Annotated in this window: 55 protein-coding genes (1 of these 55 cut by a window edge); 25 read left to right on the forward strand and 30 right to left on the reverse strand. The window is 67.3% G+C overall.

The window, feature by feature from the left end:
* Positions 1–87: 87 nt before the first annotated feature.
* From FHP25_RS00005 to FHP25_RS00020, 4 genes are all read right to left on the reverse strand, one after another.
* The gene (locus FHP25_RS00005; RefSeq protein WP_147844825.1) at positions 88–705 is read right to left on the reverse strand and encodes a glutathione S-transferase N-terminal domain-containing protein; all 618 of its coding nucleotides are present in this window, start codon (positions 703–705) and stop codon (positions 88–90) included.
* Between the two features lie 238 nt (positions 706–943).
* Positions 944–2,125 carry a cytochrome-c peroxidase gene (locus FHP25_RS00010; RefSeq protein ID WP_147844826.1) on the reverse strand — a complete coding sequence of 394 codons (1,182 nt, stop codon included), beginning with the start codon at positions 2,123–2,125 and terminating at the stop codon, positions 944–946.
* Positions 2,125–2,565, reverse strand: coding sequence for a FixH family protein (locus FHP25_RS00015; RefSeq protein ID WP_147844827.1), 441 nt, complete (start codon positions 2,563–2,565; stop codon positions 2,125–2,127). The genes FHP25_RS00010 and FHP25_RS00015 overlap by 1 nt, the downstream gene beginning before the upstream one ends.
* Positions 2,562–3,389, reverse strand: coding sequence for an amidohydrolase family protein (locus tag FHP25_RS00020; protein WP_147844828.1), 828 nt, complete (start codon positions 3,387–3,389; stop codon positions 2,562–2,564). The genes FHP25_RS00015 and FHP25_RS00020 overlap by 4 nt, the downstream gene beginning before the upstream one ends.
* Positions 3,390–3,491: 102 nt before the next feature.
* Between FHP25_RS00020 and FHP25_RS00025 the strand changes: the two genes are divergently transcribed.
* Entirely contained in the window at positions 3,492–3,878 is a 387-nt protein-coding gene (locus tag FHP25_RS00025; RefSeq protein ID WP_231712158.1) for a PRC-barrel domain-containing protein, read from the forward strand.
* Between the two features lie 201 nt (positions 3,879–4,079).
* Here the strand turns inward: FHP25_RS00025 and FHP25_RS00030 are convergent, their stop codons facing one another.
* The gene (locus tag FHP25_RS00030) at positions 4,080–4,451 is read right to left on the reverse strand and encodes a response regulator (protein ID WP_147844829.1); all 372 of its coding nucleotides are present in this window, start codon (positions 4,449–4,451) and stop codon (positions 4,080–4,082) included.
* 286 nt (positions 4,452–4,737) lie between these two features.
* On the opposite strand from FHP25_RS00030, the gene FHP25_RS00035 reads away from it, so the two are divergent.
* The gene (locus tag FHP25_RS00035; protein WP_147844830.1) at positions 4,738–5,154 is read left to right on the forward strand and encodes a hypothetical protein; all 417 of its coding nucleotides are present in this window, start codon (positions 4,738–4,740) and stop codon (positions 5,152–5,154) included.
* A 364-nt stretch (positions 5,155–5,518) separates the two neighbouring features.
* On the opposite strand, the gene FHP25_RS00040 is transcribed toward FHP25_RS00035, so the two are convergent.
* Both FHP25_RS00040 and FHP25_RS00045 read right to left on the reverse strand, forming a co-directional pair.
* The gene (locus tag FHP25_RS00040) at positions 5,519–5,962 is read right to left on the reverse strand and encodes a hypothetical protein (protein WP_147844831.1); all 444 of its coding nucleotides are present in this window, start codon (positions 5,960–5,962) and stop codon (positions 5,519–5,521) included.
* A gap of 170 nt (positions 5,963–6,132) precedes the next feature.
* On the reverse strand, positions 6,133–7,473 hold the full coding sequence (locus tag FHP25_RS00045) for a PQQ-dependent sugar dehydrogenase (protein WP_147844832.1): 1,341 nt from the start codon (positions 7,471–7,473) through the stop codon (positions 6,133–6,135).
* Positions 7,474–7,547: 74 nt separating this feature from the next.
* Here FHP25_RS00045 and FHP25_RS00050 point away from each other — a divergent pair, with 74 nt between their 5' ends.
* The 3 genes from FHP25_RS00050 (at position 7,548) to ku (ending at position 9,833) form a co-directional block, all read left to right on the forward strand.
* Positions 7,548–8,198 (forward strand): chromate transporter, encoded by a 651-nt coding sequence (locus tag FHP25_RS00050; RefSeq protein ID WP_218578103.1) that lies wholly within the window; start codon positions 7,548–7,550, stop codon positions 8,196–8,198.
* Positions 8,195–8,737, forward strand: a complete 543-nt coding sequence (locus tag FHP25_RS00055; RefSeq protein ID WP_218578104.1) for a chromate transporter — start codon at positions 8,195–8,197, stop codon at positions 8,735–8,737. Before FHP25_RS00050 ends, FHP25_RS00055 begins: the two co-directional genes overlap by 4 nt.
* Positions 8,738–8,936: 199 nt before the next feature.
* Positions 8,937–9,833, forward strand: coding sequence for a non-homologous end joining protein Ku (gene ku / locus FHP25_RS00060; protein ID WP_147844833.1), 897 nt, complete (start codon positions 8,937–8,939; stop codon positions 9,831–9,833).
* A 27-nt stretch (positions 9,834–9,860) separates the two neighbouring features.
* Here ku and FHP25_RS00065 read toward each other — a convergent pair whose 3' ends face one another.
* A complete protein-coding gene (locus FHP25_RS00065) occupies positions 9,861–10,145 on the reverse strand; it encodes a hypothetical protein (protein WP_147844834.1) in 285 nt (94 codons plus the stop codon).
* Between the two features lie 106 nt (positions 10,146–10,251).
* Between FHP25_RS00065 and FHP25_RS00070 the strand changes: the two genes are divergently transcribed.
* The 3 genes from FHP25_RS00070 (at position 10,252) to FHP25_RS00080 (ending at position 13,186) form a co-directional block, all read left to right on the forward strand.
* Complete coding sequence (locus FHP25_RS00070; RefSeq protein ID WP_147844835.1) at positions 10,252–11,061, forward strand: SDR family oxidoreductase; 810 nt, start codon at positions 10,252–10,254, stop codon at positions 11,059–11,061.
* 122 nt (positions 11,062–11,183) lie between these two features.
* Positions 11,184–11,597, forward strand: a complete 414-nt coding sequence (locus FHP25_RS00075) for a response regulator (protein ID WP_178133172.1) — start codon at positions 11,184–11,186, stop codon at positions 11,595–11,597.
* 77 nt (positions 11,598–11,674) lie between these two features.
* Positions 11,675–13,186, forward strand: coding sequence for a PAS domain S-box protein (locus FHP25_RS00080; protein ID WP_218578105.1), 1,512 nt, complete (start codon positions 11,675–11,677; stop codon positions 13,184–13,186).
* A gap of 4 nt (positions 13,187–13,190) precedes the next feature.
* Here FHP25_RS00080 and FHP25_RS00085 read toward each other — a convergent pair whose 3' ends face one another.
* The 11 genes from FHP25_RS00085 to FHP25_RS00135 all read right to left on the reverse strand — a co-directional run bounded on the left by FHP25_RS00085 (position 13,191) and on the right by FHP25_RS00135 (position 23,819).
* Entirely contained in the window at positions 13,191–13,907 is a 717-nt protein-coding gene (locus FHP25_RS00085; RefSeq protein ID WP_147844838.1) for a glutathione S-transferase N-terminal domain-containing protein, read from the reverse strand.
* A 302-nt stretch (positions 13,908–14,209) separates the two neighbouring features.
* A complete protein-coding gene (locus FHP25_RS00090; RefSeq protein ID WP_147844839.1) occupies positions 14,210–14,581 on the reverse strand; it encodes a YciI family protein in 372 nt (123 codons plus the stop codon).
* A 343-nt stretch (positions 14,582–14,924) separates the two neighbouring features.
* Complete coding sequence (locus FHP25_RS00095) at positions 14,925–16,136, reverse strand: porin (protein ID WP_178133173.1); 1,212 nt, start codon at positions 16,134–16,136, stop codon at positions 14,925–14,927.
* 166 nt (positions 16,137–16,302) lie between these two features.
* Complete coding sequence (locus tag FHP25_RS00100) at positions 16,303–16,596, reverse strand: hypothetical protein (protein ID WP_147844841.1); 294 nt, start codon at positions 16,594–16,596, stop codon at positions 16,303–16,305.
* Positions 16,597–16,817: 221 nt separating this feature from the next.
* Positions 16,818–18,110, reverse strand: coding sequence for a serine hydrolase domain-containing protein (locus FHP25_RS00105; protein ID WP_218578106.1), 1,293 nt, complete (start codon positions 18,108–18,110; stop codon positions 16,818–16,820).
* A 90-nt stretch (positions 18,111–18,200) separates the two neighbouring features.
* Entirely contained in the window at positions 18,201–19,214 is a 1,014-nt protein-coding gene (locus tag FHP25_RS00110) for a HupE/UreJ family protein (protein ID WP_147844842.1), read from the reverse strand.
* Between the two features lie 182 nt (positions 19,215–19,396).
* Complete coding sequence (locus FHP25_RS00115) at positions 19,397–19,948, reverse strand: DUF4340 domain-containing protein (RefSeq protein ID WP_147844843.1); 552 nt, start codon at positions 19,946–19,948, stop codon at positions 19,397–19,399.
* The gene (locus FHP25_RS00120) at positions 19,930–21,429 is read right to left on the reverse strand and encodes a Gldg family protein (protein ID WP_147844844.1); all 1,500 of its coding nucleotides are present in this window, start codon (positions 21,427–21,429) and stop codon (positions 19,930–19,932) included. The genes FHP25_RS00115 and FHP25_RS00120 overlap by 19 nt, the downstream gene beginning before the upstream one ends.
* The gene (locus tag FHP25_RS00125; protein WP_147844845.1) at positions 21,426–22,127 is read right to left on the reverse strand and encodes an ABC transporter permease; all 702 of its coding nucleotides are present in this window, start codon (positions 22,125–22,127) and stop codon (positions 21,426–21,428) included. Before FHP25_RS00125 ends, FHP25_RS00120 begins: the two co-directional genes overlap by 4 nt.
* Positions 22,124–22,855, reverse strand: a complete 732-nt coding sequence (locus FHP25_RS00130) for an ABC transporter ATP-binding protein (RefSeq protein ID WP_178133174.1) — start codon at positions 22,853–22,855, stop codon at positions 22,124–22,126. Before FHP25_RS00130 ends, FHP25_RS00125 begins: the two co-directional genes overlap by 4 nt.
* An 85-nt stretch (positions 22,856–22,940) precedes the next feature.
* Positions 22,941–23,819: an N-acyl homoserine lactonase family protein gene (locus tag FHP25_RS00135; protein ID WP_147844847.1), complete on the reverse strand. Its 879-nt coding sequence runs from the start codon at positions 23,817–23,819 to the stop codon at positions 22,941–22,943.
* A gap of 234 nt (positions 23,820–24,053) precedes the next feature.
* Between FHP25_RS00135 and FHP25_RS00140 the strand changes: the two genes are divergently transcribed.
* From FHP25_RS00140 to FHP25_RS00155, 4 genes are read left to right on the forward strand one after another with little or no spacing between them, the layout of a single operon-like run.
* Positions 24,054–24,950: a metal ABC transporter ATP-binding protein gene (locus FHP25_RS00140; RefSeq protein ID WP_147844848.1), complete on the forward strand. Its 897-nt coding sequence runs from the start codon at positions 24,054–24,056 to the stop codon at positions 24,948–24,950.
* Positions 24,950–25,813 carry a metal ABC transporter permease gene (locus tag FHP25_RS00145; protein WP_147844849.1) on the forward strand — a complete coding sequence of 288 codons (864 nt, stop codon included), beginning with the start codon at positions 24,950–24,952 and terminating at the stop codon, positions 25,811–25,813. The genes FHP25_RS00140 and FHP25_RS00145 overlap by 1 nt, the downstream gene beginning before the upstream one ends.
* Positions 25,810–26,724: a metal ABC transporter solute-binding protein, Zn/Mn family gene (locus tag FHP25_RS00150; RefSeq protein WP_147844850.1), complete on the forward strand. Its 915-nt coding sequence runs from the start codon at positions 25,810–25,812 to the stop codon at positions 26,722–26,724. The genes FHP25_RS00145 and FHP25_RS00150 overlap by 4 nt, the downstream gene beginning before the upstream one ends.
* A 14-nt stretch (positions 26,725–26,738) precedes the next feature.
* Positions 26,739–28,070, forward strand: coding sequence for a DUF7453 family protein (locus FHP25_RS00155; protein ID WP_147844851.1), 1,332 nt, complete (start codon positions 26,739–26,741; stop codon positions 28,068–28,070).
* A 10-nt stretch (positions 28,071–28,080) separates the two neighbouring features.
* On the opposite strand, the gene FHP25_RS00160 is transcribed toward FHP25_RS00155, so the two are convergent.
* The 4 genes from FHP25_RS00160 to FHP25_RS00175 form a co-directional block, all read right to left on the reverse strand.
* Positions 28,081–29,073, reverse strand: a complete 993-nt coding sequence (locus tag FHP25_RS00160) for a sugar ABC transporter substrate-binding protein (protein ID WP_178133175.1) — start codon at positions 29,071–29,073, stop codon at positions 28,081–28,083.
* A gap of 54 nt (positions 29,074–29,127) precedes the next feature.
* The gene (locus FHP25_RS00165; RefSeq protein ID WP_147844853.1) at positions 29,128–30,144 is read right to left on the reverse strand and encodes a cyclase family protein; all 1,017 of its coding nucleotides are present in this window, start codon (positions 30,142–30,144) and stop codon (positions 29,128–29,130) included.
* Positions 30,145–30,329: 185 nt separating this feature from the next.
* Positions 30,330–31,544: a hypothetical protein gene (locus FHP25_RS00170; protein ID WP_147844854.1), complete on the reverse strand. Its 1,215-nt coding sequence runs from the start codon at positions 31,542–31,544 to the stop codon at positions 30,330–30,332.
* Positions 31,545–31,759: 215 nt separating this feature from the next.
* Positions 31,760–32,839: a cyclase family protein gene (locus FHP25_RS00175; protein ID WP_147844855.1), complete on the reverse strand. Its 1,080-nt coding sequence runs from the start codon at positions 32,837–32,839 to the stop codon at positions 31,760–31,762.
* 135 nt (positions 32,840–32,974) lie between these two features.
* Here FHP25_RS00175 and FHP25_RS00180 point away from each other — a divergent pair, with 135 nt between their 5' ends.
* Positions 32,975–34,045: a CobW family GTP-binding protein gene (locus FHP25_RS00180; protein ID WP_147844856.1), complete on the forward strand. Its 1,071-nt coding sequence runs from the start codon at positions 32,975–32,977 to the stop codon at positions 34,043–34,045.
* 133 nt (positions 34,046–34,178) lie between these two features.
* Here the strand turns inward: FHP25_RS00180 and FHP25_RS00185 are convergent, their stop codons facing one another.
* Positions 34,179–35,768: an amidase gene (locus FHP25_RS00185; RefSeq protein WP_147844857.1), complete on the reverse strand. Its 1,590-nt coding sequence runs from the start codon at positions 35,766–35,768 to the stop codon at positions 34,179–34,181.
* 326 nt (positions 35,769–36,094) lie between these two features.
* Complete coding sequence (locus FHP25_RS00190) at positions 36,095–37,165, reverse strand: AraC family transcriptional regulator (RefSeq protein WP_147844858.1); 1,071 nt, start codon at positions 37,163–37,165, stop codon at positions 36,095–36,097.
* A 71-nt stretch (positions 37,166–37,236) separates the two neighbouring features.
* Here FHP25_RS00190 and FHP25_RS00195 point away from each other — a divergent pair, with 71 nt between their 5' ends.
* On the forward strand, positions 37,237–38,034 hold the full coding sequence (locus tag FHP25_RS00195; protein WP_147844859.1) for a methyltransferase domain-containing protein: 798 nt from the start codon (positions 37,237–37,239) through the stop codon (positions 38,032–38,034).
* 58 nt (positions 38,035–38,092) lie between these two features.
* On the opposite strand, the gene FHP25_RS00200 is transcribed toward FHP25_RS00195, so the two are convergent.
* Positions 38,093–39,427 (reverse strand): ABC transporter substrate-binding protein, encoded by a 1,335-nt coding sequence (locus FHP25_RS00200; protein ID WP_147844860.1) that lies wholly within the window; start codon positions 39,425–39,427, stop codon positions 38,093–38,095.
* An 812-nt stretch (positions 39,428–40,239) separates the two neighbouring features.
* Here FHP25_RS00200 and FHP25_RS00205 point away from each other — a divergent pair.
* The 3 genes from FHP25_RS00205 (at position 40,240) to FHP25_RS40580 (ending at position 44,648) form a co-directional block, all read left to right on the forward strand.
* Entirely contained in the window at positions 40,240–41,652 is a 1,413-nt protein-coding gene (locus FHP25_RS00205; RefSeq protein ID WP_147844861.1) for a hypothetical protein, read from the forward strand.
* Positions 41,653–41,923: 271 nt separating this feature from the next.
* Entirely contained in the window at positions 41,924–43,207 is a 1,284-nt protein-coding gene (locus FHP25_RS00210; RefSeq protein WP_178133176.1) for a dipeptidase, read from the forward strand.
* Between the two features lie 1,264 nt (positions 43,208–44,471).
* A complete protein-coding gene (locus tag FHP25_RS40580) occupies positions 44,472–44,648 on the forward strand; it encodes a hypothetical protein (RefSeq protein WP_178133177.1) in 177 nt (58 codons plus the stop codon).
* 874 nt (positions 44,649–45,522) lie between these two features.
* On the opposite strand, the gene FHP25_RS00225 is transcribed toward FHP25_RS40580, so the two are convergent.
* Positions 45,523–45,801, reverse strand: coding sequence for a hypothetical protein (locus FHP25_RS00225; protein WP_147844865.1), 279 nt, complete (start codon positions 45,799–45,801; stop codon positions 45,523–45,525).
* 318 nt (positions 45,802–46,119) lie between these two features.
* Positions 46,120–46,620, reverse strand: a complete 501-nt coding sequence (locus FHP25_RS00230) for a hypothetical protein (protein ID WP_178133178.1) — start codon at positions 46,618–46,620, stop codon at positions 46,120–46,122.
* A gap of 179 nt (positions 46,621–46,799) precedes the next feature.
* Between FHP25_RS00230 and FHP25_RS00235 the strand changes: the two genes are divergently transcribed.
* Positions 46,800–46,994 carry a CapA family protein gene (locus tag FHP25_RS00235; protein WP_147844867.1) on the forward strand — a complete coding sequence of 65 codons (195 nt, stop codon included), beginning with the start codon at positions 46,800–46,802 and terminating at the stop codon, positions 46,992–46,994.
* A gap of 92 nt (positions 46,995–47,086) precedes the next feature.
* On the opposite strand, the gene FHP25_RS00240 is transcribed toward FHP25_RS00235, so the two are convergent.
* Positions 47,087–47,530 carry a hypothetical protein gene (locus FHP25_RS00240; protein ID WP_147844868.1) on the reverse strand — a complete coding sequence of 148 codons (444 nt, stop codon included), beginning with the start codon at positions 47,528–47,530 and terminating at the stop codon, positions 47,087–47,089.
* Positions 47,531–48,275: 745 nt separating this feature from the next.
* Here FHP25_RS00240 and FHP25_RS00245 point away from each other — a divergent pair.
* The 5 genes from FHP25_RS00245 to FHP25_RS00270 all read left to right on the forward strand — a co-directional run bounded on the left by FHP25_RS00245 (position 48,276) and on the right by FHP25_RS00270 (position 52,152).
* Positions 48,276–48,593, forward strand: coding sequence for a hypothetical protein (locus tag FHP25_RS00245; protein ID WP_147844869.1), 318 nt, complete (start codon positions 48,276–48,278; stop codon positions 48,591–48,593).
* Positions 48,594–49,236: 643 nt separating this feature from the next.
* Entirely contained in the window at positions 49,237–50,337 is a 1,101-nt protein-coding gene (locus FHP25_RS00255) for a fatty acid desaturase family protein (protein WP_231712159.1), read from the forward strand.
* Positions 50,338–50,978: 641 nt separating this feature from the next.
* Positions 50,979–51,332, forward strand: a complete 354-nt coding sequence (locus tag FHP25_RS00260) for a toxin-antitoxin system TumE family protein (RefSeq protein WP_147844871.1) — start codon at positions 50,979–50,981, stop codon at positions 51,330–51,332.
* Positions 51,329–51,718 (forward strand): HVO_A0114 family putative DNA-binding protein, encoded by a 390-nt coding sequence (locus tag FHP25_RS00265; protein WP_147844872.1) that lies wholly within the window; start codon positions 51,329–51,331, stop codon positions 51,716–51,718. The genes FHP25_RS00260 and FHP25_RS00265 overlap by 4 nt, the downstream gene beginning before the upstream one ends.
* Before the next feature lie 77 nt (positions 51,719–51,795).
* The gene (locus FHP25_RS00270) at positions 51,796–52,152 is read left to right on the forward strand and encodes a recombinase family protein (protein ID WP_269434374.1); all 357 of its coding nucleotides are present in this window, start codon (positions 51,796–51,798) and stop codon (positions 52,150–52,152) included.
* A gap of 658 nt (positions 52,153–52,810) precedes the next feature.
* On the opposite strand, the gene FHP25_RS00275 is transcribed toward FHP25_RS00270, so the two are convergent.
* Positions 52,811–53,578, reverse strand: a complete 768-nt coding sequence (locus tag FHP25_RS00275) for an N-acyl homoserine lactonase family protein (RefSeq protein WP_218578108.1) — start codon at positions 53,576–53,578, stop codon at positions 52,811–52,813.
* Between the two features lie 48 nt (positions 53,579–53,626).
* On the opposite strand from FHP25_RS00275, the gene FHP25_RS00280 reads away from it, so the two are divergent.
* Together FHP25_RS00280 and FHP25_RS00285 are read left to right on the forward strand one after the other, a co-directional pair.
* Positions 53,627–54,796 carry a hypothetical protein gene (locus FHP25_RS00280; RefSeq protein WP_147844874.1) on the forward strand — a complete coding sequence of 390 codons (1,170 nt, stop codon included), beginning with the start codon at positions 53,627–53,629 and terminating at the stop codon, positions 54,794–54,796.
* 38 nt (positions 54,797–54,834) lie between these two features.
* Positions 54,835–55,318, forward strand: the start of a protein-coding gene (locus FHP25_RS00285; protein WP_178133179.1) for a hypothetical protein. 698 nt of this gene lie beyond the right edge of the window; only the first 484 of its 1,182 coding nucleotides appear in the window; it begins with the start codon at positions 54,835–54,837; its stop codon lies off the right edge, out of view.

Consider the following 55,318-nt stretch of genomic DNA (forward strand, 5'->3'; position numbering starts at 1 on the left):
TTCGACAGGCTCAGGAGATCCCTCTCCTGAGCCTGTCGAAGGGGCGCTCGGGATGACAGTTGCCACAAGGAAGGGATGCGCCCTCCCCTACGGCACGGACATCCCCTTCTTCACGGCCGGGCGCTGGCCCATCTGGTCGTACCAGCGCCGCACGTTGGGGAACTCGGCCAGGTCGATCTTGTGCCATTCATGCCGCGCCGCCCAGGGATAGGTGGCGATGTCGGCGATGCTGTACTCGGCGCCGCCGCACCACTCGACCGCGCCCAGACGCTTGTCGAGCACGCCGTAGAGCCGCCGCGTCTCGTCGCTGAAGCGCTTGATCGCATACGGCACCTGCTCTGATGCGAAGCGCACGAAATGATGCGTCTGCCCCAGCATCGGGCCGAACCCGCCCATCTGCCACATCAGCCACTGGATGGCATCGAAGCGCCTGGCACGATCGGCCGGCAGGAAGCGGTTGGCCTTGTCGGCGAGGTACAGCAGGATCGCGCCCGACTCAAAGCAGGCATAGGGCTGGCCGCCCGGGCCATCGGTGTCGACGATGCCGGGGATCTTGTTGTTCGGGCTCACCTTGAGGAAGTCGGGCGTGTACTGCTGGTTCTTGGTGATGTCGACCTTGTGCACGCTGTAGGGCAGTCCGCACTCCTCCAGCATGATGCTGATCTTGCGCCCGTTCGGTGTCGCCCAGGTATAAAGCTCGATCATCCTTCCCCCGTTGGCCATCGTCCTGTGGATGAAGCCGACACTAGGCCATCCTCCAGGCGCGCGCCACCCGCCAGCTTTCTCACCTCTCCCGCATGCGGAAGAGGTCGACGGGCGCGCAAGCGGCCGTCGGGTGAGGGCCTCACACACGGCACCTCGTCCTTGGCCCCTCACCTTCCCATTGCGCTTCGCGCAATGGGCCCCTTCCTCTCCCGCACGACGGGAGAGGAGATCGAGGTGCTCAAGGACACGTGTCGGCCACGCGGCGCCGGAACGGCGGCGTGGTGTCGGACAGCGTGCTCAGGAAGGCGATCAGGTCGTCGGTCTCGCCGGCATCCAGCCGCAGCGGCTTGAGGATGCGCTCGCCGTCGGCATGCAGGCGGTCCTCGTTCAGCTCGGAATAGTGCCGCACCACGTCGCGCAGGTCGGCCAGCGCGCCGTTGTGCATGTAGGGCGCGGTGCGCGCCACGTTGCGCAGCGACGGCACCTTGAACTCGCCGAAATTGCGGTGCTGCAGCTCGACATGGCGCGTGCGCAGGCGCGTCGCGCCGCCGGGATCGTCGTTGTAGGGCCCCAGCAGGTTGAAGGCGCTGCCCCGCACCTGGCGGATGCCCTCATGGCGGCCGGAATCGACACCGCCGCGCGCCAGGAAGAACGGCACGCCGATATCGGCGAACTCGCCGTTGGTGAACAGCGGCCCGACATGGCATGTCGAGCAGCTGCCCTTGCCGATGAAGATCCGCAGGCCGCGCAGCGCATCCTGCGGGTAGCGCGCCATGGCGGCGGCATCGCCGCGCGCCAGCGCGTCGCGGAAATCGTCGAACGGCGTGCGGCCGCTGACCAGCGTCTCCTGGAACGCGGCCAGGGCCTTGCCGGTGGCGATCAGCAAGCCGGTGTCGTCCATGGACGATGGCGCCTGGCCGAACACCTGCCTGTAGCGGCAGGCGAGATCCGCGTCGCCCCGTACCCGCGCCGCGACCTGGGCCGCGGAGCCGCCCATCTCGCGCGGCTCCAGCAGCGGCCGCAGGCTCTGCGACCACAGCGAATCGTGCCCCCCGCCCCAGCCGAACCAGCGTTGCAGGCCGACATTCCACAAGGCCGGCGTGTTGCGATCGAGCGTCGCCTTGCCGACGCCGCGCGCGAAGCCGTCGCTCCAGTCGCGCGCCGGATCGTGGCACCAGTCGCAGGCCATCGCGCCGTCGCCCGAGAGCCGGCGGTCGAAGAACAGGCGCTCGCCCAGGGCGATCGCCGCTGGCTGGCCGGAGACGCGGTTGCTGGGATCATGCGGCGGCGCCGGCGGCCATGGCCCGTGCGCCAGGACGCGCCGCGTCTCGGCCTCGCCGAGCATGGGCGCCTGCGCGACGGCCGGTGCCGCCAGCAGGATGCCGGCCGCCGCGGCCAGAGTGGCGAGCAGCGCCCGCATCACTCGATCTGCAGGTCGTCGGCCAGGCGCTCGACCCGCGCGCCGGCACGCAGCTCGACGGTCAGGCGCCAATGGCCGGGCATGTGGAACAGCAGGCCTTCAACGCGATAGCGGCCGTCGCCATGCGCGCTGACGCTGGGGCGGTAGTTCATGCCGTGGCGATGCGCCGGCATCTCGGCATCGACGGCGAGCGTGTCCACGTCTGCCGCGCCGGCGGCGGCGCACACCGCCAGCTCGATCGCAAAGGGCGCCCCGACGGCAACATCACGCGGCTCGGTGCGATAGGCCACGGCATAAGCCGGGGCGCGCAGCACGCGCACGGCCTCCCCGGCCAGCGACGGCTGGCATGCCTGCGCGGCGGCTGCGGCCGCGAGAACGGTAAGCACCCCGGCGCCGACGACGGGCAAGCCCATGGGCCGGCCGGCACCCGCAAGCGTCATCGCCCGTCCATCATGCGGCCGAGCAGCGCCTCGCCGTTGCGCCAGGCGATGCGCTCGGCAAGGTCCTTGGGCAGGTCGGCCAGCCAGGCGCGCGAGAAGTTGGCGTGCTCGCCGATATAGTGCCAGCGTTCCGGCGTGAAGGTGTCCGTGCCGACCATGAAGCGGTCGGGAAACGCCTCGAACACCGCACGCCAGGCAGCATCGACCTTGCCGCCGGTGGCGTGGTCGCTGCGAAACGCCAGGTCGCACCACAGATGGCGGTGCCTGGCCAGCATCTCGCGCACGGCCTCGGGCCGCGCGAAGCCGGCATGGGCCCACAGGATCCGGGCCTGCGGATCCTGGAGGAACAGCCGGTCGACCGCATCGGCATCCGAATGCGCGTGCAGGAACAGCCGGTGCTGGCGGGCCAGCTCCACCAGACGCCGCACCACCGGCAGGTCGGCATCGGCGCCGTAGACATGGAACTCGCCGATCGCGGCGTAGCGATATTTCTTCAGGCGCTCCTCGACATAGGCGAGCACCGTCTCATCGCGCATCCAGGTGCCGATCTCACCGCGCGTGCGGTAGGGCCGCAGCTCGGGCACAATGAGGTCGGGCGCGGCCGCGAGCAGGCGCTGGGTGCCGTCGTCGTTGGAGCTCGACACCATGGCGCGCTTCAGCCCGGCCTGGCGCAGGATCGCGATCGCCTCCTGCGGCGGCACGCTTTCCCAGGCATCGTGGCTGTAGTGCAGGTGCGCATCGAAGATCGGCAGGATATCGGCGGCGCCGGCGGGGGGCGCCGCCAGCACCGACAGCGCAAGCCCCATGGCGGCAAGGAGTCGCATCGTGAGCCCCCATTCGATCGACGCGGCATGGTCGGCGCACAGTAGCATGGAACCCGGTCATACCATGTCGTTCACGATACGAGAGCAGCAGAGGAGCCGACCATGGACCGCCAGACCGCCGAGCTGAACGCCAAGGCGCAGATGACATCCGGGCCGCTGATCGCTGCCGACAAGGTCGAGGGCACCCATGTCTACAACCCGGCCGGCGAGAAGCTCGGCTTCGTCGACCATGTGATGCTCGACAAGGTCTCCGGCCGTGCGGTGTACGCCATCATGGCGTTCGGCGGCTTCCTCGGCATCGGTGAGAAGTTCCACCCGCTGCCCTGGAGCGAGCTCAAGTACGACGACAGCAAGGGCGGCTACATCGTGAACCTCGACAAGCGCCGGCTGCAGGACGCACCGGCTCATGCCGGCACCGACTTCGAGTGGACGGAGGAATATGGCCGCAGCGTTGACAAGTACTACGGCGCGCGCTCGTACTGGGATTGAAGCTTCCAGCCGTCGGCATGCGATCGCCGCCGGCACCTGTTCCCAGGGCAATCCAGTGCTGGGAATCGCAGGTTGCTGATACATCCGTCATCCCGAGCGCAGCGAGGGATCTCCCGCGTGGGACGCACAGTGCGCCATTCGCGGGAGATCCCGCTGCGCTCGGGATGACGGTCGCGATCCACCTTCCACCGATTCCCAGCACTAGCAATCCGGGTTGTCGAGCACCTGCCGCAGCGCCGCCAGCAGCAATTGCGGCGGGTATGGCTTGTCGAGAAACGGCCGGCCGGCGTGATGGGCGGGAAGGATGCTGCGGTTGTGGCCGGACACGATCACGAACGGCACCCCCGCTGCGTCCAGCGCATCGGCCACAGGAAAGGATTTCTCACCCTGTAGGTTGAGGTCGAGGATGGCCGCGTGCGGCTGCCACGCGCGTACCTTGTCCACGGCTTCGTCAACCGAAGCCGCAACGGCCAGATGCCGGCACCCTACGTCCCGCAGAACATCTTCATGGAGTATCGCCATAAGGATCTCGTCCTCGACGATCAGAACGCGGCATTCCTCCAGGTTGGGCATCGATGGCTCGGCTTCCATTCCTCTTTCGGGGCTTGATGATGCCATAGCAAGGGCATGGATGTCGGCTGTTCCCGACGGCTGACAATCGCGGATACCGCGCGCGGCGCCGGTAGCCCCTCGACGGCAACGCCTTGCCTGCCCCGGGGTTCCCCGGGCGGCCGATACCATGTTGCCGGGTCGGCAGGAAAGCGCATAGGGGCGCAACCAATCCGCAGGGGCGACGTTTGCGAGCATAGGCTGCAAATGGCGTCAGGTGCCATGGCCAACCGGATTGACGGATGACGCGATGGTTCCCGTGTCTGAGGGTCTGTTCCTCAAGCTGCCGGCAGGCCCCGCTTGCGAGCGGTGCGGCGGCCGCACCTATGTCGCCGCTATCGAGCCGCATCCCCGGAAACAGCGGCGGACGCGCCATACGTTCGAATGCCCGCAGTGCTATCACCTCACGAAAGTGGTGGTCACCGTCCGCGGACAGCCTCTCGACGAGCTGGCCAGGATGAACCAGTTTGTGGCCAACGCCTCGTTTCGCATCGAGCGCCAGACCACGCTGATCCGCCGCTTGCGGCATCTGGGCCGCGACGTGACGCGGGCGGAAGCCCTGCTCGAGGTTCTGCAGGAATCCCGTGATGCCTTGGTACGATACCGCGACCACGTCGCGAGCTCGCTCTGCGAGCGCCCGGGCCTCGATGAAGCTGGCGCCATATAGACGGAACACCGGCCGCTCGCTTGGGCCACGATACGTTCAGGCCAGGACGAGGACAGCGATCAACAGCATCACGATCAACGGACCGCCCAGCATTCCGGCGTAGTCCGCCACCCCCAGGTCGGCAGGGCATTCGCATATGACCTCGCTGTCATCCCGAGCGCCCCCTTCGACAGGCTCAGGAGAGGGATCTCCTGCGGCAAGGCGCACGGTGCGCCATTCGCGGGAGATCCCTCGCTACGCTCGGGATGACGGTAGGGGCATATGCGAATGCCCTGCCCAGGTCGGGGACGCCGGATCATCGCCAGACCTCCCCCCTGCCGAACGGTCCTCCGGCAGATTCTCGTGCGTCATGCGCATCCCCGTTTCAGTGGCGCGCTGACACCCGATACGAGGCATAGGCAGCCCGGCGGCGCCCTTCCTTGAGGCGCGCGAACCGCACGAAGCCTCTGATCGCCCGTTTCGCCGACTCGAGGTCGGCTGCCGACGGCTCGGGCCCACCGTGGCGCAGCGCCTGCCGCAGGTCGAGCAGCCGCTGCCGCTCCTCGCCATATGCGAACCGATCCGGCGCCCATTCCAGCCAGGCATCGACGGCTGCCTCGGCCTGGGCAATGGATCGGATCTTGTCCGGACCCGCGCCGACGCCCCACGGCGTGGGGCGCATGAACTGTCCTCTTTCGGACATGGCGGCTTTCCCTTCTGTCGCGGCGCATCGGTCGTGCGCCGGCATATGAATGTGCACACGCAGCGCGGCCGCAGTCACAAAGGCGCGCCCGTGGCGAAAATGAATGATGTGGTAGTTGCAGATCACAGCCGTGCTCAACGAGCGAACGACAAACGATCGTGGCGTTGCGCGCCGCTAGGCACGTCAACAGGCCGGGACTTTGCACCGGTCAAACGACGGAGACAAGGTCCAGCGGACCGTCCCGCCGCATTTTGTGAAAGCCCCCCGCCGATCGAGCCGACGGCGGCAGATGCAGCCTATGGCACCGTTGCCGGCGCCACCCGCCAGACGGCATTGCCGACGTCGTCGGCGACCAGCAGGGCGCCGGCGCCGTCGATCACGGCACCGACCGGACGGCCCAGCGCATCGTCCTGGTCGAGGAAGCCCGTCAGGACGTCGACCGGCGGTCCCGACGGCCGCCCGTCGGCGAACGGCACGAAGATCACCTTGTATCCGCTGCGCGGCTTGCGGTTCCATGAGCCGTGCTGGCCGATGAACGCGCCGCTTCTGTAAGCTGGCGGCAGCAGGCTGCCGCTGGAGAACGCCAGCCCCAGCGATGCCGTGTGATTGCCCAGCGCGTAGTCGGGCGCGATCGCCTTGGCCACCAGCTCCGAGTTCTGCGGCGTGACCCGCGCGTCGACGTGCTGGCCCCAATAGCTGAACGGCCAGCCGTAGAAGCCGCCCTCCTTCACCGAGGTCAGGTAGTCGGGGACGAGGTCGCTGCCCAGCTCGTCGCGCTCGTTCACCACGGTCCACAGCACACCCGTCTGCGGCTGCCAGGCCATGCCATTGGGATTGCGCAGGCCGGACGCGAACACGCGCAAGCGCCGCGTCGCAAGATCGACCTCCAGGATCGCGGCCCGGCTCACCTCGGCGTCGAGGCCATTCTCGCCCACGTTGCTGTTGGAGCCGACAGTGACGTAAAGGCGGCTTCCATCCTGGCTGGCGATCAGGTTCTTGGTCCAGTGGTGGTTCCGCGGACCGGCCGGCAGGTCGACGACCTTCTCGCCCGGCGCGTCGATCCCGGTAGCGCCCGTGGCGTAGGGAAAGCGCAGGATGGCGTCGGTATTGGCGACGTAGAGATCCTGGCCCACCAGCGCCATGCCGAAGGGCGAGTTCAGCCCGGCGATGAACACCGTCTTCGTCTCGGCAACGCCGTCATGGTCCGCGTCGCGCAGCAGCGAGATGCGGTTGGCGCTCGCGACGCCGGCGCCGGCCCGCTCCTGCACCATCCGCGATGCCCAGCCGCGGATGCCGCCGCCTTCCTGCGGCCGCTGCGGCGCATTCGTCTCGGCAACCAGGACATCGCCGTTGGGCAGGACATGGAGCCAGCGCGGATGGTCGAGGCCGGCGGCATAGGCCTTCACCGACAGCCCCGGCGCCGGCATCGGCGCGACGCCGGGCGGCCAGCCTTTGGCGGTGGCGATGTGCACTGTCGGGACCAGGGAGGTCGTGGGCTGCGGCAGTGTCGGGTTCGGCCCCACCGACGCCTCGTCCGGCAGCGTCGCCGTGTCGCCGGACAGCAGGAAAACAGCCGCGGCACCGCCGATCAGCATGACGGCGGCCACGGTCAACAGGATCCTTGCGATCGCTTTCATCGACGCTCCCGCTCCAGCGCCAGCTTCATGCGCCGCGCGATTCAACGGGATCGCAGCGCGCCGGTTCCGATAGGATGGACGATCCGATCGCGCGCGCCCCGATCGCACGCATCATCCCGTGCGACCATCCGATGAGCAAGGCAGGGAACATGGCGGATTACGAGTCCGGTGCCGCAGCGGCAGCACCCCCACCCGGCGTCACCCGCACGGCGCTCTTCCTGGGCTTCCTCAAGATCGGCCTGCTGGGCTTCGGCGGCGTGGCGCCATGGGCGCGCCACGTGATCGTCGAGGAGCGCCGTTGGCTCAGCGAGAAGGAATACGCCGCCATCCTGGGCATCGGCCAGGTGCTGCCAGGCCCCAACACCATGAACGCGGCCGTGATGATCGGCGATCGCTTCCATGGCGCGCCGGGCGCCATGCTGGCGCTGCTGGCCATGATGGCGATGCCGCTGGTGATCCTGGTCGTTCTGGCGTCGCTCTACGCCTCGTTCGCGACCGTCCCTGACGTGCGGATCGCGGTCGAGGCGGCGGCGTCGGCCGCCGCCGGCCTGGTGATCGGCACGGCCGTGAAGATGGCGGTGAAGCTCAAGCCGACGCGGCTGGCCCTGCTGGTGGGCCTGCTCGCCTTCGCCGCCGTCGGGCTGGCGCGGCTGCCGCTGCTGCCGACGGTGATCGTGCTGGCGCTGCTGAGCGTCGCCGGCGCGGTGTGGGAGCGCCGGGCGTGAAGGACGACCTGCTGCTGCAGATGGCCGTGGCCTTCGCCACGCTGTCGCTGGTGTCGATCGGCGGTGCCAATGCCGTGGTGCCGGAGCTGCACCGCCAGGTCGTCGACCAGCTCGGCTGGATGGACGGCGCGACCTTCACCCAGCTGTTCGCGATCGCCCAGGTCGCGCCGGGTCCGAACGTGCTGGTGGTCAGCCTGATCGGCTGGCACATGGCCGGGCCGGCCGGCCTCGCCGTGGCCACCACCGCCATCATGCTGCCCTCCTCGGTGCTCGCCTTCGCCGCCGGCCGGCTGGTGGCGCGCTGGTCGCACACGCGCTGGATCGAGATCGCCAAGGCAGGCCTCGTGCCGGTGGCCGTCGGGCTGATCCTCGCCAGCGGTGTCGTGATGGCGCAGGCCGCGGACCACGACGCGCTTGGTGTCATGATCACCGTCGCCGCGGCCGGCTTCATCGTCCTGAGCGACCGCAATCCCCTCTGGGCCCTGGCGACGGCGACAGCCGTCGGCGTCGCCTGCTTCAGGCTGGGCCTGTCCGCCTGACCACCGCGCGACGCAACCCTGGACCGGCATGGGCGTAGTCCTGGTGGAGGGCGTTTCTCCCCCCGGGGCCACCCCCCGCGCCCTCCGACCCGCAAGCCCTGCCCCGCCGGCGCCTGCGTCGGCGGGGCCTTTGTTGCAACGCTGACCCGCGAGAAGCGTTGTCCTGGCGGTTGCGGTGCTTCACGTGAGGGACGACGCCATGGCACGACCCACTTGGCAAGGACATCTGAAGCTCTCGCTCGTCACCTGTCCGGTGGCGCTCTACAAGGCCACCTCGGCCGCGCACGACGTCCATTTCCACCTTGTGCACCCCAGGACGCACAACCGCATCAAGATGGTGACGGTCGATCCCGAGCTCGGCGAGGTGCCACGCTCCGAGCTTGTAAAAGGCTATGAATTCAAGAAGGGGCAGTATGTCCTGCTCGACAGGAAGGACTTCGCTTCGGTCAGGCTCGAGTCGACACGCACCATCGACATCCAGGAGTTCGTGCCGCTCGACTCGATCGACCGGATCTACTGGGACGAGCCCTACTACCTGTTCCCCAGCGGCAAGACGGGCATCGAGGCCTTCGGCGTCATCCGCCAGGCGATGCAGACGCAGGAACGGGTTGCGCTGGGCCGTCTGGTGGTCAGCACCCGCGAGCGCGTGTGCGCCATCGAGCCACGCGGCGAGGCCATGCTGCTGACCACGCTGCGTGCCCATGACGAGGTCCTGGCGATGGAGGACGTCGGCGGCAATATCAAGGTGCCCAGGCTCGACAGGCAGACGCTCGACATCGCGGCGAGGATCATAGAGCAGCAGGCCGGCGAGTTCGACCCGTCGCACTTCACCGACCGCTACGAGGAGGCCGTGCGCGCGCTGATCGCCGAGAAGCGCAAGGGCAAGCCCGTCCGGGTCAGCGAGCCGGATGAAGATGCCGGCGACGGCAAGGTCATCAACCTGATGGATGCCTTGCGCCGCAGCCTGGAGGGCGGCCACGGCAGCGACGACAACAAGCAGCGCGCCGGCAAGCATCTGCAGGCCCATGCCCGCGCCAGGCGCGCCCCGTCCAGGAAGCGGGCATCCAGGCCGCGAACGCGCCGCAAGGCGGCGTGAGGTGCGGCCGGCCCTGCGATGATGCCGCTAGGACGGCTTCACCTCGTGTTGCGACCGTGCGAACTGCACGAAGCCCTTGATCGCCAGCTTGGCCGACTGCAGGTCGGCGGGCGACGGATACGGGCCGCTGTTGCGCAAGATCTGGCGCAACGCGAGGATGCGCTCGCGCTCCTCGCGGTGCTCCAACCGGTCCGGCGTCCGGGCAAGCCACGCCGCCACGGCGCTTTCTGCCTGCGATACGGACTCCAGGTGCTCCGGCCCTCCGCCGATCGCCCAGCGGGCCGGCCGCACAAATCGGCCGCGTTCGAGCATGGTGAGCTCCCGACAGCTTGGGTGACGTGGATCTGGGCATTGGATTGTGGCGGGTACGGGGCATCGACAAGTGAAAACAATCGTGAAGATTGAAAGGAGCACGATCATGGCGCCAACCGATCGACAGCTCAGCCAGCAACGGGCGATCGTCACGGGCGCAAGCTCGGGCATCGGCGCGCAGATCGCCCGGGTGTTCGCACGCGCCGGCGCCACGGTCGGCGTGAACTATCGCGGCGCCGCCGCGGCCGCCGACGCGACCCTGCGCGAGGTCCGCGATGGCGGCGGCCAAGCAATGGCGCTGCCCGCCGATGTCTCGAAGGAAGAGGATGCGCGCCGGATGTTCGATGACTTTGCCGGCCGGTTCGGCGGCGTCGACATCCTGGTCGCCAATGCCGGGCTGCAGAAGGATGCGGCGGCCGCCGAGATGACACTCGAGGCCTGGCGCACGGTGATCGACATCAACCTCACCGGCCAGTTCCTCTGCGCCCGCGAAGCGGTCCGGCGCTTCCTGGCGCAAGCCCCGCCCCCGCAGGGCCGCGCCCGCGGCAAGATCATCTGCATGAGCTCGGTGCACGAGGTCATCCCCTGGGCGGGCCACATCAATTATGCCGCCTCCAAAGGCGGCGTGATGCTGATGATGAAATCGCTCGCCCAGGAAGTCGCCGACAAGAAGATCCGCGTCAACGGCATTGCGCCGGGAGCGATCCGCACGCCCATCAACGAAGCGGTCTGGTCGGATCCGGCCGCCATGGCGGCGCTGCTCAGGCTCATCCCTTACGGCCGCATCGGCGAGCCCGACGATGTCGCCCGCGCAGCCCTCTGGCTCGCTTCGGACGACTCGGACTACGTCACGGGCACGACCCTGTTCGTCGACGGCGGCATGACGCTTTACCCCGCCTTCCGCGACAACGGCTGACGCCATGCACAATGCCGGTTGCCGGACGGAGGAACAATGGCTCCCCGAAGAGCATTGCAGCTGCAGCCGTCGGAGGTCGCGGCTGGGGCAGGCCCGCGGAACCGATCGGAGAAGAAAGGTCGATGATGGCAGGTCATGCCGGTGACGGACTGGTCGGCAGCCGTGTCCTGGTCGTCGAGGACGAGTTCATCCTCGCCTGGGATGTCGAGCGCGAGCTGTACGCCGCCGGTTGCGCCAGCGTGAAGCTGGTCACACTGGTGCCCGAAGCGCTGCAGGAGCTGCAATACTGGCGCCCGGACGTCGTTCTGCTCGACCTCAGGCTGAGGGACGGCCGCTCCTCGATGCCGATCGCCGATACCCTGGACGAGCGTGCGATCCCCTTCGTGATCCTCACCGGCCAGTCGCCGGACGCCGTTTCCGAACGCCACCGCGACCGGCCCTTCCTGCTCAAGCCATGTCCCACCGATACTGTCGTCGCGACCCTGCGGCAGGCTCTGCAAGGCCGACGCACCACGACGACGCCAGGACAGGCTTGAATCCGATGCCGCGGAACGTAGGATGCTCGCGTGCGTTTTCGGGGCATGCTCTTGCCCAATATACGGGGAGCTGTTTCTTGGGGCGTTCAGATCCTCCGCGCGCAAATGCCGGATCGGCGACATCCGACGGCAGCGACGCCGAGGTTCGCTACCGCGGCATCTTCGACAACGTCCCCATCGCCGTTTGGGAAGAAGACTTCTCCGCGGTGCTCGACCTTCTCGACGAGATCCGTGCCGAAGGCGTCGTCGATCTGAGCGCCTATTTCGCGGCACGGCCGGACCGGCTGGCGGACGCGATCCGTCGGGTTCGCGTCACGGACGTCAATGATTTCAGCCTCGGCATGTTCGGCACACGGCACAAGGAGTCGCTGCTGGGCTCGATTGCCGACGTCCTGCTGCCCGAGACCGGGGCGGCCCTGATCGACCAGCTCGTCGCGCTGTGGACCGGACAGCGGCGCGTCGAGAGCGAGACCGTGCTGCGGACCCTGACGGGGCAGCGCCTGGACGTGATCCTGACCGTCGCCTTCGAAGGCGCGCGCGCCCAGCGCACGCTGGCCAGCATACTCGATATCACGGCGCGCAAGGCAGCCGAGCGATCGGCCCAGCTGCTGGCCGCGATCGTCGAATCCTCCGAGGATGCGATCATCAGCAAGGACCTGAACGGCGTCATCACCACATGGAACAGGGGCGCCGAGCGGCTGTTCGGCTACACGGCCGAGCAAGCCGTAGGCAGGTCGATCGCGATCCTCATCCCGCCCGACCGCCAGGCCGAGGAAACCACGATCCTCGACCGTATCCGCCGGGGCGAGCGGATCGACCACTTCGAGACCATCCGCCGACGCCGGGACGGCAGCCTGCTGCACATCTCCCTCGGCGTCTCGCCGGTCAAGGACGGCAATGGCCGCATCGTCGGTGCTTCCAAGATCGCGCACGACATCACCGAACGCAAGCGTGCCCAGGAACAGCAGACCCTGCTGGTGCGCGAGATGAGCCACCGCATCAAGAACCTGTTCGCCGTCACCAACAGCGTCGTGGCGCTCAGCGCCCGCGCCGCGCGCACACCGACGGAGATGGCCGAGGCCATCCAGGGCCGGCTGAGCGCGCTCACGCGCGCCCACGACCTGACGCGGCCCGGTTTGATCGTCACCCCGGATGCCATCACCCGCGACACCACCCTGCACGCGATCATCCATACCGTGCTGTCGCCCTATGTCGACGCGCGGCGCGAGGAAGAGCGGACGCGGGTGGTCGTCAACGGGCCGGACGTGCCGGTCGGCACCAATGCGATCACCAGCCTGGCGCTGATCCTGCACGAGTTCGCGACCAACGCCGCGAAATATGGGTCGCTCTGCCTGCCGACAGGCCGGGTCATGATCGACTGCGCCCTCGATGGCGGCGACGAGCTGCGGTTGACCTGGCAGGAGAGCGGTGGGCCGGCGCTGCAGGAGCCGCCGGGCGGCGAAGGCTTCGGCGGCCAGCTGGCGCGCCGGATCGTGACCGGCCAGTTCGGCGGCAGCGTGGCCTGGGAGTGGCAGCCGGACGGGCTGACCATCCGGCTGATGCTGCCCGCCTCACGCCTGGCGGGGTGACGCCTCAGCGCACCGTGGCGGCGGTCTGCCCGAACAGGATGCGGCGCTCTTCTTCGCTGTGCACGGTCTGCGGCCGGCGCAGCTCGGCGCCGGCCTCCTTGCCTCTGCGCACTGCCGGCCGCTGGCCCATCGTGTCACTGAACCAGCGCCGCAGGTTCGGGAACTCGTCCAGATTCTGCTTGAAGTTCTTGTAGGGCAGCACCCACGGCCAGATCGCCATGTCGGCGATCGAATAGGCGCCGGCGACGAATTCACGGTCGGCCAGCCGCTTGTCGAGCACGCCGAGCAGGCGGCCGACCTCGTTGGTGTAGCGGTCCTGGCCGTAGGTCAGCTTCTCGACCGGGTTGAACTGCGGCGCATAGACGTTGAAATGCGTCGCCTGGCCGGCCATCGGCCCCAGGCCGCCCATCTGCCAATTCACCCACTGCAGCACCTCGTACTTGCCACGCAGGTCACTCGGCATGAACTGCCCGGTCTTCTCGGCGAGGTACTGCAGGATGGCGCCCGACTCGAAGACCGCGACCGCATCGCCGCCACCCGGCGGCGCATGGTCGACGATGGCCGGCATGCGGTTGTTGGGGCTGATCCTGAGGAACTCGGGCTTGAACTGCTCGCCGGCCCCGATATTGACCGGCACCAGCCGGTAGGGCAGCGCGCATTCCTCCAGCATGATGCTGATCTTCCAGCCGTTGGGCGTCGGCCAGTAGTAGAGGTCGATCATTCGCAGACTCCGGCATGGCGGGTGATTTGCGCGACTGTACCGCCCGCCCTGTCCGCGACTCAATCGCCTTCCCGGCGACCGCCCTCACGTCATCCCTCGCTGCGCCCGAAGTGTGTGACTTATGGCTCGCCTTGTCACCCCGAGCGTAGCGAGGGATCTCCTGCGGCACGGCGCACGGTGCGCTATTCGCAGGAGATCCCTCGCTCCGCTCGGGATGACAGAAAGGGCGGCAGCGCGGCGCTACGCCATAGGCGATCACCCTGCCCCTCCCGGAGGAAGGTCAAACGACAGCGTTGCTGCTGCTAGCCCGGCTGGAACGTCGCGATCGGGCGGATCTCCAGCGCGCCCGATGTGAGCCCGGCGGCGCTCCGCGGCGCTTCCAGCTGGCGTGCGATCGCGACCGCCTCCGCGTGCGAGGCGCAGTCCACGACATAGAAGCCCAGCAGCTGCTCCTTGGTCTCGGCGAAGGGGCCGTCCATCATCGCCGGCTCGCTGCCGGCGCGCAGCGTCGCGGCCGCGGTCGTGGGCATCAGGCGGGCTACCGGTCCCAGCTTGCCCTGCGCGCGCAGCCCAGCCTGCACCCGCGTCAGCTCCGCCATCATCGCGTCGTCCTGCGCCTTGGGCAGCGCCGAGGTCATGACCTCGGCATTGTAGCAAAGGATGGCATAAAGCATCGGGGTCTCGTCCTGACGGTGACCGGGTGGGCCGAATATCCCGCCGCCGGCCCGGCATCAAGCGGTCCACGCCAGGAATCGCATTGCAGATCGGTCGCGCTCCTGCACGGCAACTGGCGCTTCGGGCTGGTCGAATGGGAAGGACCCGTCGAGCTGTGGATCGCGCCGCTCCACGAGGTGCTGGGCAAACCGCCCCGTGGCCAGCGCAATCGTCAGCTCAACAGGCCCTTCGTTTCGCTCGAGACGAACACACCCCCGGCTCGACGGGCGCTTTCACCTCAGCGAAAGCCGCGTCGGCGCCTCTGCTCCACCGATGGCGCGGCGGAGCAGAGGCGCCGTCACCTTAGAAGGTAAGGACGGTGCCCATGATCACGGCCCAGGAATCAGCCTTCTCGCTCTTGGACTGACCCGAGCCCATGACGTACTGGAAGCCGCCGACAAGCTTGATGCCCGGCGACAGCGCGTAGTTGCCGCCGACTTCGAACATGTCGATCTTGTCCTTGCCGGCGCGGTTCTGCGCCGTGGTCGACGCCACCGACTTCTCGTTGTTGCGCCCGCCCCACCAGCCGGCCGACATCTGCCAGGGACCGGTCTCGTACATCAGGCTGGCGGCATACCAGCGCGTGGCGTTGTCGCCCTTCAGGCCGTTGTTGTCCCGGCCGATGCCGCCGCCGAGCGTGAAGCCGCCGTAGGCGACCTGCGCGCCGGTGGCCCAGCTCTTCCAGCGGCCGTTGGCATTGGCCGCCGCAGGGATGATGCCGCCGACGTTGTTGTTGGCGCCGCCGGCCGTGCCACGGTCGAAGCCGGCGTTGAAGTAGCCGCCGTACAGCGCCACCGACACGTCGCCGAACTTGTTGAGGTAGTTCACGCCGATGTCGAGCGCGTTATGCCACTCGTTGGAGTTCCTCGGGCAGTTGGTGAAGTTGCCGCCGCTCGTGCGCGAGGCGCACTGCGCGGCGCTCGCCGTGCCGTTGAACTCGGGCGTGTACGAGACGCCGATCTGCAGGCCGGCGATGCGCGGGGTGTAGTACGTGGCCTTGTTGGCGTCGCCGGAATTGGCGCCCATCGCCGCGCTCATGCCCGGTGTCACGGTGGCGGCACGGCCGGCGTTGTTCGAGGCCGTGAAGCCGTTGCCGCGATGGCCCATGTTGGGATCCTGGAAGCCCCAGCCCGTCAGCGCCGACGGCGCCGCATACACCATCCGGTACGACGCGTCGTTGAGGGCGCCGAACTCGACACGGCCCCAGTCGCCGAAGGCGAAGATGTATTCCTCGTCGATCTGGTCGTTGGTCGAGGTGGAGCCACCCCCCTGCGACCACGCCTCCAGCTCGATGCGCACGCCGACGGTCGTGCCGTTGTCGAGCTTGGTCTGGCCGGTGAACCAGATCTCGCCCTCGTATCGGAAGGTTTCCGGGCGATAGCTCGTGCCAGTCGTGCCGGAAACGTCACGGTCGATATGACCCAGCGTGATGAAGGCCTGGAAGTAGCCCTTCAGCTCAAGCTTGATCGGATCGGCGGCGAGTGCCGGAGCAGCGAGAACGGCACTCGAAAGCAACGCCGTCGAACCCAATAACGCGTATCTCATCTTCTATTAGCCCCCAACAGGACTCGCGCTGCGAACGCAGCGCCCCTATGACGATGCAAGGAGTCCCCGGCGGAGCCCCTTGCGCTCGTCGCTACACGATGCGTGTTACCACTTTATTGAAGAGGCACAACGGCAACTAACGCCGCGCCCCCACGGCCCGCTCCGGAAGATTGAATCCGGCGGCGCGCAAACGCTGCTCGAGCTGCGGGATGGCCGCGGCGGCACGCTCATTCGTGCAATCATTCAGCGCTGTCACCGTCTGCAGGCTGGCGCTGGTGTTCGCCGAGCCGGCGTACCGGCTCTGCAAATTCGCCAGCTTCTTGCAGTAGGCAGCATCATCGGATTCGACTGTGACATTTTGCGCGATCGCCGGCGCAGCCACGAAGGCAAGGCAGAGCGCCAGGCCGGCTGCTGTCACGCGATGTGACATAGGTCCTCCACCGTAACTGAGTGTTCATCGCTCAGGTAACGGCGCTCACATAGTGCGCCACTTTTCCGCCGCAAGACCGCCACAGTGGAAAATTTGTATTGGTGAGGATGAGATAATCTCAAGGATCGGGACACGGCGTACGTGTCCTCTCGCCACGCGAACAACCGCGACGTTTGCGCGCGCCCTGCCCGTTTTGTGTGCAATCGCGGCCATCCCGCCGCTCAGTTGATCACCGCCTGGTACACCATCTCGCGCATCAGGTAGCGATAGGGCAGACGGCTCGCCGGTGCCTGCATCATCAGGATGGCGAACAGCTTCTCCTTCGGATCGATCCAGAAATAGGTGCCGTAGGCGCCGCCCCAGAAATAATCACCGGCCGAGCCGTGCAGCGGATTGCGTCCGGCCTCGGTGCGCACGGCGAAGCCGAGCCCGAAGCCCTGCCCCATCTCGGGACTGGGCAGCAGCGCCTGGAAAGCCGGCCACATGTCGGCGCCGATCGCCGTGCCCGGCGGCAGGTGGTCGGCCGTCATCAGCTCGACCGTCTTGCGCGACAGCAGGCGCACGCCATCGAGCTGTCCGCCATTGAGCCAGAACTGGCAGAAGCGCGCGTAGTCGGCCGCGGTCGACACCATGCCGCCGCCGCCCGACTTCCATTTCAGGTCGGCGGTGACGGGCGGGATCGGCGGCGCCTGGCCCGATGCCGGATCCTTCTGCGGCAGGGCGGCGCGATCCTGCTTGGCGGCGTCGGCGGAGAAGCCGGTGTCGGGCATCTTCAGCGGCCGGGTGATGCGCTCGGCGATGAAGCGGTCGAGCGGCATGCCGCTCACCACCTCCACGATGCGGCCCAGCACATCGGTCGACATGCCGTATTCCCAGGTCGTGCCCGGCTGATGCACCAGCGCCAGCTTCGCGAGCTTGGCCACCATCTCCTCGTTGCTCTGCCCCGGGTCCATCACCTTGGCGTCGGTATAGGCCTGTTTCAGCGGACCACGTCCGGCGGCGCCGTAGGTCAGGCCCGAGGTGTGGCGCAGCAGGTCGTGGACCGTCATCGCGCGCCGCACCGGCTCGCGCACCACCTCGACGCCGCCGTCGCTGCCCTTCTTCTCGACACCCACCTGCAGATCCTTGAACGCCGGCAGATAGAGCGACACGGGATGGGCGATCGACAGCTTGCCTTCCTCGGCCAGCATCATGACGGCCAGCGACACCACCGGCTTGGTCATCGAGGCGATGCGAAAGATCGCATCCGGCTTCATCGCTGCCCTGGCGTCCCGGTCGCGGAAGCCGAACGCCTCGAGGTAGCCGACCTTGCCATTGCGGCCGACCACGACCACGGCGCCCGGAATCTCGCCCTTGTCGACTCCGGCCTTCATCGCCGCCGACAAGCGTTTCAGCCGCTCGCCCGACAGGCCCACTTCTTCCGGCTTCGCAGCCGGCAGGCTCTGCGCCAGGGCCGGCGCCACACCGCTCAGCACGGCAATCATCGCCACGGCGAATACACGCATCACGCGCATGGTCCTTCCTTCCTCCCTCTCCTGCCTGGACGCCAGATTATGTACCGGCGCCATCGGCGTCACCCACCACGATTGCGCATGGTGTGCGATCTACACGAAGAACACCCGCTGCACGAACCAGAAGGTCCCCATCGCCGCGACCAGCACCGAGGCGAGCTGCGGCAGGCGGCGCAGGGCCGGCGGCCGGCTGGCCCACGCCAGCAGCGGCAGGAACACGGCGATGAACGCCACCTGCCCCAGCTCCAGCCCGGCATTGAAGCCAACCAGCGCTCTTGCCAGCGCGGCGCCGTCGAGGTGCAGCTCGGCGAGCGCGCCGGCGAAGCCCAGCCCATGCACCAGGCCGAAGCCGAAGGCCACCAGCCAGCGCCGCCACGCGCGGCCCGGCGATATCAGGTTCTCCACCGCCACCCAGACGATCGAGGCGGCGATCAGCGGCTCGACGATCCGGCCCGGCGCCGCCAGCAACCCGAGCGCCGCCAGGCTCAGCGTGATGCTGTGCGCCACGGTGAAGGCGGTGACGATCTTCACCACGCCCCAGAAGCAGCGGGTGTGCGCCAGCAGCGCGACCAGGAACAGCAGGTGATCGATGCCGCCGAGAATATGCTCGATGCCGAGCCAGACGAAGTCGGCCCAGCCGGCGCGCGCCGGCGCGGCGCCCGCAACCTCGACCGTGATCGTGCGCTGCCCTTCGCCCAGGATGCGCTCCTGGCTGGCCCCGGCGGCGCGGATCGAGAGGATCGTCTGATAATGCTCGCCGAACAGCGTGCGCCAGTCCTCGCGGATCGTCAGGCGGCGTGGCGGCGCCTGGCATGCCAGCGCCAGCTCGAGCTGCACCTTGCCGTCGCCGGCGCGCGTGCCCTGGAAGCGGATGCGGCCGGGCCGGCAAGGTGTGCCGTCAGCCTCGATCGTGATCGCCTCGCGCATGGCCTCGGCCAGGGCCTGGGCCATCGGCGGGTCGCCGTCGGCGGCCGCCGACAGCAGCCGCCCGCCGGCCTCGGGCATTTCCGGGGCGACGACGTCGAGCACATAGGTCAGGCGCTCGCCCTCGACCGACAATGTCGCCAGCCCGGTGCTGGTGACATGGGCGCCAGCCGGCGCGGCCACGAGCAGCCCGAGGACGAGGGTGAGCAGAACGCATGATCGCGCTGCAGCACCCCGGAGCCCCGGTGTCATCCCGAGCGCAGCGAGGGATCTCCCGCGGCCCGGCGCGCCATGCGCCATCGGAGGGAGATCCCTCGCCGCGCTCGGGATGACTGAAGAGGCACGTGCCATGGCTCCATTCTTCGTCATGGCGCCCTCACCACGGCATCCCAGGCGTCGGCGACATGCCGGGGCACCAGCCACAGGCCGTCATTGCCCACTATCCGTGCGTAGCGCGCATGGCCCAGCGGGTTCTCGGCGCCGAACGCGATGGTGAAGCGTGTGGCGCTGGCACCGATGACGCTGACCACGACGGCCGGCGGGTCGAGCCCCAGATCGGCGGGCGGCATGCCGGCGGCCTCCTCGGGCGAGAAGCGCCGCTCGGGCCCTGAATCGCGCAGCAGGCTCAGCGCCTGCTCGATGCGCGCAGCCGCGTCGGCGGCCAGCGGCAGCGGCGGCTCGCCGCCGCTCCAGTCGCCCCGTGCCGAGCGACGGTAGCGCCACTGCCGGCCGCCGGCTTCGATCACCAGGCCGCGCACGTCGTGCGCATCGCGGCCGGCCAGGAAGCCGGCCGGCTCGAAGCGGTGCATGCCTGCTTCCGGACGCTCGCCGCGCATGGCGACGAAGCCGACGAAGCCGGCTGCCGCCAGCGCCAGCACCGCCCAGGCGGCGCGCTTGGCTAGCGGCGCAGCCACCATGCCGCCACCCCTGCCAGCGCGATGCCTCCTGGCATGCCGATCACCGTCAGCAGGAAGATCCAGCGCATCTGGCTGTTGGTCAGCGCCACCGTCGGCAGCACCTCGACCGGCGGCTTCATCGTCGGCGCGCTCTCCTCGCGCATCAGCCAGGCGATGCTGCCCAGCACCAGATCGGCATTCGAAAGATACGGGAAGAAGGAATTGCTGGCGAAATCCGCATCGCCGATCACGATCAGGCGGAACGGCCGCGTGCCGCCCGCGAGCGTGCCCTCGCTGGCCACCGCCAGCGGCTGCGCGCCATGCGGCGCCGCTGCCGCCTGCGCTTCCACCCGCAGCCGGTCGGTCACGACATAGCTCGACGCGCTGCTGGCGAACAGCGCCGTGCTGTTGATGCCGGCCGCCGCGACCGGACGAACGGGACGCGCGCCGGGAAAGAACGACAGCGCCAGGAAGCGCGTCGCCGGATGGCGGGCATACCGGGTCACGGCAACCATCTGCTCGTCCGTGTAGTAATGGTCTGACGGGTCGACCACGACGCCGTCGCCGATGCCGACGCCGGCCGCCCCCAGCAGCGCCGCCAGCTGCGGCTCGAGCACGTAGTCCGGCTCGACCAGGAACAGCGCGCTGCCGCCGCGCCGCAGATAATCGGCCAGCGCCCCTGCTTCGGTCGGCGCATGCTGCGTGCGCGGGTTGGCTTCGACCACGACGCTGCAATCGTCGGCGATGGCGCGGGCACCGGCCACGGTGATCTTGCGCACCTGGATGCCCAGCTTGTCCAGCGCGCGGTGCAGGCGGCCGATGCCATGCTGCTCCATCTGCACCACCGCCATGCCCTGGATGTCATGGCTGTGCGCGTGCGTGCCCTCGAAATGCGTGTGGAAGGCGAAATTGTCTATGTCGTACTCGCCATGGTCCGACACGAAGCACACGGTCTTGCTGTCGGTCCGCGTGACACGCAGGATGGCCAGCGCGATCTCGCGGTCGTCGGTGGTCGGCACTTCCAGCCGCCGCCCGTCGCTGATCAGCAGGGCCGCGTTGTACAGCCGCACGCCGTAGCGGCTGGCCACGGCCGGGCTCTGGTCGGGATCGACGGTGCGCACCTTCAGGCGCGGGTTGAGCCGCCCCATGAGCTCGACCATCACCATGGCGTGCCGCGCCGCCGGGTTGCCCTTCTGATAGAAGTAGATCAGCTCGACGTCCTGGCTCAGCGTCGCCACGACCCGCGTCGCCTCGGCCGAGGGCGTGAAGGCGCGCTCGCGGGTCAGGTCCAGATGCGCGTCATTGCGGTACAGCGCCACGTTCGCGCCGAGCACGACGGCCGCCGCGGCCAGCACCGTGAGCATCCGCCCGGTCCACCGCCGCCAGCCATGCGGCGTCGGCGGCAGCCGCAGGCCGGCGACGAACAGCGCCACCAGCGCCGCCAGGATGCCCAGCGCCCACAGCGCATCCGGCCACAGCCCGGCATGGGCATGCGCGCTCATCGCTCGGCCAGCCAGCGCGTGGTGAGGAACAGCGCCAGCATCGCCAAGGTCACGAAGTAGCCGATATCGGATGCGAACACCGAGCCGGTCGCCATCGGGCGGAAATGGCCGATCAGCGACAGGTTGATGGCCACCACGTCGAACGGCGCCGGCAGCAGCGGCGCCACCGAGTCGGCGAACCACAGCATCAGCGCCAGGCCCAGCGACAGCGCCGCCGACACGACCTGGTTCTCGGTGATGCTCGAGGTCATGAGCCCGATCGCCACCAGCAGCGCGCCGTGCAGCATCAGCGCCAGGCAGCCGCTGTAGATCGGGCCCCAATCGGGCTCGCCGTAGAGGCCCAGGATCACGGCGTAGACCAGCGCCCCGGCATAGATGCCGTAGACCAGCGTCAGCCCGGCCAGGAACTTGGCCAGCACGATCCAGATCTCGCGCACCGGCGCCGTCAGCAGCAGCTCCAGCGTGTCGGCCCGCCGCTCCTCGGCGAAGGACCGCATCATCAGCACCGGCACCAGCAGGATCGACAGAACGTACATCTGGTGGAAGATGTAGATCAGGTTCGCGGTCTTGGTGGCGAACAGGGTGAGGCTGAAGCTGTAGCCCAGCACCAGCAGGAAGACCGCGGCCAGCACGTAGCCGATCGGCGACGTGAACGTCGCGTGCAGCTCCTTGCGCAGCAGGACGGCGAGCGTGCTCATGCCAATGACAGGAACCAGTCCTCGAGGTCGGGCGTGTCGGCGACGGCGCGCACGCCCAGCAGACGCCCGTCCAGCAGGACCGCGACCCGGTCCGCGGTCTTCGCGACCTCGGCCAGGATGTGCGAGCTCATGACCACGGTGTGCGTGCCGGCCAGCGAGCGCACCAGCTCGCGCACCTCGATGATCTGGCGCGGATCGAGCCCGTTGGTGGGCTCGTCGAGCACCACGATCTGCGGCTCATGGATCAGCGCCTGGGCCAGCGCGACGCGCTGGCGATAGCCGCGGGACAGGGCCCGCGTCGGCTTGTGCGCAACGGCGCCCAGCGCCAGCCGCTCGACGACGCGGTCGACGGCGCCGCCCAGTTCGGCCGGCGACAGGCCCCGCAGGCGGCCCATGAACGCCAGGAACTCGCGCACGCGCATATGGCCGTACACCGGCGCCGCCTCGGGCACGTAGCCCAGGCGCCGGCGTGCCGGCAGGGCATCGCGCACGACGTCGAGGCCGCAGATCCGCAGGCGGCCGCGCGTCGGCGCGAGGTAGCCTGCCAGCATGCGGATGAACGTGGTCTTGCCCGAGCCGTTGGGCCCCAGCAGCCCGAGCACCTCGCCGTGCCGGATCTCCAGCGACAGGTCGCGCAGCGCGGTGACCGGCCCGTAGCGCTTGGTCAACGCCTCGGCGAGGATGGCGGGCGCGCCGGCTTCCGGCCCGGCGCTGGCGGCGATGCTCATGGCCGCGCCCGCAGCACCGGCGCGCACGCTGCCGGCCTCAATGTCGAGCCCCGCTATCGCAGCCGGCGTCGCGCACGAGCGCCGGTCAGTCGTAGAACTCCGGCGCCTTCTTGGTCGCCTTGAAGAGCTCGGGGTCGTGGGCGATGAAGAGCTGCGCCTTCTCGGCATCGCGGATGTGGCGGATGCGGGCATAGCTCTTGTACATGTCGCCCGGGCTCCAGGTCCCGGGAATCGGCGGGATCAGGTTCTTCTCCAGGCTCTCCTGCATGTAGACGACGTCGCTGGTGAGGATCACCGAGCCGGTCTTGGGCAGCTTGACGACCATGAACTGGCTGCCCGGCGTATGCCCCGGCGCGCGGAAGATGCGGATGCTGCCGTCATTGAACAGGTCGATGTCGCCGTCCAGGCGCATCACCTCCATCTTCTTGGTGTCGGCGAAATCGCCCGGGATGTAGTAGACCGAGTAGCCGACATCGGGCCACCATGCGGCCTTCATCTCGTCGTTCTGCACCACCAGGGTCGATTTCGGGAACTGCCCGACATTGCCGCCATGGTCGAGATGCATGTGCCCGACGACGAGGTACTTGATGTCTTCCGGCTTCAGCCCGATCTTGGCGAGCTGCGCCGGGATGGCGTCGTCCTTCGTCATCTTCAGCCCGAACCCCTTGGCCAGCGGGCCCCACCAGCCGTCGGCGTCGGTGATGGTCTTGTCGTTGTTCCCGCAGTCGAACATCACGTTCCCTTTGGGATGCTTGATGACGTAGAAGCCGACCGGCATCCAGTCGATGTTGCCGGTGCCGCCGATCTGCAAGGCCGCCTTGGGGAATCCGCCCATCGAGCCCGACGTGAAGACATAGAGCTTCGGCCCCTCCTGCGCCCGCGCGGTGCCGACCACCGCCGGCATGGCGCTCAGCCCGAGCAAGGCCACGGCGCTGACCAGGGTTCTGCCGATACGCTTCAGCATGGCGGTTCCTCCTGTTCGGGCTGCGGGCCAGGCCGCCGCCTCGTTTTTGCCGCTGAGTGACAACTTCCTCAGTCGCTGTGCGAATAATCCGCCTCGTCGCGGCGGCGGTCAAGACGCGAAACCCAATGTCCCGTCGTGCCCGCCCGCGCCGCGCTCCTGCCGGTGAGATACCCTGCACTGCGTTGACCTGCTCCCGAGGCCTCCTTAGAGTTCGCGCCCGGGGAGCGATGCGCAATGAGCGAGAGGCACTCCAGGCAATTGCCCGAGTCCGTTGGCGCGGCCTTGCGCGGCGTGTCCTCGGCTGGCGCCGCGCTCTGGACCTCCGTCGAACCCCGGATCCGGCAATGGGGCGCCAAGGCAAGAACCCGGCTGCGGCACTACCTCGACGAGGGATATGCCCTCGATGGCGAGGCTGCCCGGCCAGCCGCCGCGTCCATCACCTTCGAGGGTGCGACGGCCATATTCGGGGATGCGCCGGCGCTGCGCGACATCTCCGGGACGTTCGCCGCCGGATCGATGTCGGCGGTGGTCGGCCCGAATGGCGCCGGGAAGAGCACTCTCCTGAAGCTGGCTGCCGGCCTGCTGCAGCCCCGCGCCGGCATGATCCGGCGCGAGCCTGCCGACCCTCGTGCCATCGCCTTCCTGCCGCAACGATCGGAGATCGACACCGCGTTTCCCATCACTGCCCTTGATTTCGTCGCCCTGGGCGCATGGCGGCGCTACGGTTCGCTCGCGACACCGAACGACGATACCCGGGACAGTGCCCGGCAGGCTCTTGCCGTGGTCGGCCTTTCGGATGCAGCCATGCGGCCCATCGGCGAACTGTCGATCGGCAACCTCCAGCGGCTCCTGTTTGCCCGTCTGCTGCTGCTCGACACGCGTTGCCTGCTGCTCGACGAGCCCTTCGCCGCGATCGACCAGGCGACCGCCGACGATCTGCTTGCCGTGCTGCGCCGCTGGCATGGCGAAGGCCGCACGATCGTGGCTGTGCTGCACGACCTCGACCAGGCCCGGGAAGCATTCCCCGAATGCCTCGTGCTGGCGCGCCGCGTCATGGCGTGGGGCCCCACGCGTTGCGTGCTCACCGAGCAGACACTGCGCGATGCGCGCCAGGCGATGCAGGGCAATTGATGTACCAGACCCTCATCGCCCCCTTCGACAATTTCAGCTTCATGCGCATGGCGCTGGTCGGCGTGCTCGCCCTGGCGCTCATCAACGGCCCTATCGGCCTGATGCTGCTGATGCGGCGCATGACCTTGGTCGGCAACGTGCTGTCGCACGCGGTCGTTCCCGGCGCCGCGCTCGGCTTCGTCATGGTCGGGCCATCCATGGCGGTCATGGGCCTGACCGGCTTTCTCAGCGGCGTGGTCGTGGCCATCCTTGCCGGCGTCGCAACGCAGCTCACGCCGCTGCGCCAGGATGTGAACTTCGTGGCGTTCTACCTGCTCTCCCTGACGGCCGGGTCGCTGCTCGTGCTGGCGTTCGGCAGCAATGTCGATCTCATGCGCGTCTTCTTCGGCACGGTGCTGGCCATCGATCTGGGCGTGCTCGCCATGATCGCGGCCATTGCCACCGTGGTTCTGGTCGGCCTGGCGGTGTTCTACAGGCCCTTGCTGGTCGACGGATTCGATCCGCGCTTCCTCGGCAGCGTTGCCGGCCGCACCGACGTCTATGCCGGGATGTTCATGGCCATGGTCGTCGCCACGCTGGTGGCGAACTTCCTGGCGCTCGGAACGTTGCTGGCTGTCGGGCCGCTTCTGCTGCCGGCCGCCGCCGCACGCTGCTGGGCAACGCGGCTCGGCGCCGCGATGGCGCTCAGCGTGCTGCTCGGTGCGCTGGGTGGCTATGGCGGCCTGCTGATGTCGCTGCATGCCAACATGCCCTCGGGGCCGTCGATCGTTCTTGCCGACGGCATCATCTTCGTCATCGCTCTCGCGGCGAGCGGCCGCTGGTCAGTCATGTCGAGGTTCAAAGCGCGGGGTATCAGCCCATGAAACGTGTCCTGCTTGCGCTCGCAGCCTGCCTGGTCCTGGCGATCGGGGCGATCTCTCCTGCCGCCGCCCAACCGGTCAAGGTCGTGGCGACGTTCTCGGTGCTGGGCGATATCGTGCGGCAGGTCGGCGGCGACAAGGTGCTGCTGGCCGTGCTGGTCGGTCCCGATGGCGATGCCGAGCTCTATCAGCCCACGCCCGCCGATGCGAAGGCCATCGCGCAAGCACGGCTGTTCGTGGTCAACGGCAAGGATTTCGACCCCTGGCGCGACAACCTTGCCCGCACCGCCGGCTTCCGCGGCACGATGGTGACGGCGATCGACAGCGCCAAGACCATCTCGCGCAGCGTCGAGGGCGAAGGCAGCCGGCATGCGCGGCGCCTGGTCGTGGACCAGCACGCCTGGCATGACCCCGCCAACGGCGCGCTCTATGCAAAAGCCATCGCGGACGCGCTGGCCAAGGTCGATCCCGCCAACGCTGCCTTCTATCGGCAGCGGGCCGAGGCTTACGGCAAGGAGCTGACCGACCTCAGGGCGTGGGCCGTCGCGGAGATGCGGCAGATCCCCGACGCGAAGCGCAAGATCATCACATCGCATGACGGCTTCGCCTACATGGCCAACGCCTACAAGATCACGATCCTGAGCCCGGTCGGGCTGGTGAACGACAAGGAGCCGAGCGCCGACGACGTCGCGCGGCTGATCGCCCAGATCCGGCGCGCCGAGGTCAAGGCGATCTTCATCGAGAACATGACCGACCCGCGCATCATCCAGCGCATCGCCGCGGAAGGCGGCGGCGTGATCGGCGGCACGCTCTATTCCGACGCCCTGTCCAAGACCGGTGGCCCGGCCGACACCTACGTCAAGATGCTGCGCCACAACGTCGCCACCATGAAGGCGGCGATGATGAAGAACTGATCGGCGAGCCGGCGATGCTCGGCAATCTCGACACGGTGCTCGGCGACACAAGCGGGCGCATCCGGCTCGCCGCCGGCCTGGTCGTGGCCTTGTGGCTTGGCGTCGCCTGGGCCCACTGGTCGCCCACCACCAGACCCGAGGCAGCGGCCGGACCGCCGACCTACGAGCTGCGCCTGCTGGTCGCGGAAGGCCAGCCGTCGCCGGCGGGCGGCATGTTCGACCGCTTCCATGTCGCCTCGCAGCCGATCGTCACGCCGCTCAACCGCAAGGGGCAGACGGCGTTCTTCGCGACGCTGATCCGCAGCGGCGCCGAAGAGGGCGTCTTCCGGCACGAGCCTGATGGCCGGATCGACAAGATCGCAGCCGCAGGCGATTCGGCGCCGGGCGGCGGCACCCTGTCGAGCTTCGCCAAGCATCCCATCGTCGCGATGAACGACAAGGGCACGGTCGCCTTCACGGCCGCCGTCGCCGGCGGCAAGGCGGTCGAGGGCGTGTTCCTCCACACCGCTGGAAGGCTGAAAGCGATCGCGCTGACGGGCACGGCGGCGCCCGGCATCGCCAACGGCACCTTCGCCGATTTCGAGGTGCCGGCGCTGGACGACAACGACAACGTCGTCTTCCTGGCCAATGTGCGTCGTGGCCGCGAAGCGGTCGAAGGCATCTTCCTGTCCAGGGGCGGCGAGCTGCGCAAGGTGCTGGCTGCCGGCGACCCGGCGCCGGGCGGCGGCACGTTCGCGGCGTTCGGCATCCCCAGCATCAACAGCGCGGGCACCATCGCCTTCACCGCCGTGGTCGAGAAGGGCAATGTGCTGGGCGGCATCTACCTGCACCAGAACAGCGAGGCCAGGCTGCTGGTCGGGGCTGGCGACAAGGCTCCCGACGACAGCACGATCGCGAAGTTCTCGGAACGCATCGCGCTCAACGAGTCCGGCACCGTGGCCTTCAATGCCATCCTCAAGTACGGCACCGCTCCCGCGGCCGTGCTGCGCGTCGATGGCGGCAGCACGGGCTTCGTCGCCAGGATCGGAGAGGCGGCACCGGAGGGCGGCAAGTTCGGCTACCTCGGCCTGTGGCCGGCCATCGCCGACAACGGCGCCATCACATTCATCGCCTCGCTTGAAGGCGAGGCGCCTGGCATCGCGATCTTCCAATCCGATGGCGGCCAGGTCCGCCGCATCATCGCGCAAGGCGACGCCCTGCCCGGTGGCCAGAAGCTGGCGTCCTTCGGGCTCTATCCGGTCGTATCGGCAAGCCCGGACGGACAGGTGGCGTTCGCCACCACGCCCACGAGCACCGGTCCCGGCCGCGACGCGATCTACGCCTACCTGCCCGTCAAGCGCCGCTGATGGACGTATGTCAGTTCATGTCCGCCGGCGGGTATTCCATGAAGATGTTCGCTGACGTGATGAGGCGATGCGTCGTCGCCGTGCGCGGCGGCAATGCCTCGCCGCGCAACAGCTTCATGGCCATCGGCAACACGTCGTAGCCATAGCGGTCGAGATAGAAGCCGACCGAGCCGATCAGCACGCTGCCGCGGTTCGCCGGGTCGATCTCCTTCTTGTCATTCATGCCGCCATGCATCGACCGGTCGCACCCGAGGCTCACAATTGCTGCATCGTTCAGCCGGCCGGCGGCTTCCAGCGCCGCCTTTGTCGACAGCGCCGTCGCATCGTCCAGCGTTGCCAGCAGGATCTTCCTGCCACCTTGTCCGGACAGGAACCGCCCAAGCACCGCCTCCGTCTGCTGCGGGTTGCCGCCCGTGTCGAGCCTGGCCACGCTCGTCGTCACGCCGGCCTGGTTGAGCCCGGCAAGGATGCCCGCAATGCGTTCTCTGATCCGCTCGGCCGGATCGGAAACCGGGCCGACGATCGCATAGGCTGCCGGCAGGCCGGACCACATCGTGGCGGCAAACCTGCCCAGCGCCTCGCCGGCGATGCGGCCGGCGCCGGTATTGTCGGGGCCGTAGATCGGCGCATCGCCGATCGCCTGGCCGATCGCGATCACCGGGATGCCGGCGCCTTTCAGCCGGCGAGCGATCTCCGCATTGGTCGCGGGATCATCGAAATAGCCGATGTAGAGGGCCGCCTTGTCGCGGATCGCCGCCTCGGCATTGGCGAGCGCCTTGGCCTTGTCATGTCCGTTGTCGAGCGGGCGCAGGTCGATGGGATAGCGCCGCGCCGCCAGCTGGAAGCTGCTGCGCACATCGGCACCCGTGAAGCCGAGGCCTTCGATCCGCACACCGGGCTCTTCCGTGAGGTTGGCCAGCACGACGACCGGCCTGCGATCCTGCGCCGCGGCGGCTGGCACGATCGCCGCGCCGATCGACGCCAGCGTCGTTGCCACAAACATCCGGCGCCCTGCCGAGGGCGCCGGTCTCGTGAACCAGGGTCGTGCCGTCATGAATCAGCGGATACCTTCGATGGCCACGAACGTGCCCGTCAGGCCGACCGCCTTCGGCACGGTCATCGAGAAGAAGAACGTGGCGCGGTTCGTCTGGGCGACCTCGGCGGCCATCAGGTCCGTGCGCACGTTCTCGATGATGTGGATGCCGCTGTCGGTGATCAGCATGTTGTGGACGATGAAAGCCTCCTTGGGGTTCTCGCCCGGGATCACCTCGACGGCCCACGAGTCGGCGCCGACCGCGACCACCTTCTGCTCGATCAGCCACTTGGCCGCCGCCTTGCCGATGCCGGGCTCGCCGCTGTTGTACTCGGTGTTCTTGGCCGGGAACTGCGCGAACAGGTCGCCCCAGCCGGTATGGATGATGACGATGTCGCCTTCACGCAGGGTCGTGTTCGTCATCTTCAAGCCGGCCTGCAGATCCTCCGCGGTGATCACCGTGCCCTTGTCGAGGCAGGGCGTGCGGCAGTTCGCGTTGGTCTTCAGCTTGCCCGCCTGCTGGTAGACCTTGACCACGTCGATGAACACGCCGCGGGTGGCGAAGCTCTTGAGGTTCTCCAGGCCCAGCTTGGTCATGTTGTTCTGGGTGATGAACTTCCCCATGGCGATCTGGTTGTAGTAGCAATCCTGCCGCCCAATGTGCCCCATGCCATCGAGGTGCGTGCCGACGTGGCTCTGGCTGAGGTAGGTGTCTTCCATGTAGGTGAGCTGGTTCTCGCCGAACGAGGCACCGGGCGCGAGGCTGGTCGCCGTCAGGATGGTCTTCGTGAAGCGGGTGCCGAACAGCGGCACGCCGTCGGTCAGCGGGAAGGACATCACGATGACCTTGCCCTCCTGGATCTCCGCCGCGGCAGCCTTGGTCACGGCCGGCGTGATGCGGTTGGTAGCCCCGGTCTGATCGTCTTTGCCGAAAGGTGAAGCCGGCACGATCTTGCTGCAATCGGTTTGCGCCAGGGCATTCGCTCCCAAGCCGATCGATGCTACGAAGGCAATGCCCGTCAAGGTCGACACCATTCTCATGACATCTCCTCCTCTTCATTGCCGACGCGGCCTGCGGCCGCGCGCCCCCTTCTTGAGCGGGGTGGCGAAGGGTTGCCCAACGCCCCGGCCGAGTCAAAATCAATTCGCGGACGGTCTTCAAATTGTTATGGCGTTGACGTGCTATTTGTTCGCCGGAACCGGGCTCGCCCCGTGGCCGCTGGTCTTCACGGCTTCAAGCCGATGGCGAAGTCATGGTTCCAGGCAACCCTGATGCCGATGACATGGTCATCGGTGTTCTTGCCGGTGTCTGTGTCACGCACACGCTGATACTTGTACCCGGCGCCGAGCTGCCATTGCTCATCGAAGCGGTAGAACAGGGAGGTCGCGATCAGCCGGTCGCGTATCTTGACGACGCCCGGGGCATCGGCATTGCGCAGCGTGCCGGTGAGATACCATGTCCAGGCGCCATTGCCGACCATCACGTTGGCGCCCCAGTACGTCAAGCTGCCCGGCTGGCCACCCCCGTTCCAGAACCGCACCCACTCGATCGATGGCTGGATCGTCGTCCTGCCGGACAGCAGCACGTCCGTCACCCTGGCCGTGTAGTCGAACGCGATTGCCAAGCCCTGCTCGTTGCGGGTCTCGGCGCCGGCGGCACCCCTTGCCGGGCTTCTGTGCAGGAAACGATAGCCGAGATGGATGCCGAGCTCGGGCAGGAAGTCCAGGTCCGAGCTGTCAAGAGTCGCCGAGAAATTGTTGAACCTTCCCGTGTTGCCGAGCCCGCCGTCCGACCGGCGCAGCCGGCTCTGGCGCTCGACCGTCGACCCGCCGGCGCGGGGTGCGGTAATGATGGAGCGATGCAGGAACGTCGTGTCGGCGCGGAAGATCTGCCCCGTCAATTCATGCTGGCCGACGCCGCGGTCCCGCAGGTCGCCGCGCAGCACAAAGCCGGCGCCGATCATGTCGATGGTCTGGTAGTCCTCGGTGAAATCGACCGAGAACAGCCCTTCGGCGCGGTGGTGATCCTGCAGATAGCCGAAGGTCGGTCTGATCTTGCCGATGAAGAACCCGACCTGGCCGAGATCGACGTCCACGAAAAGCTGCTCCATGAACAGCCCAAAGCCCCGGAACGCCTCGCTGCGATGCGGCCGCAAGGCACGCAGCGGCTCGCCCCTGACGTTGCCTTGCACCGAGAGCCAGTCATTGAAGTGGAGTCCGAAGCCCAGATTCACGTCATCCAGATACATCTGGGCCGCGCGATGGGGCGTGAAATCGGTGGCAACCGGACCGTCGACGCGAAACGAGGCCTCGAAAGCGCCCTGGATGAATGGTCCATCGAACGCCCTGCCGGCCATGCTGTCGACACCGTGCGCCCAGGCGCCGGGCCCGAGCACAAGCGATGCGATGCCGGCCAGCCTCGCGGCTCCCCCCTTGAGCATCCTTCCCCCCGACCATGGTTCGCTGTGGCCGCTTCACATCGCCGATCACCGCCGGCTTGCTTCCCTCGTTCGTGGCACGAACATATCTGACGCATCGTGACACAGCCACATGGCTCCCGCTGTCATCCCAGCCGCGCGCCATGGCGCGCGCCAACATGAAAAGGGCGCCGCTGTGGCGGCGCCCTCTCGTCGGCATAAGGTGTTCTCAGCAACGATCAGGTCACGGCGATGGGACCGCCATTGGAGCCGGTCGCGCCCCGGATGGGCGCCGGCGAGAAGATGTAGGCGAACTGGTGCTTCCCGTCGGCGATCAGGGCCGTGAAATCCAGGTTCTCGTGGTTGTAGATGCCCTGCTTGCAGATCAGCTCGCTGTGCACCGGGAAGACGAGGTTCTTGTCGGGGTTGGGCACGACCTCGACGGCCCAGCAATCGCCGCCGGTCACGCAGGCGCCCTTGTCCACGACCCACTTGGCGACCTCCAGTCCGATGCCGGGCTCGCCGCTGTTGTACTTGTCGTTGTTCTTCATCCACAGCTTGCCCCAGCCGGTGTTGAAGAACAGCGCGTCGCCTTCCTTGATGTCCTCCTCCTTCATGTTCTGCTTCGTCATGGCGGCGCGCAGGTCGGCGAGCTTGATCTCCTCGCCGGCTTCCAGCATCCGGCCCTTCACCGCCTCGACGTCGAACAGATGGCCGCGCGTGAAGATCGGCTTGCAGTTCTCGATGCCCAGCTTCTTCAGGCCGTAGGCGGTGATCATCTCGAACTCGGTGACGCCGTTGTAGAAGCGCATCTCGGTCATGTCGCCATCCTTGCCCATCTGGATGCCGATGTGGCCGAGCCCGTCGAACTGCGTGCCGGTCTGCGCGACCTCGGCGGCAAGGAACTCCTCGTGGCCGATCAGCCGGTTGGCGCCATACGAGCTGCCGGTCGGCGTGGTCCGCACGCTGAACGTGCGCTCGCCGTATTTCGGCATCGCCGATTCATAGACGCGGCCGATGCGGTAGATCTTGCCGTCCTTGATGCCCTTGACGGCATCCAGAACCTTCGCCGGCGTGATCCAGTTGGACGCGCCTGCCTGGTCGTCCTTGCCCCACTTCGGATGCGGCCACCACGGCTTGTCCGACAGCGCCGGTGCCTGGGCGACCTGGACGGGCTGTGCCGCCGCGGTCCGCGGCGCCATCGCACCGAGGACGGCGGCGGCCCCGCCCACCAGCGTGGCCGCCTTCAGGATGTCACGGCGCTCCGCATCCGGCGCGTCGCCATCTTCCGCCGCGCGGCGGAGCTTGCTCAGGTCCATGTTCGTGTTCCTCCCAACCTGGTCGGGGCACATTGCTTGCCCTCTATCGACCCGCTGGTAGTGTTGCCGAAATCGCGACAGCGTCAACAAGTGTAAGTTGCGCACCGTTGAACGAAGATCGTTGGGGAAAGACCGATGAGCCTGTTCGATCCCGACAAGTCGGCCGGCCGCATGCCGGTGGCCCTGATCACCGGCTTCCTCGGCAGCGGCAAGACCACGCTGCTGAATCACATCCTGCGCGATAGGCGCATGGCCCGAAGCCTGGTGCTGGTCAACGAGTTCGGCGAGATCGGGCTGGACCATCTCTTCGTGCAGTCGGTCGACGGCGACATGGTGCTGATGAAATCCGGCTGCGTCTGCTGCACCATCAAGGGCGACCTGGAGCGCACGCTGCGCGACATCGCGCGCCAGCGGCAGGCGCAGGCGCTGCCGCCGTTCGACCGCGTGCTGATCGAGACCACGGGCCTGGCCGACCCGGCGCCGATCCTGGCCCTGCTGCTCAACAACCCGATGACGGCGCACGACTATCGGCTCGACGCCGTGGTGGCCACGGTCGACCTCGTGCATGGCGCGGGCCAGCTCGACGCGCAGCCCGAGGCCGTCAAGCAGGCGGCTGTGGCCGACCGCGTGCTGCTGACCAAGGGTGATCTCGCCTCGCCCGGGCAGCGGACCGCGCTCGATCAGCGCCTCGCGGCGCTCAACTCAGGTGCGCCGCGCTTCGAGGTGACCCAGGGCGCCATCGACCCGGCGCTGCTGTTCGATGCCGGACCGTTCGATCCCGGCGGCAAGACCGACAAGGTGCGCGCCTGGCTCGCCGCCGAGAGCGTCGACGCACACCATCACGATCACGATCACGCGGATCACCATCATCACCACGCGCCCGCCGATCCCAATCGCCATGACGCGCGCATCGCGAGCTTCTGCATGACGTGGGACACGCCGCTGGACTGGGACGTGTTCAATCGCTGGCTGTCGCTGGTGCGCGCCAGCTGGGCCGACCGCCTGCTGCGCGTGAAAGGCGTGCTGAACGTTGCAGGTGAGGACCGGCCGCTGGTGCTGCACGGCGTGCACCACGTGTTCCACCCGCCCACCCTGCTGGCCGGCTGGCCCGACGACGACCGCCGCTCGCGCCTGGTGTTCATCACCCGCGACCTGCCTCGCGCCAACGTCGAGGCAAGCTGGCAGCAGACGCAGGAGATGGCGTAGTACCGCCTATCGGTGGAAGGTGAGTCGCGACCGTCATCCCGAGCGCAGCGAGGGATGACGGGTGTGTCAGCGACCAGCGCTTCCAGGTTATGGTGCACCGGAAGGCGAACGGGGCCGGCGACCTCTGCCTCGTCTACAGGACCGGCGGCACGAAGCCGCCCCACGCCTGCTCCAGCAGCTGCGCGAACTGGATCGGCGTCGCATCCTCGAGGTAGGGCCCGATGATCTGCACGCCGATCGGCAGGCCGGTCGGCGTGCGGTCGATCGGCGCCACGCTTGCCGGCAGGCCGGCCGCGGTGGCGGGGCCAGCCCAGACGATGTTATTCGTGTAGGGCTGCGCCTGGCCGTCGACGTCGAGGCGGCGGGCGGACACTTCGGCATGATCGTGCGGGAAGGCCGCGGTCGGCATCGGCGGGCAGAGCACCACGTCGAATGTCTTGAACAGCGTCGCCCATTGCTGCTGCTGCACGGTGCGGGCGCGACCGGCAGCCTGCCAATCGCGCCAGCCGATATTGGCGCCGCGGACATAGATGGCATCCAGGCTCTGGTTGTCGGCGCCCATCGACGCCGCGAGCGCACGCATCTGCTCGTAGTACGCCGGCGGCCGGCCCGCGGTCAGGACCGGGCCGAGCAGGCGCATATAGGTGCGCGTCGCCTCGGCGAGGTCGGGCAGCAGCGGGCTTTGCCGCAGAACGGTGGCGCCCTCCTTGTCGAGGCGGCCGGCCAGCCGCGCCAGCGCCGTGCGGATCGCCTCGGCGGTGGGGCAGAGCGGATGGGTGTCGATCACCAGCACCCTGAAGTCGCGCAGCACGCGATGCCGCGGCCGCGGCAGGACCAGGCGCCAGCCGACGCCGTCGCGCTGCTCGTCCGGCCCGGCGACGATGTCCAGCGCAAGCGCCAGGTCCTGCGCGCTGCGCGCCATCGGCCCCACGACCGACAGCCCGTCGCCGGCCGATGGGATCGCCGGCGCGCCCGGGAAGGTCTGGCCGCGCGAAGGCACGATGCCGTAGCTCGGCTTGTGGGCGAACACGCCGCAGTAATGCGCCGGCGTGCGCAGCGAGCCGCCGATATCCGAGCCCATCTCGAGCGCGACATAGCCTGCCGCCAGCGCCGCCGCGGCGCCGCCCGACGAGCCGCCCGGCGTGCGGGCAATGTCGTAGGGATTGTTGGTGGTGCCATAGACGGGGTTGGTGCTCTGCCAGTCGGCCAGCGCCACCGGCACGTTGGTCTTGCCCATGATCACGGCGCCGGCTGCCTTCAGCCGCTGCACCACGACGGCATCCTCCGTCGGCCGCCAGTCCTTGAAGGATGGGAAGCCCCAGGTCGTGGGCAGCCCGGCGATGTTGTAGGACTCCTTGACCGTCATCGGCAGGCCCAGCAGCGGCCGGCGCTCGCCGCGCGCCAGCGCCTGGTCGGCCGCGACAGCCGCCTGCCGTGCCCGGTCGAAGTCGCGCACCACGACGGCGTTGATGTGCTTGTCGAGCCCCTCGATGCGGGCGATGGCCTGGTCGAGCAGCTCGACCGCCGAGACACGGCGCGCCGCGAGATCGGCCACGAGATCGTGCGCCGTGCGGTACCACTTGCCGCCCTCGGGCGCCGGTACCACCGCGGCGATCTGCCCGAAGCCGCGTGTCGCTGGAAGCGTGCACGCCGCCGCTGCGGCGCCTGCCAGGAATGCCCGGCGGCCGGCCGCGCCAGCCTGCCTGACCGAAGACCTGTCCATCACAGTCTCCTCCCTTCGCCCTGCCCCGCCCGCAGCGTCACCCGCCTCCCGAGCGTGGCGAGGCGCGACAGTCCGACAGCGGCGCTGCGTTGGGAAGCACGAAATCACAGGCGCCCGCTCCGGCGCCTGGCGCCGGGTCAGGGTGCCGTCATCTTCCCGGCGTCCGCAGGGGATTCGCATATGGGAGCACCGGTGCCGTCTCCTCGCCCCGCGGCAGCGGGGCGAGGGGTGGACGGCAGCATATGCGAATGCCCTGCCGGCGTCCGGGAGCTCCGGGTCTTGTCGAGCAGCGGCCTGGTCGGCGCATGGAGCCGGAGCGCCAGCCACTACACGCGTTGCGCCCGTGCGCGCCACGCGGCCGGCGAAGCGCCGGCAACCTTCTTGAACGTGCGGCTGAAGGCAGCCTCCGAAGCGTAGCCGACCTCGCGGCCGACGGTGGCAACCTTCCCTGCGCCATCGGATAGCCGGCGCGCGGCCATCTGCATGCGCCACTGGGTCAGGTACTGCATCGGCGGGCACCCGACCAGATACGCAAAGCGATCGGCGAGCACCGACCGGGACGTTCCGGACGCTCGCGCCAGCCCATCCAGCGTCCAGGCGGAGGCGGGCCGCTCGTGCAGCAGCGCCAATGCCCGGCCGACCGCGGGGTCGCGCAGGCCCGCCAGCCAGCCGGGCGTGTCGCTCTTGATACCGGCGAGATAGCGCCGCAGGACCTCAACGAAGATCAGCTCGCTGAGGCCCAGGCGGACGCAGTCGCTGCCGGCCCGGGCGATGCGTGCTTCCGCGAGCGTCAGATCGATCAGCCGGTCCAGGACATCATCCTGCGCATCGCCGGATCGCTGCAGGTGCAGCAGCCTGGGCAAGGCGGCCAGCAGCGGGTTGAACGGGCGCGCATCGCAGCCCAGGAAGCCGCAGACGAAGCGGGCGTGCTCGGGACCGCCGCCCCCCTCCTCGACCACGAAGGGCAGCCGGCCGGCCGCCATCGCGCGCAGGAACGCCAGCGATGCCTCGGCCGTGAACTCCAGCGGTCCGCCCGGTCGGCTGACCATCGTGTAGGGATCGGCATGCGGGAAGACCAGGATGTCGCCGGCGCCGAACCGCACCGGCTCCAGCCCGGGCAGGCTGGCATAGCCGGATCCTGCCAACGCGATATGGTACGAGACGATGTGCTGCGCCCGCGGCAGGATGATCGGCCCGAACGTCGTCGCATGCGGCACTTCGATGCCCCACGGCGAGGTCGCCTCGACCAGGAAGAACAGGGCGCCGGTCAGCTTGACCGTCCGCACGACCTCCGACAGCACGTCCTTGCCTGCGCTGCCCGCATCCACCGGCGCGGACAGGCGTCGGCCGGACGGCACAGCAAGCGATCCGGACACCTGGTCATGGGGTCGAGCCATGGCCACGACTATAGTTCCGTGCAAAACGCGCGCCCAGCGCCTTTGGACCCTTCATAACGCGGAGGCTCGACATGAACGCTCCTGAGGGAGGCCGAACGCCCGCCGAAGTCTACGAGACGCTGTTCGTCCCGGCGCTGTTCCGGCAATGGGGCCCGATCGTCGCCGGCCAGGCAGAGATCGGGGATGGCGATACGGTGTTGGATGTCGCATGCGGCACGGGCGTGCTCGCCCGCGCCGCGTATGAGCGCGCCGGGCTGCACGGCAAGGTCGTCGGCCTCGATGCCAATCCCGACATGCTGTCGGTGGCCCGCCGCAATCACGCGCAAATTGACTGGCACGAGGGAAAGGCCGAGTCGCTGCCGTTCCCCGATGCAAGCTTCGACGCCGTCGTCAGCCAGTTTGGCCTCATGTTCTTCGACGATCGTCCCGGCGCGCTGCGGCAGATGATGCGCGTGCTGCGTCCCGGCGGTCGGCTGGCGGTTGCCGTCTGGAGCGCGCTCGACCGCGCGCCGGGCTACGCCGCTCTCGCCCGGCTTCTCGGGCAGCTCTTCGGCGATAGCATCGCCGATGCCTTTCGTGCGCCCTTCGTGCTGGGCGATCCCGGACGGCTCCTCGCCCTCTGTCGCGCAGCGGAAATTGCCGATGCGAAGGTGCGCGAGCACAGCGGCACCGTTCGATTCGCCTCGATCGATGCCCTGGCCTCGGCGGAACGCGCCTGCGTCTGGACGCTCGGCGGCCTGCTGGATGACGCCCAGTTCGCCGACCTGCTCAAGCATGCCGATATCGCGCTCAGGCCCTACGTGACGGCAGACGGCGCCGTCGTCTTCGACATGCCAGCCCTCGTTGTCACGGCGCGCAAGCAGCAGTGAGACGTTGTGCGCCCGGCTTCAACGACCGGGCGCACAACAGTGCCGGGCGGCGCCTCGATCAGGTTCGCTTGAACCCTTCGACCTCGCGCGCCGCCCAATCAAGCGTCTTGTCGAGCGCTTCGCCCTGGAAGTATCGCACGATCATGTGGGCCTGGATCGACTGGGCCCAGATCTGGGCGGCGATCAATGGCGGCGCCGGCGAGCAGGTGACGCCGGCAACCTGATCACCGCCCCGGATGGGATAGTGCGAGATCGAGCCCTTGGGCGGCCCTTCCTCATCCCAGGTCTTGAAGTCGTTGAATTTCGAGTAAGGCGGGATGTCGTAGCCCTGGCTGGCGGCGACCTGCCGCTCGGCGGTCTGCCGGGAGGTCAGGTGCTCGAGCAGGCTCCTGGCTGCCTCCTTGTTCCTGGAGAAGCTCCAAAGACCGTAGAAGCGCGGCAGGATCGGATTGAAGCGCCCCTTCGGTCCCTTGGGGAAGCCGTGCGTCCAGCACTGCTCGGCGACCTGCGGCGCATCCCGCTTGGCGACGGCCCAGGCGCTGGGCGGGTTGCAGATCAGCGCGCCGCGTCCCGAGATCAGCCACTTGTTGTTGGATGAGTCGTCCCACGCCGGCGCGTCCGAGGGACAGAATGCAGCGAGCTTCTTCGCGTAGTCCATCACTTGCCGGACAGCGTCCGACTTGACCGTCACGTTGCCCTCGGCATCCATGAGCTCCGCGCCGTAGGCCAGGAACAAGGCCCCGACCCATTGGTTGGTGTCGGTGGTGCTGCCCAGCGGCAGGCCGAAGCCGTGCCCTGCCTTCTTGCACTTCTCCGCCGCGACAAGGAAAGCGTCCCATGTCCAGCTTGCGTCCGCAGCCGGCTTGCCGGCGGGATACAACGCCTGGACGTCGATGCCGGCATCGGCCTTCATCATGTCGATGCGCGAGCAGCATCCGAGCAGGAGCGTGCCGCGCGTCATCGGCACCGCCAGCCAGCGGCCATCGAGCTTGCCGAGATATTCGACCGCCGGCTCGATCGGCCCGTTCGTGGCGATGACACGCTTGATGACGTCATCGACCGGCTCGAGCCGCGCGTTGTACTGCGCCGCCTCCCAGTTGGTGAACTCCATGATGTCATGGCCCGACTTGGCCTGGGCCTCGGCGGCCAATGTCAGCAGCAGCTTGTTCCCCTGGCTCGTGATGTAGTCGACCTTCACGTCGACCTTTTCCTTGTCCGCCCATTCCTTGATGATCGCGGACTGGGCATCGTTGGCGCCCGGGACCCAATGGTCCCACAAGCCGATCGTGAGGCTTCCGGCCGCGTTCGCGCGCTGCACGAACGGCGCGCCGACAAGGCCGACGGCCGCACCCGCGGCCATGACTCGACGACGAGACAGTTTGCGAAACTGCATGGCATTATCCTCCCTGAGCTTGTGCACGCACTCGAGTTCGTTCTGCTGGTTTTTGTGCAACGCTGCGTAAAGGCACTCGTGCCAGGCGATCCCTGAGGCCACGCCCCAACTCGTTCGTGTTCTATGTATTTCGGGCCTGTGGCTGCAGGCAGCGCCGCCCCGACTTCGACGGAGATTGGTCGGGCTGTCAACCCGCAGCGAACAAGCCGACGGCTACGATCAGGTCTATGTCAGCCTGGGACGCACCGCGAACGCGCACGGGTCCGCTCCCGCGCACGAGAGATCCCACGAGACCGCAGGGCGCTCGCATATGGGCTTTCGACTACCTTCCCCCGCCTGCGGCAGGGCATTCGCACATGACCTCGCTGTCATCCCGAGCGCCAGCGAGGGATCTCCTGCGGCAAGGCGCACGGTGCGCAATTCGCGGGAGATCCCTCGCTACGCTCGGGATGACGGTAGGGGCATATGCGAATGCCCTGCCCCGCAAGCGGGGGGAGGTAGTCGAAAACCGACGCTCCCGCTCATATGCGATCGCCCTGCATGCGACCGGGCTGCCGTGGGCACGGCCGGCGCGCGCCGGCCATGAGCAGGTGCTGCCGCTTGATTTTTGGCACGGTTGTGATATATGTTTCGCTCTCCTGTAGGTTGAAAGAAACGAAAGCCAGGGTGCTGCGGCACGCTCTCGCGTCAGGCGCCAGTTCAGGCGTGCCAGCGCGTGAGCAGAGACGCTTCATCGATGCTGCGCAAAACCAATATGACGACACGGGGGGTTGTGGGGAATGGCGCTTCCACCGGCTTTGATGCATCCGCCGATGATGGCGATCGGCGATTCACTCTACAACGGCATGCGGTCGGCCACGATCGACGGGCAGAAGACCCAGGGCAGCCCACCTGCCCTGATCGCCCGGAGCCTTGGCATCACCAGCTTCTCGGTTCCCGATCTGCCGCGGCCGGTGCTCGTCGACCTCGAGAACTGGCTGGAGCGCCTGTCTCCCATCGTCGGGGTGCCGCTGGCCGTTGCGACCATCATCGGCGACCTGCGCGAGTCGATCCGCTTCTGGGCGACAGGTCCGGCCAATGTGCCGTCGCCAAGTGGGGCGCGCGCGTTCCACAATATCGCCTTCGCCGGCGCCACCATCGAGGACATGTATCAGCTGACGGCCGAGAAGGCCGACGCGTGCGCCCGCAAGCTCGCCGCCGACGCCCTTGCCGGCGGCGGCCTCACGTCGCTGGTCGCGAACATCGGTACCCTGCTGATCATGGCCAATGCCCGCTTCACGCTGGCACCCGATCCCGAGCTTTCGGAGGCCAACCCGTTCCGCCGCAGGACATCGCTGGAGATCGTCGCGATGCGGCAGCCCCGGCGCCTGCTCGTCAGCATCGGGCACAACAACGGGCTGGTGGACATCGCGCTTCGGGCCGATCCGGCCGGCGCCACGCATCTGGCCAATGAGCTGGAGGCGCGGTACCCGGAGCTGGTCTGCCAGCTGTGCGCGCTGCCCGCCGCGGTGGAAGCGATCTACGTCAACCTGCTTCCCGCCCCCAGCGCGGTGTCGAGCCTGATGCCGACGTCGACGAAAGCTTTCGACACGGATCTCGGCCGCTACTTCGAGAGCTATGAGACGCTCATGTGCTATCGCTATGGCACCTACAGGGGCGAGCGCCTGCACGAGATCGATCTCGAGGTCCAGGCCCTCAACCAACGGATCATCGACCTGTTCAAGGTCCGTGACACGATCGGAAGGGTCCATTTCATCGACGTCTTTGGCCGCATGAAGGGCATCGATTCGAAGAACAACGGCCGCAACGCGGGCAACACGTTCATCGTCGATGGCCGGACCTGCACCAACGAGATGTTCCAGGCCAACCCGCTTCCCGGCAGCCTGGGCTTCAAGGCGGGCGGGCTGGAGGGCCTCGACGGCATCCACCTGACGGCCGTCGGCAATGCGCTCCTGGCGCGGTGGGTCCTGGAAGCCATCGCCGAGAAGGAAGGCGTGGCGATCACGCAGCCTGCCCCGGTGACCGACTCGCTCATCAGGAATCCACCCAATGCGTGGTCCTGGGCGCTCTTTGCCTACAGGGACATCATGCGGGCCCAGGCGGGCAAGCCGCATAACCGGTCGGCCCTGGAGGTCACCGCCGTGCAGCACAGCGTCGACATCGCCGCCAAGGTGATGAGCCGGATGTCGCTGACCAGCGGCAAGCCACCGGAGCCCGGGGTGTAGCACCTGCTCTCACTGATCAGCGGGTCGCACGCTTTTTCCGTCATCCCGAGCGCAGCGAGGGATCTCCTGCGAATTGCGCACGGTGCGTCTTCCCGCAGGAGATCCCTCTCCTGAGCTTGTCGAAGGGGCGCTCGGGATGACGGCATTGGCGCATCAGGCATAGCGATCCGGGTGCTCACGTCGAGCCTCTCCTCACGGAGCCAGCCATATGCTTTTCCTCGGGCGCACATGCCGAACCGCTGCCGCGGCAACCATCGCATTGGCGTGCCTCGTGGCCGGCTGCGCACCCGTCGCCGATGCCATCGACGCCATGTCGAACGGCACGGCGGAAGACCGGACCCTTGCGCCCGGGCCGGCGGCCCGGGCCCTCCACGACCGCCTCCTGGTCGCCGACCTGCACGCCGACACGCTGCTGTGGCGGCGGGCCATCAGCCCGACCGAAATGCGCCGCGGCCATGTCGATCTCGTGCGCATGGAGCGCGGCAACATCGGCTTGCAGGCGTTCACGATTCCGACGCGCGTGCCGATCGGACGCTCCTGCATATCCGGCCGCGGCCCCGACCCTGCCGGGCTGCTCGCGACGCTCAACGGCTGGCCGCCCGGAACCCGGACCTCGGCCTATCACCGCGCCCTGCACCAGGCCAGCACGCTGGCGGCGGCCGCCGCGGCGAGCCGGAAGGGTTCCGGCGCCCGTCTCAGCATCATCCGTTCGGTCGACGACCTGCGTGCCTGGCTGAGCGCGCGCTTCCCGGAGCCGGGCACCATCAATCGAGACGAGATCGGTGTGATCCTCGGGCTGGAGGGCTCGCACGCGCTGAACGACACCGTCGGCGCCGAGCTCGATGCGCTTTATCGGCTTGGCCTGCGGATGATCGCGCCCACCCATCGGTTCGACAACGCCTTCGGCGGATCGAGCGAAGGATGTGATCGCTACGGCCTCACGATGCCGCTGGGCAAGCGTCTGATCGAGACGGCGATCGCGCGGCGCATGATCGTGGACCTGGCTCATGCCTCATCCGGCACCCTGGAGGCGGCGGTCGCGATTGCCGCCAGCCACCGGCATCCGGTCGTCATCTCCCATTCGGGCCTGCGATCGTTCCTGGAGCGGCTGCCGCCGTGCTGCAACGGCGAGCCGATGCGCGGGAACACCGATGCCGAGCTGGTGGCGGTGGCCCAGACCGGCGGCGTTTTCGGAATCGGGTTCTGGAAGGAGGTGCTGGGCACGGCGGATGTCGACTACATCGTCGCCGCCATCCGCCACGCGCTCGCCGTCCTCGAAGCGCATGAGGGCCGGCCGCCGCCCGCACCCGGCCTGCGCACGATCAAGCGCGCATCGCAGCACATCGGGCTCGGATCGGACTGGGACGGCGCGGTCAGGACCGCCATCGACGCCGGGCAGGTCGGCCTGATCACCGAGGGCCTCATGGCGGCCGGCATATCGCAGGACCGCATCGCCGACATCATGGGCCGCAATGTCTGCCGTGTCGTCGCGCAGAGCCTGGCCGGCGGCAGCCTGACCTTCGATCAGGCCTTGCAGCTCTGCAACGGCGGCTGAAGCGGGACGCCGCCTCGCGCGTGGTCGGCACCTTCATCCTGCTGTTGGGTCTGACGATTCTTGGTCCCGGGCCATTCAGTCACGTGTAGACCTCAGCGCCGTATGACGAATCATGGATCGACGGCGGCATGTTGAAGAAGACATACGTTGGCTCCGCTGGCATGGCAGGCGGGAGCGCGAATCTGTCTCTCGCTCACCGGTGCCTGGGACATGCCTCTTGCGAATGATGGCGCCCTTTAGCGCAAGCCTCTGGAGGGTCAGCCAGTGCCAATCCTTGCACCATAATTCGGCGCTCCGCGCACTCACTTTCATGGATCGCGTCTGATTCGAACATTCCTGGATGTTGACCTGTGCGACAAACTAGTGCCTCGAATCACTGATCGCTGATACATCTGTCATCCCGAGCGCAGCGAGGGATCTCCTGCGCGGGACGCACGGTGCGCCATTCGCGGGAGATCCCTCGCTGCGCTCGGGATGACGGCAGCAACTCACCTTTCATCGATAGCCGGTACTGGGCTGGCTCCAAGCCTTCGGCGAAGGCAACACCGTAGAACCGCGCTCCCGCTGCGGCCCCCGCCTGAACATCCGCGTAGCCTTCGCTCAAGCCGGCATCTTCCCGGGCAAACACGCACACGTGTCAATGCTCTCGTGCCGCGACGACGCAGCCGATGCCAACACCATTCGGCTACGTCAGTTCGCTTTCGCGGACGACACGCTCATGGTTGTCCTCAGTGCTTCGGACTCGATACTGGTTCTCGTCGTTGTCTGGCGGCAGCGTCCGTACGATCTCATATCGGCCCGCGGGCGCAGCAAGAAACCGCTTGGGCAGGATTCGTACAAATTGTCCCGGCTTGTACTTGTGCGCACGCATTTGTGTCTCCGGTCGTGAAAAGGCGCAACAGCACCGGCCGCTTGAAACGGTCGGAGGGATCGTCAGGAGCACCGATCTCAGCCCCGGCGAGCAGCTGACAGCGTGGCCATAAGCCACGACGTGCATGGCATATAGGGATCAGGTGGCGATTGCGCCACGTTTAACTGCACTTTGGAGCAGCGAGGGCGGATCATCCCTGACGATCGGGTTTGAAACGGCGCCATACTTGCTCTTGCTTGCTGAACTCGACGTCCTTGGGTCGTGCAAGCATTGCTCAGCGACAATCGACGTTCAGCCACTATAGACGGTCGGGCCGGCGTGTAACGCACGCTGCACCAGGAGCGCGAAGGGACAGCGGTGCGACTCGCGGACCGAAGCAGGCGATCCGGCCGGATGAGCAGAAGAAACGAGCACATGCGCGAGAGAACATTGCTGATCGTCCAGGAGGGTACTACCGCCGCAGAGTTGCAGCGTGGCGCCGATGTCGTCCGGGCGCTTTTCAAAAGTGCCGGGATCGCACCTTGGGATGCCGCCCATGCGATCCTGCGGTTCAATCGCTCGCGGCGATGACCGCGCGCGGTGTGCCCGAACCGAACGCGGTACAGTTGGTCCTGGTCGTCGCAACGAATCTCGACTGGATAGGCCCCGCGGGACGGCAACTCTACTGCGGCGTATGGCGGGCAAGATCAATGCCGAGCAGTTGCGCTAGGCGATGCAGTGCCCGGGCAGCATCCGGGCCTGCGGGAGTGATTATCGCGCTCGGCGGGATCTGCGAAAGCGCTATAGCCGATGTCGCGCCCGGCCTGGGCCGCCACGCTCGCCACCTTGATCTGCCTGGTGATGGCGACGTTCATCCTTATCGGCGAGAAACCCTGGACCAGCGTCACGCAGAGCAGAGTCGTTGCGTGCGGCTTGCGCTGGCTACTGGCGCGCGGCTTGTTGCCGGCGCCGGGGTGCTTCGTGTTTGGCTTCTGCGATAGATGCTGACGCCGAGTCGTGACCGGGCGCCTTCGCCTGTCCAGTCTTTACCTTTTGCGTGCCTCATGGAGGGCAAAAGGCGGACGTCGGCTCAAGGCGATTTCTTCTCCCGCTCGCTCGCCAACGTGCTGCACCACGCCTTCGCGGCGACGAGACCGTCGGTCAGGCCAGTATACGTCCCGTCGCAATTGCAGCCGTACTTGCCGGCCAACGCACGTCCCAGGGCAAACCGCGGATCGGGTGCGGCCGGCGACCTGCAAACAAGGTCGCGGAACCGCACTGGGCACAGGTGGGGCGGATGGTGCTGACTCCGAGAGGCAACCGCATGTCTGCCCTCACTGGTATGTGCGATCGCGTATTCTCACATACGCTCGAAACTGTTCTTCGGGCCGTCCCGGCGATACCGCGTGCTCAGAGCCTATTGCGTTCGGGCGGACAGCAGATGTTTCGCCCACAGCCCGCGCAACTAGCGAAAGACCAAGCCTTCGCGGGCGATGCCGGCCAGCAGGGCGCGGTAGCTCGCACTCAGATCCGTCGGCGACCGACTTTCGAGTGCCGCGAGTAGCAGCTCGAGAGGCTCACTCAATCGTTCGCACACAGCGGCGTTCGCCGGCGCGCGCAACCATGCGACGGCTATCTCGACTGTCGGCAGGAACACGAACCGATCGCCGACACGCAACCGCGCCGGCGACGGAAAGCGCAGCTGAGCCCCGGCAATGCTCGCGAGAGACCGACCACGGCGCATCAACGACTTCCCTTCCGCGCTGTTCGCCGGCCAATCCGGCCTCAAGCGGTTCTCACGATGCCGGTGGTCATGCGGCTTCCTTTCCCGCGCGTTCGGGCCATGTGAGATCGTACGGACCGGAACAATCTATATCGTGGAAGCTCAGGAAGTCGGCCCGCGAACGGGCGAAACTGGCGGGCCGGCCAGAATGGCGATTGTCCACACCTTACATAGAGACTGTGGTGCCGTACCGCCATGTTTATTTTCGGCCAGACTGAGCGAACTCTCCATAGCCCCACTGCCATTTCTCGATCGCGCCGATAGAGCTGATTTCACGTCCTATGGTCGAGATGATGGCGGCGATGTCGGCATGTGAACTGGCGCAACGACACCATCCCCGACTAGGAGCCGCTCAACGCGCGCCGGCACACCGAGCAGCAGGGATGCAGCAATGCCGGCTGCGATCAACCAAAGCGCCAGGGATCCAGCATTGTTCTTCTCGGCCACACGTGGAGTCCGTACATCCGCTCGCACCTCGGGATCATGCCTTGGGAGGAGTTCTACGAGGTGGGATGCGATGCTGGTTGTGTCCGACAGTTGCCAAGTGCCGAGAGGCAGGCGGCCGATACACAGGCTCAATGCAGCGATCGCGCGCTCCTTCGACAATTGCGACAGTCGTGCTGCCTCTTCCCAGGGATCGAGATCTAGCCGGCTGAGGCCTGACAGAACGCTCACTGTCATCCCATTGGGTTCCTCACCGATGGGCGCGAAGAGGAACGGTTCAAACTCGGGCTTCGCCGTCTGGATCGACAGGTGTGGCGTCATGCCGGATGACTTCATCCATCTGCTCTTTGATATGGCGACGAACGCCACGAACTCAACAACAACTCGCTGTTCCGGCCGGATTGAGCAAATGACGATCGACCGGGACGCCGCAGTGCACGCAGCGAGGCCACGACCGTCGTACGGGTCAGGTCACGAAGTATCGAGAGCGCCCATCCAGCGGCGGGGCGACATGAATGGCCGGAGCAGCGCGCACATCGGACGACTGCGCGTCCGCGTGCGGGGGACCCAATATGCGCCGCTCTCCCAACCGGCGCTTTCGCGCGTTCGCCCGTGCGGTGATCGACGATGGTATCGATATCGTCCATGGCCACTTTGCACATGTCGTCCAGGCAATCGAACGCTATGGCCACGCCATCATCATCGCCTGAAAACGTCCCGTGTCAGTCGAACCGCGCATCCACTCACCCAAGACAGGCCCCGAAGCATCGGCGCTCCGGAGCCTTCGATGGACGGCAAGCCATCAGTTCTTCTTGGTGTCGCTCTCTCTGGCTGCGGCTATTCGTGCATCGCGAGCCGCGGCCGCTGCCAGGGCCGTCTTGATGGCAGCGTCGACTTGCGCGTCGGTCGTGAGCTGGTCGAGCCCTCTTCCGCAGGCTCTGCCGGAGTCTACGTCCGGCGCATGACCTGTGTTGACGAAAATTTCGGCCTGCTCCCCGGTTCCCTTGCTCCGCAGCCTGCCAGCTTCCGCCGCCGTGACGCCAGAACTGAGGTACGAAGCCAGGCAGTACTCTGCGCGGATCTTGTCGCCTTCTGTTTTGCGCTGCTCGGTTGCGGCGCTCCGAGACATGAACCAGCCAGGGTAACCGAAGCAGAAAAATGCCGTGGCAAGAATGCCAAGGCCAAGGCCGACCATATGCTGTTTTCTGACCGGATTTTGCCATCCGTTCGTGGCTTGCGCGGCCATGATTATGGCCTCCCGTTGGATACGGAACGAAATGTTCGCCCGCTATTCATCACAGTATCAGGTTCAGGAAAAATAGGTGGGAAGATTATGAAATATCACTATTTGCACCATAAAAAGCGTGGACACAGTTATTTCGGAGGTAAAAGTGTCAACATGGGGAATGATAAGTCATTGGACGACGAGCACCACTGTCTAGCGTTCCCCCTCTACCGCGAGTGCCGCCTGCCACGGAAACATGGGAGCCACACACCGCGTGTTATCAGTCGCCCAACGAGAGTGAGCGGCCGCAGCGAGCATTAGCCTAGCGCGATGCGTCCCTACCGCATTTGCTCATTCGGCTTTTGCGCCGTGCATTGTTCTGGCTGCGGATTCTGCACGAGACCGGCGTAGAGCCGCGTTCGTGAACTCCTGGAATCTCTCGCTTTTCATCTAGCCACCCAACTGCGATTCCATCCGTCCAACCGGTAAAATTCGACTGGCGCGTCGGTGCGCCTGAGGAGGGAGCCTGTCGCGCGAGCAGCTACGGCAGCTACGATTGGCCGCGATCGTCCCGGCCGACATGGCGGAGCTACTCCCGCCTCAAAAGACTTATGGATTAGCCGCAGGCCTACGACTGATTAGCCGAGAGCGATTGGGCAGCAAAAGCTTGCGACTCGGGCGTTGCCATGGGACATGTATCATATGCGATGAACCCGCGCGTGCACGTTTACACTGGCGGCAGCTGGAGCCGAACGAGGCAAGTACAATGTCGGACGCCCCCATCGTGCTCGATGACCGCCGCGGCATGGCTGCGCAAAGAGCGACCGAGATCCGCCGCCGCCTCGCCGAGGTAAGAGCCGACCAAGCAGCGCTGCGCGAACGGCAGGCTGAACTCGAGAAGGTGATGGCCGCCGCGCCCGCGCAAACTTGGGCCGAGGCTGCTGAGAAGGCGTGCTACCTGATCGAGCTCTTTGCCGCCACGCCGGGCGCCGAAGACCCGCGTCGACAGCGTCTGATCGCAAGCGTGCTTGATGATTTCAGACGCTTCACCGATGGCCCCCCGGACCGAGTGGACGGCGGTTAGAACGATCCGGGGCCGGCATGACGCCACCTGGTGTTCTCGGCCGGCGAGGGCGCGGATCGCCAGCACCAAACCAGGGCGCACGCCGATGCGCGCGGCGTACCAGCAAGCAGGACAATGGCAGCGCTCTGTACGCTAACGATGGTCGACACGCTTGGCAAAGATGCCCAGACCACGGCGATCATCATCCCTGCTGCCGCCATGCTGGTACCGAAAGCGGCAATGCCCGGCCAACAAGCGGCAAGACATCCGCGCTTGAGCCAGCGCAGCCGATCCCGGCCATATCCGATGCCAAAAGCTCAATCGGGCTCCCCTCGCAAGACCCGTCAGCGGGAGACCTTTCGATGCGGCTCAAGGCACGACAAGTGGGCAAAGCCTGTGGATTTTATCGGCCACTAGAAACTTCCGATGCATGTTCGTGAGTCGCACCGGGAAACGACCACGGAACAACAGCTTGCGTCGCCACGGCTAGCGGCATTGCACGATGCGGTAAAGGCGACAGGTTTATTTTCTGGTCCCTGATGCCAAATGAGCAGCGGTCCCCATCTATATGGCGGACTTCTTCTGCGCGCGTTGGTTGATGCGCGTTATCAGTTTTGAGCAGCGGCTTTGACGCCCAACAGAAGAGCCCGCCCTACGGAAAGCGGTGACCGACATCGCGAATGAATCTCCACAGCGATCGGCTGCCCCCCAACGACCGACCGCGACCAGCACCGATAAGGCGGGCGTCACGGCCGATCTTGCGGCGCTGCGGCGGACATTGTCGTCCCATCAGACGGGCAGCCGGGCGAGCAGCCTGGGCCAGCTTGCCTCGTCGTTCCTGCCCTTTCTCGCATTGTGCGGGGCGATGTACGCCACCCTGGCCGTATCCCTCTGGCTGACATTGGCGATGGCAGTGCCGGCCGGAGGGTTCCTCGTGCGCATCTTCGTCATCCAGCACGATTGCGGACATGGTGCATTCTTCCGCTCGCCTGCCGCCAACGACTGGATCGGCCGGCTATGCAGCCTCGCGACATTGACGCCTTATGCGAACTGGCGACGCCAGCACGCAGTTCATCATGCCAACTGGAACAACCTCGATCGCCGGGAAAGCGGCAGCGATATCTATTCGGCTTGCCTGACCACGCGCGAGTACCACCGCCTCAAACCGCTGCGGCGCACCCTCTGGCGACTTCTTCGTCACCCGGCCATCGCCCTGATCATCCTGCCCCCGCTCGTGTTCCTGCTGGTCTACCGCCTTCCGTTCGACACGCCGGCGCATTGGCGGCGAGAGCGCCTTTCGGTTCACGCCACGAACCTCGCGCTGGCGACAGTCATCGCCGGCCTCGGTTTCATCGTAGGTTTCGGAGCCATGGCAGTGGTTCAGCTTTCGATCATGGTGGTCGCCGCCATTATCGGGGTCTGGCTGTTCTCAGTGCAGCATCGCTTTGAGGCGGCGCGCTGGTTCACGCGCGATGAGTGGTCGGCCGTCGACGCGTCGCTGCGCGGTACGTCCTATCTGCGGCTGCCCCCCATCCTGCAGTGGTTCACCGGCAACATCGGCTTTCACCATGTCCATCACCTCAATCCACGGATTCCCAACTACCACCTCGCGGCGTGCCACGCAGCGAGCCATTACCTACAGCAGGTGCCCACCCTGACCCTGCGCGACGGGTTGAAGGCCGCGACGTACTGGCTTTGGGACGAGGCCCAGGAACGAATGGTCCGGTTGCGCGACTGCCAGCCACGCCGAGACCCCCTTATTTGATGAAGAGCTGAAGACATGGGGCTGAGAAACGGCATGCCTGAGCGGCTGAGCCTCGGTAAAGCAGGCCAAGCCTGAATGGGCAGACGCACGGACGATGCGGCGAAGAAGATCGGACGTCGGCGGTGCCGACATGGAAGTGCTCGGCACGTTCGTCCGCCGGCACACCGGGAAGCGAGCGCTGCGGCAGCGTGAGGTCCCGTGCGCGCCGCCGTAGCGCGCAAGCACGTGCAGGAATCAGCACACCGCATTGAAATACGCGATTGATCTCGCAGGCACATCGTCCGCATGAGCAATCGGTGATCCGTGACTGACGCCGGGCCGCGACGCCGTCTTGAAAGTGATGGTGAGGAGTACATTCAACAGCTTGAAGGGCCGTCCAGTCAGATACTCATGAACAAAAAGGGGTGACACGACATGCCAGAAGTGAATACCCCGTTGGCCGAGCTCTTTCGGCAGCAAGGGCTGGATGCCCTGGCCAGAGTCGGCGCAATGACGACCGCCGTCCGGGCGCCGGCGGCGAAGGAAATGACCTTTCCTATTTTAGAGCCAGAATATTGTCACTGACGGCCCTCCGGCTCACTGGACGCCGATCCTGACAATCAGGGCTTGCTACTGTTAACTTCTGGTGGTAACAGAAAGTCATGAGCGAGGATCGTGATCCGAGCCTCGACACGCTTCTGGACCTCGACGGTCAGGTGCTCGTTGTCGATCCCAAGGGCGGTCATTGGGTGAAGTTTATCGTCACCCGCGTTCCGGCGTCGCCGGAGAAGCCGCACGGCCTCGATTACTCGCTCACGCTTCACGGGCCTTCGGGCGAACGGCTGGTTGGCTTCGACAACGCCCATCCGGTCGGCCGGGGCAGACGCGGCGAGCCGATGGACCATCGGCACCGCCTCCAGACCGTAAAGCCCTATGCCTACGAGGAAGCGGCCACGCTGCTGGCCGAATTCTGGCAGGCGGTGGACGCGGTGTTGAAGGAGCGAGGCGTGCTATGACGACATTGAAAGTCGGGATTGCCGGCTACGACGAGATGAAAGCCCGCACCATGCGGATCGCACGCGGCGAGGAAAAGCCGGCGGCGGACGATCCGAAGGTGTGGTTCACATCCATGGAATCCTTCGCGCAGCTCCTTTCCAGCGGGAACCGCGAGCTGCTGCGCGTCATCGACGAGCAGTCGCCCGGCTCGCTGGAGGAACTGTCGCGGATCACGGGGCGGGCGAAGCCCAGCCTGTCCCGAACCCTCAAGAAGATGGCGAGCTACGGCCTGATCCGCATGGAGTCAGGCGAGGGGCAGAAGGTCGTGCCCAAGGTGTTGCATGATCGTGTGGAGCTGGAGTTGCCCTTGCTCGAACGGCGCAAAGCGAAAGGAGGCCGCAGATGAACGCCCAACCCCGAATCGGCAGCCGCGTCGTCGATGTCGAGCAGCGCGGTGCTGAGAGATGAAGAAGAAAGCTGGAGATCGTCAGCCACCTGAACAGGAACCGCATGTTCACCCGCAATGGCGGGCGTTGGGGCATCGGCCAGTTCCACCGCATCCTGACCCGGCGCACCTATATCGACGAGCATCAGTTCAACAAGCGGTCCAAGGCTGAGGAGACGAAGCACGAGGATGAGGTCGTCACCGTCGCGGTGCCGCCGCTGATCGACCTGGAGACCTTTGAGACCGTCCAGAGGCGCTTGCTGGCCAACAAGCGGATCATGCCTCTTTTCGTTCCGGCGGCCTGCGCAACGCAGGTACTCTGGATGTCGAGGGAGCCCAGCGACAGGCTGGTCGTCCAGGCTGCGGCCAATGCCGGAAAATGCTGGCTCGGTTGATCGATGAGAGTTCCGGTCCAGTCCGGGAGCGCACGGGCTCTTCGGTTACGCGACAAGCAACTGGAGCGTGTAATTCCTGTTTTATTCTCCCTTGACGTGAGGCGCGTTGTGATGTAAACAGAAAATCGTAGTTCGCGTTCCCGCCGCCGGGGCTAACGGGCGCTTCCGCCTGCCCAGCAGTCAAAAGGGCATGCCGCCGCCGGGCATCCAATCGGGCGCCCGCTTACGCCACCGAAGCAGCCGCTTCGGCTGCGAAGGCCGGATCGCCGGTTGCTGTCGTCAAGCAACACCGTCCGCCACAACATGGATGCGCCTCATGGCTGCTCCTGCTCTTGCCGTCGCGCCACCGGTCACGCCGGTTGACGGGTCGGCCGGATCATGTCCTCGATCTGCAGCGTCGATCATGACGGCAGAACCGGCGACGTCGCACGGGTTGCCCTCGGCGTCGACCGTACCGGGATCAGGGTTTCCGGTAATTTCCGGTAGACGCCGCCACGGCGCCAAGTCTATGCAAACATTGACGAAAGGATTTACCAGTAAATCCGGTACCGAATTTTTTCCCCACCGACGTTTGGCCCATCGTACCCCAGGACGATCCATCGCCGCGCTGCCGCTTGCCGGCTGCCGCCGCGACGGCGACCATCGCCGCCTTGTCCGCCTAGAAGATCGCTTCGGGCGCCTGCGGCACGCTCTTCCAGAACTCGGCATCATGGCCGAAGAAGATGCGGGCGCCGCCCTGCTCCAGGGCCGCCAGGCGGTCGAGCGAGGCCAGCATCGCCTCGCGATCGTAGACGAAGCGCGGCAGTCGGCGCCCGCGCAGGCTGCGGCAGAAATAGCAGGCATCGCCGGCCAGCACGACCTCGCCCGAGTCCAGCCGCACGCGCAGCGACTGGTGGCCCGGCGTGTGGCCATGGGTGGGGATGCAGACCACGCGCCCGTCGCCGAACAGGTCGTGCTCGCCGTCGGCCTGGATCACCGGGTGGCCGTGATCGATGTCCTGCCTGTAGAAGCCGACCTTGGCCGCGAGCTCGGCGTCCTGCGCCGCCGCCCATTCGCGCCGCTGCACCACAAGCGTGGCGTTGGGGATGAGCTGGTTGCCGCCGCAATGGTCGAAATGCAGGTGCGAGTTCACGATGTAGTGCACCTTGCCGGGGTCGTGGTCGATCGCCTCGAGCCGGGCGCTCACCTCGTCGCCGGGCTGGAACGTCTCGAAGCCGAAGATGCGCGCCACCCGCTCGCCCAGGCGGCCAGGCGCGTCGTGCTGCAGCTGCGGGTGCATGCCGGTGTCGAACAGCACCGTGCCCTTGGGGTGCTCGATCAGGTAGGACGGGATCGGCAGCAGCACCGTCCCGTCCTCGCCCTCGATCATGTCCTTGAGACGACCCGTGATACGCCCGCAGGTCATGGCGAAAAGCTTCACCGACATCGCTTCCATCCTCTTCCTTTCGCGCAACGTAGCACATATGGTCGGGACATGATTCGTGTCGGCCTTGCGCTTGCAGCGCTTGCGGTATGCGCTGCGCCGGCCCTGGCGCAGCCGGCGCCGCGCGTCGTGACGGACCTGGCCCTGCCGGTAGCCGAGGGCTACACGTTCGATCCCATCCCGTCCCCCGGGCGGCTCGCGGTCGGCCGCGACGGCGGCTTCTATGTGCTGCTGCACATGTTCAAGCGGGTGGCGGACGCCGCCGACTCGGCGCGCGAGGAGCAGGTCGACCTCCTCGCCGTGGCGCCGGCCGGCACCGTGACCCGCCGCCGCACGTTGCCGGTCCAGGAGGTCGTCGGGTCGAGCCGGTTCGATCTCAATGCGCTGGGCGTGGTGGCGGCGCGGTCGGGCGACCTCGCCGTGTTCATGAGCACCACTGATCCGGCCGGGCGTTCCAGCGCCCGCCTCCTGCGCCTGGACCCGGATTTCAACCTGAAGAAGGCGGCCCCTGTCGGCCCGCCGACACGGCACGACGATCCGGGATCGTTCTACGTCGTCGAGACCTACCTGCCGACACCGGACAACGCCGTGCTGCTGGCAGGTGGCTGGGGCCTGGGCCCGGTCGCATGGTGGATGGGCAAGCTCAGCCTCGACGGCGTGCGCCTGTGGCAGGCCGGGCCAGGTGCCGGCTTCCCGGAGCGCGTCGCGACCATCGCGCCGCGGCCGGACGGGACATGGCTGAGCGTGGCTGTCGAGATGCACGGTGTCGGACGCGGCACGGGCTGGTACATCCGCCGTCACGCCACCGACGGCCGGCCGCTCGCCCGGCTGACGCTGGCGCAACCGGACGACGCCGTGGTGGCGGTCCTGCGCGAGGGCTGCATGCTCATCGTCAACGCCAATCCCGACAGCCGGCGGAAGGCGGAGATGGTGCTGGTCGATGACCGCGGCCGGGTCGCGCGGCGGATGCCGTGGCCCTATCCGCGGACATCGTCGGTGACCGCCAACGGCGCGGGCATCGCGGCGGTCGTGTCGGATAGCGATGCCACGGACGCGCCGACCTGGCTGGTGCGTGCCGATGCGAAGGGCACCATCATCTGGCGTCAAGGCCCGATGAGCGTCGACGAGATGACGAGCCTGCCCGACGGCCGCATCGCCGCGCTCGCGCATCCCGGGCAGGCCGACGCGCCGCCGCATCTCGTGGTGTACGCCGATCCATGATGCCGACGATCAATCGTGGCGCATCCCGGGGCGCGGGGGTGCGCATCGTTGCTGCGGCGATCATTGCCGCCTGGTCCGGCATCGCGCAGGCCCAGCCGGCGCCGCGCGTCGTGCTGGACGTGGCCCTGCCGGTCGCCGAGGGCTTCACGGTCGACCCCTACCCGTCCGTCGGACGGCTGGCGATCGGCCGCGACGATGTCCAGTACGTGCTGCTGCATACGTTCAAGCCGGCGCCGGACACGTCCCGCCCCGCGCTCGAGGCGCGGATCGACCTGCTCGCCCTGGCCGCCGACGGTGACGTGACGCAGCGCCGCGTGCTGCCGGTCCAGCCCAAGATCGGGCCCAAAGGCTTCGACCTCCAGACGCTGGGCGTCGTGGCGGCGCGGTCCGGCGATCTCGCCGTCCTCGTCGGCGGCATCGATCCGAAGGCGGCCCAGCGGCGCACGGCCACCACCCTGCTGCGGCTGGCCCGCGACCTCAAGCTGAAGAAGACGACCCGTATCGGCCCGCCCGACAGCGTGC

It is taken from the genome of Vineibacter terrae, from assembly GCF_008039615.1.
Lineage (GTDB): Bacteria > Pseudomonadota > Alphaproteobacteria > Reyranellales > Reyranellaceae > Vineibacter > Vineibacter terrae.

Excerpts from the sequence above, each read along its gene's own strand:
- FHP25_RS00005 (WP_147844825.1), bottom strand. The coding sequence starts at position 705 with ATGATCGAGCTTTATACCTGGGCGACACCGAACGGGCGCAAGATCAGC.
- FHP25_RS00010 (WP_147844826.1), bottom strand. The coding sequence starts at position 2,125 with ATGCGGGCGCTGCTCGCCACTCTGGCCGCGGCGGCCGGCATCCTGCTG.
- FHP25_RS00015 (WP_147844827.1), bottom strand. The coding sequence starts at position 2,565 with ATGACGCTTGCGGGTGCCGGCCGGCCCATGGGCTTGCCCGTCGTCGGC.
- FHP25_RS00020 (WP_147844828.1), bottom strand. The coding sequence starts at position 3,389 with ATGCGACTCCTTGCCGCCATGGGGCTTGCGCTGTCGGTGCTGGCGGCG.
- FHP25_RS00025 (WP_231712158.1), top strand. The coding sequence starts at position 3,492 with ATGGACCGCCAGACCGCCGAGCTGAACGCCAAGGCGCAGATGACATCC.
- FHP25_RS00030 (WP_147844829.1), bottom strand. The coding sequence starts at position 4,451 with ATGCCCAACCTGGAGGAATGCCGCGTTCTGATCGTCGAGGACGAGATC.
- FHP25_RS00035 (WP_147844830.1), top strand. The coding sequence starts at position 4,738 with ATGGTTCCCGTGTCTGAGGGTCTGTTCCTCAAGCTGCCGGCAGGCCCC.
- FHP25_RS00045 (WP_147844832.1), bottom strand. The coding sequence starts at position 7,473 with ATGAAAGCGATCGCAAGGATCCTGTTGACCGTGGCCGCCGTCATGCTG.
- FHP25_RS00050 (WP_218578103.1), top strand. The coding sequence starts at position 7,548 with ATGGACGATCCGATCGCGCGCGCCCCGATCGCACGCATCATCCCGTGC.
- ku (WP_147844833.1), top strand. The coding sequence starts at position 8,937 with ATGGCACGACCCACTTGGCAAGGACATCTGAAGCTCTCGCTCGTCACC.
- FHP25_RS00065 (WP_147844834.1), bottom strand. The coding sequence starts at position 10,145 with ATGCTCGAACGCGGCCGATTTGTGCGGCCGGCCCGCTGGGCGATCGGC.
- FHP25_RS00070 (WP_147844835.1), top strand. The coding sequence starts at position 10,252 with ATGGCGCCAACCGATCGACAGCTCAGCCAGCAACGGGCGATCGTCACG.
- FHP25_RS00075 (WP_178133172.1), top strand. The coding sequence starts at position 11,184 with ATGATGGCAGGTCATGCCGGTGACGGACTGGTCGGCAGCCGTGTCCTG.
- FHP25_RS00085 (WP_147844838.1), bottom strand. The coding sequence starts at position 13,907 with ATGATCGACCTCTACTACTGGCCGACGCCCAACGGCTGGAAGATCAGC.
- FHP25_RS00090 (WP_147844839.1), bottom strand. The coding sequence starts at position 14,581 with ATGCTTTATGCCATCCTTTGCTACAATGCCGAGGTCATGACCTCGGCG.
- FHP25_RS00100 (WP_147844841.1), bottom strand. The coding sequence starts at position 16,596 with ATGTCACATCGCGTGACAGCAGCCGGCCTGGCGCTCTGCCTTGCCTTC.
- FHP25_RS00105 (WP_218578106.1), bottom strand. The coding sequence starts at position 18,110 with ATGCGCGTGATGCGTGTATTCGCCGTGGCGATGATTGCCGTGCTGAGC.
- FHP25_RS00115 (WP_147844843.1), bottom strand. The coding sequence starts at position 19,948 with ATGGTGGCTGCGCCGCTAGCCAAGCGCGCCGCCTGGGCGGTGCTGGCG.
- FHP25_RS00120 (WP_147844844.1), bottom strand. The coding sequence starts at position 21,429 with ATGAGCGCGCATGCCCATGCCGGGCTGTGGCCGGATGCGCTGTGGGCG.
- FHP25_RS00125 (WP_147844845.1), bottom strand. The coding sequence starts at position 22,127 with ATGAGCACGCTCGCCGTCCTGCTGCGCAAGGAGCTGCACGCGACGTTC.
- FHP25_RS00130 (WP_178133174.1), bottom strand. The coding sequence starts at position 22,855 with ATGAGCATCGCCGCCAGCGCCGGGCCGGAAGCCGGCGCGCCCGCCATC.
- FHP25_RS00135 (WP_147844847.1), bottom strand. The coding sequence starts at position 23,819 with ATGCTGAAGCGTATCGGCAGAACCCTGGTCAGCGCCGTGGCCTTGCTC.
- FHP25_RS00140 (WP_147844848.1), top strand. The coding sequence starts at position 24,054 with ATGAGCGAGAGGCACTCCAGGCAATTGCCCGAGTCCGTTGGCGCGGCC.
- FHP25_RS00145 (WP_147844849.1), top strand. The coding sequence starts at position 24,950 with ATGTACCAGACCCTCATCGCCCCCTTCGACAATTTCAGCTTCATGCGC.
- FHP25_RS00150 (WP_147844850.1), top strand. The coding sequence starts at position 25,810 with ATGAAACGTGTCCTGCTTGCGCTCGCAGCCTGCCTGGTCCTGGCGATC.
- FHP25_RS00155 (WP_147844851.1), top strand. The coding sequence starts at position 26,739 with ATGCTCGGCAATCTCGACACGGTGCTCGGCGACACAAGCGGGCGCATC.
- FHP25_RS00160 (WP_178133175.1), bottom strand. The coding sequence starts at position 29,073 with ATGTTTGTGGCAACGACGCTGGCGTCGATCGGCGCGGCGATCGTGCCA.
- FHP25_RS00165 (WP_147844853.1), bottom strand. The coding sequence starts at position 30,144 with ATGAGAATGGTGTCGACCTTGACGGGCATTGCCTTCGTAGCATCGATC.
- FHP25_RS00170 (WP_147844854.1), bottom strand. The coding sequence starts at position 31,544 with ATGCTCAAGGGGGGAGCCGCGAGGCTGGCCGGCATCGCATCGCTTGTG.
- FHP25_RS00175 (WP_147844855.1), bottom strand. The coding sequence starts at position 32,839 with ATGGACCTGAGCAAGCTCCGCCGCGCGGCGGAAGATGGCGACGCGCCG.
- FHP25_RS00180 (WP_147844856.1), top strand. The coding sequence starts at position 32,975 with ATGAGCCTGTTCGATCCCGACAAGTCGGCCGGCCGCATGCCGGTGGCC.
- FHP25_RS00185 (WP_147844857.1), bottom strand. The coding sequence starts at position 35,768 with ATGGACAGGTCTTCGGTCAGGCAGGCTGGCGCGGCCGGCCGCCGGGCA.
- FHP25_RS00190 (WP_147844858.1), bottom strand. The coding sequence starts at position 37,165 with ATGGCTCGACCCCATGACCAGGTGTCCGGATCGCTTGCTGTGCCGTCC.
- FHP25_RS00195 (WP_147844859.1), top strand. The coding sequence starts at position 37,237 with ATGAACGCTCCTGAGGGAGGCCGAACGCCCGCCGAAGTCTACGAGACG.
- FHP25_RS00200 (WP_147844860.1), bottom strand. The coding sequence starts at position 39,427 with ATGCAGTTTCGCAAACTGTCTCGTCGTCGAGTCATGGCCGCGGGTGCG.
- FHP25_RS00205 (WP_147844861.1), top strand. The coding sequence starts at position 40,240 with ATGATGGCGATCGGCGATTCACTCTACAACGGCATGCGGTCGGCCACG.
- FHP25_RS40580 (WP_178133177.1), top strand. The coding sequence starts at position 44,472 with ATGAGCAGAAGAAACGAGCACATGCGCGAGAGAACATTGCTGATCGTC.
- FHP25_RS00225 (WP_147844865.1), bottom strand. The coding sequence starts at position 45,801 with ATGCGCCGTGGTCGGTCTCTCGCGAGCATTGCCGGGGCTCAGCTGCGC.
- FHP25_RS00230 (WP_178133178.1), bottom strand. The coding sequence starts at position 46,620 with ATGAAGTCATCCGGCATGACGCCACACCTGTCGATCCAGACGGCGAAG.
- FHP25_RS00235 (WP_147844867.1), top strand. The coding sequence starts at position 46,800 with ATGGCCGGAGCAGCGCGCACATCGGACGACTGCGCGTCCGCGTGCGGG.
- FHP25_RS00240 (WP_147844868.1), bottom strand. The coding sequence starts at position 47,530 with ATGGCCGCGCAAGCCACGAACGGATGGCAAAATCCGGTCAGAAAACAG.
- FHP25_RS00245 (WP_147844869.1), top strand. The coding sequence starts at position 48,276 with ATGTCGGACGCCCCCATCGTGCTCGATGACCGCCGCGGCATGGCTGCG.
- FHP25_RS00260 (WP_147844871.1), top strand. The coding sequence starts at position 50,979 with ATGAGCGAGGATCGTGATCCGAGCCTCGACACGCTTCTGGACCTCGAC.
- FHP25_RS00265 (WP_147844872.1), top strand. The coding sequence starts at position 51,329 with ATGACGACATTGAAAGTCGGGATTGCCGGCTACGACGAGATGAAAGCC.
- FHP25_RS00275 (WP_218578108.1), bottom strand. The coding sequence starts at position 53,578 with ATGTCGGTGAAGCTTTTCGCCATGACCTGCGGGCGTATCACGGGTCGT.
- FHP25_RS00280 (WP_147844874.1), top strand. The coding sequence starts at position 53,627 with ATGATTCGTGTCGGCCTTGCGCTTGCAGCGCTTGCGGTATGCGCTGCG.